Origin of the sequence: Rhodococcus sp. ACPA1 (assembly GCF_002300195.1) — a bacterium.
Classification (GTDB): domain Bacteria; phylum Actinomycetota; class Actinomycetes; order Mycobacteriales; family Mycobacteriaceae; genus Rhodococcus_F; species Rhodococcus_F opacus.
The window spans coordinates 1,321,808-1,379,450 of record NZ_NSDX01000004.1; the positions used below are offsets into that span (position 1 = coordinate 1,321,808).

Consider the following 57,643-nt stretch of genomic DNA (forward strand, 5'->3'; position numbering starts at 1 on the left):
CACGAGCAGATCCGGCTGGTGCACTTCACGGGTTCCGTCGAGGCCGGCCGCCGGATCGGCGCTGGAACCGGTGGGCGGTTGTGCCGGTCGATCCTCGAACTCGGCGGCAAGGACCCAGTCGTCGTCGACTCCGGGGTCGATCCGGTCGCAACCGCCGCCGCGATCGCCTTCGGTGCGTTCGTCAACACCGGGCAGATCTGCACGTCCATGGAACGCATTTATGTCCACCAGGACATCGCCCGGGAGTTCGTCGACGCCCTGGTCGACGCCGCATCCACCTATGCTCTCGGTGACGGCCACGACGCCGAGACCGTGCTGGGGCCGTTGGTCGATGCACGCCAGCGCGATATCGTCCATCGGCACGTAACCGATGCCGTCGAGCGTGGCGCTCGCGTCCACGTCGGCGGCGTGATCCCGAAGCGGACGGGGTTCTTCTACCCGGCCACCGTGCTCACCGACGTCGACGACTCCATGCTGGTGATGACCGAGGAAACGTTCGGCCCGATCGCCCCGATCGTGGTCGTCTCCTCGTTCGAGGAGGGGCTCGAGCGCGCGAGTTCGTCACGCTTCGCGCTCGGGGCCACCGTCTACACGCACAACCCCGACCATGCCGCCGCGGCCGCCGGCATCCCTGCCGGGGTGACCTGGATCAATCAGTGGCAGGGCGGTGGCCCGGAGAGGCTCTATGAGCCCGCGGGCGACAGTGGTATGGGCGCGACCGGCGCCCGTGCTGCGTATGACGCCGCGACCCGTCCCGCAACGATTCACACCGCTCCGGCAACTGTGTCCACGCTCTCATGACATCGGGTGCCGTCGGAGCGAAAGCTGCTGTCGAGGAGAGGATTCGACGGCACGAACGAACGCTCCTGGAGTTTTCTCACCGTATCCATGCGAACCCTGAATTGGGATTCGAAGAATACCGAGCCAGTGAGTGGGTCGCCGACGAACTCCGCAGCGGGGGATTCGAGGTGCAGCACGGATGCTACGGCCTGCCGACGGCGGTGCGCGCCACGATCGGATCGGGTCCGGTGCACGTCGGAATCTGCGCCGAGTACGACGCCCTCCCCGAGATCGGGCACGCGTGCGGTCACAACATCATCGCTGCAGCCGCCGTCGGTGCCGCCCTCGGCCTGGCCCCCCTCGCCGACGACCTGGGGTTGACCGTCACCCTCCTCGGCACCCCTGCCGAAGAGGGCGGCGGCGGGAAGATCCTCATGCTCGAACGCGGTGCCTTCGACGGACTCCACGCGGCCATGATGGTCCACCCCGCCGCCGTCGAGATGGCGGCGATGCCCGGAACGGCTGTTTCCCAGTTCGAAGTAGCGTACAAAGGCAAGCCCGCCCACGCCGGGGCCTATCCCGAACTCGGAGTCAACGCTGCAGACGCGATGCTCATCGCGCAGGTGGCGATAGGCCAACTGCGACAACAAACTCGCGGAACCGACCGAATTCAGGGCATCGTCACCGATGCCGGCACCGCCGTCAACGTGATCCCCGACAGCGCGTCCGGACGCTGGATCGTCCGCTCCGATACCGCGGAGGCACTCGCCACGCTCACTACGCGCGTGAAAGCCTGCTTCGAGGCTGGGGCGCTGGCCACCGGATGCGCCATGTCGATCACGCCCAGCGGACCCGACTACGCGGACTTGCGTCCGGACGCCGCCCTGCTTGCTCACTACCGCGCCAACGCAGAAACCCTCGGTCGCAGCTTTCCTGATTTACCGGACGGAATGGTGGGTGCAGCGACCGACATGGGCAACGTCTCTCACGTCGTGCCCACCATTCACCCCATGCTCGGCCTGGACTGTCATCCCGCGGTCAACCACCAACCTGAATTCGCCGACGCCTGCATCGGCCCGGCAGCCGACAGGGCTGTTACCGAGGGTGCTATCGCAATGGCATGGACTGCAGTGGATTTCGCGGAGCAGCATCTGGCGAATCCGCACTGAATGAGTGAAGCCAGTGGTGATCGGAGAACGTTTGTCCAGACGGCCGGTCTCGCGACTGTGCACTTCAGGCGGGCACCATTTTCGAAAGGCAGGACACTATGAGACTCGACAAGACATTGTGCTGGGACGGCGAGCTGACAGTGACGCGGCACGACCGGGAAACCGGAGTGTCCTTCATCATCCGCTTGGACTCGACCCGACTCGGACCTGCCGCCGGTGGGACCCGCGCGGCACAGTACGCATCCCTGGGTGAGGCGCTCGACGATGCCGGCAGGCTCGCGGGTGCAATGACTCTGAAAATGGCCGTCAGCAACCTCCCGATGGGCGGTGGCAAGTCGGTCATTGCTCTCCCGGCTCCGCGCAATGAGATCGACCAGGCCACATGGAAACGAATCCTGACCCTGCACGCCGAGAACATCGACACACTCGCGGGCAACTACTGGACAGGCCCCGACGTCAACACCAACTCCTCGGACATGGATGTTCTCAACGACACAACCGAGTTCGTCTTCGGCCGCTCCGCCGCGCGTGGCGGAGCCGGTTCCAGTGCATCCAACACGTCGCTGGGCGTCTTCGAGGCAATGAAGGCGACTGCCATGCACCGAGGACTCGGGACGCTCGACGGTCTCACCGTGCTTGTTCAGGGCCTCGGCGCCGTCGGCGGCGGACTGGCCGTCCTCGCGTCGCAGGCCGGGGCGCGCCTCCTCGTCTCGGATACCGACCCCGAGCGGTTGGCCTGGGCTCGGCAACTCGGTCACGCCGTAGTCGGGACCGATGACGTCCTGACCACGCCCTGTGACATCTTCGCGCCCTGCGCGATGGGCGGAGTACTCGACAGCGCGGTCGCCCGTGAACTGCCCGCGTCCGCAGTGGTCGGCGCCGCGAACAACGTCCTTGCCGACGACGAGGCGGGGGAGATCCTCCACAAGCGCGATGTCCTGTACGCGCCCGACTTCGTCGCCAACGCCGGCGGCGCATTTCACTTGGTCGGCCGAGAGGTCCTCGGCTGGAGCGAGGAGACGGTCGGAGCACGCACCCGGCGCATCGGAGACACACTTGCCGAGGTCTACTCTCTCGCCGAGAGCGAGGACATCGACACGGATCGTGCCGCGAGAATCCTGGCTCGCCGCCGGATCGAGACAGCCGACTCCGATCCGCGTAGAGCGAACCCATTTCGGGAAGGTTCGGAGATGCCGGTGCTGTGTGGGCCCGAGGGGCGTCATAGTGGAACGTGATGTGAACACGACGAAAGGAAGATCGTGGACCATAGCGCGCTGTTGACCGACGCCTTCGATCGCATTCAGGAGACCGTGCATTCCACGCTGGCCGATCTCCCCGCCGACGCCCTCACGTTTCGCGTGGACGCGAAGGCGAACACCATCGCCTGGCTGATCTGGCACCTGACGCGAGTGCAGGACGACCACGTCGCCGGTGTCGCGGGCACCGCGCAGGTGTGGACGTCCGGCGGGTGGGTGGAGCGCCTCGACCTCCCTTTCCCGGTTGCCGACATCGGTTACGGGCATTCCGCGGACGAGGTGGCGAAGGTGCGGACCGGCGCCGACCTCCTGCGGGAGTATCACGATGCCGTGCACGACCGCACCGTCGACTACGTCCAGTCGATCGGGTCGGACGACCTCGACCGGATTGTCGACGAGAATTGGGATCCGCCAGTCACTCTCGGTGTCCGGTTGATCAGCGTCGTCTCCGACGATCTTCAGCATGCCGGGCAGGCGGCGTACGTCCGCGGCATCTACGAGCGCCGCTGAACCCCCGACGACGTCTCGTTGGCGGCGAGCCACGCCTCCACTCGCCGCTGGGAGCGTCGGCCGACGCGTTCGCGGACGGCGGGACTCACACGAGCCGCACCGTGCAGCGTCCCGTTCCCCGCCAGTGCCAGCGGAACGAACCAGGCGGGCACGACCGGCAATCCGAGTTCCTGCATGCCGCGCTTGCCGGAGAACAACCGCTGGATGCTGAGCAGACGCTGGCGGTTGAGCCGGCGTCGCAGGGACTCTGCGTGCGGGTAGTGGAACGTGGCCCACGACTTCTGCAGTGAGTCGGCCAGCACCCGCGAGTTTTCGTCGGGGCCGGGAGCGAACATCCCGATCTGGCACATGTTGCGGCGCCCGGTGTTCTCGTCGTCGACCAGCCAGTGCTCGTCGATGCCCATCAGCCAGCCGATGTACCGCCACAGATGCATGACGTCGCGGCCCTCGTCGGCGGAGACCCACACCCCCAGCGACCGGAGTCCGACGAGGAACGTCGTCGAGAAGAGGGCGAGCGTCCCGGCCTGATCCGACTGATTGATCGGCATGCCCCAGTCGGACACGTCCCAGCTCTCGTCCTGCAGCAGGGTCAGATTGACGAACGCGTGCATCAACCGGACGTGGACGGACAACTGCCAGCCCCGGCGGTCGCGGTCCATGCCGCCGGGCAGGACGCACTCGTACCACCATCGCACGGTCTCGGCCACGCGCTGACCGGCGCCGTCCCCGACGAGCCTGCCGGTGGCCACGAGTTGGCGGGAGGTGGCGGCGCTGCGGTAGCCGTTCATGAGGGAGCCGGTCGCGAGCAGGTCGAGTCCGGTCATTCCGCTTCGGAGACAGACGGCGGCCCCATGTTCGAGGCGCCGGTCGTCGACCCACGACGGCCGACGGTCCACTGCGTCGAAGAAGGCGACCAGCGGCGGCGCGGCGTCGGGCACGCTGCCGATGCCGTCGGAGAGTGCCCGGGAGAACTCGGCCATCGTCACGGTCTTGTCGACGAGGACGGCCCGCGCGAGTGCGGCACCGATCTCGTCCTGACCGACCACCGCCCGGGCGTGGAGTTCCCGCTCCGCCGGGGTGGGCGTCGGGTCGCCGTGCACGAACCGCGACAGCGTCCGCATCGAACGGCGACCCCACTCCGAGTCCATGTCGAACCGCCGCGGCGGCGTGAAGTCGGAGAAGTCGGGTGCCGACTCCCGGGACTGGGTTTCTGTCATTCCGATGCACTCGATTCGGTAGTCGAGAAGGGGGCGTCTTTGTGCCTCAGCCCTTGCTCGCGGGGCTGTGAGTTACAGTTCACCCCACCTAATCGGACGGGTACAAGTCGCATTGTGCGGCAGATCGGGAGGGCTGCGCGAATGGGCACTGGCCAGCGTAAAGACCCCTCCCAGCAGCGGTCGCAGGAGACGGTCGCGCGCATCTTGTCGGCAACTGGTCAGGTTTTGCGGGCCAAAGGGTACACCGGCTGCAGCACGAACGCCATCGCGGAGGCCGCCGGCATCTCGAAGGGATCGGTGTACCAGTACTTCGCGAACAAGGACGAGATCATCGAGGTCCTGATCGACAAGATCATGGAGGAAACCACCGCCACGTTCGGGACGCAGCTCGAGCACGCCGTCGCGAAGGGCACGTTCCTGAAGGACGCGGCCTTGCAGTCCCAACTCCTCGCCGTCCTGGACAGGTATCGCGACATCCTCGGTTCGCTGCTCAACGACGCGCCGCACCTGGCCCTCACCGCGCACCGTTCGGTCCGGATCGAGGAACGGTGCCGCGACCTGTTACGTACGTATGTGACGTTGAATCCGTCCGCGATCGGTCCGGGTGTCGACCTCGAAGCGCTGCTGCTGGTGCTCACCGTCAGCTACCGCGAGGTGAGCCTCGAATACCTCCGCCGCGACCTCCGCGACCGGCGAAACGAGCTGGCCACCGTCCTCTACGACATGACGATGGGCGGTCTCGCCGGGCGCGCGACACGCGGGGTGTAACGCGGAGGGGGCTTCGAGAGAAATACCCAGTGAGCCCATGGCGCTGTCGGACCCCGACCCGGCAGCGCCAAGGGCCTTCTTTTTGCGCAAGCCGCTCCTACCGCCGTCGCCTGGTCGGCGATCCCGGCACCTCCAGCCACACGACCCTCTCGAGCGCGCGCAGATCGCTCTCGATCCGCCGGAACAACTGGTACACGGCGATGAAGGCGAAGATGCCGCCCAGACACAGCGCGCGAACGGTCGCGTTCACGGCGTCGCCGGTGCTTCCGCCGACGAAGCTGAGCCCGGCGACCCCGATCAACGGGACGGCCGCGGCGACGGCGAGGTACCGCGGCATGCCCCGGCCGAGGGCCCGGATGTTGCGTCCGTCGCTTCCGCGCAACTCGCCGTGCGACAGCAGGATCGGGCAGAGGCACCGCACCGCGTAGAACGTGAGGATGAAGAAGGGGTAGGCGAGGGCGACCGCCCCGCACACGGCGAGGGACGCGAGGAGCTGCGTGTATGCGCGCAACGGGATCCCGCCGGCGGTGATCTCCAGGGCGATCGGGTAGGCGACACCGGCGACGACCCACAGGCCGAAGCTGACCACGACGGCGCGGTGGCCGAGTCCGAGCGTCGTGGCGCGCGCCTTCGCCAGCACCTCGGAACTGTAGGTTCGGCCGTTGCGGAGACCGCGCGGCACCGTGAGCGAGAGACGGCACCAGTAGACGATGAGCACTGCGCCCAGCGGGAACGCGATACCGCCGATCACCAGGTGAACGAATTCGAGGTCCTGCTGCGCCTCGGCGGGCAGCGTGGCGATGATCAGGACCTTGTTGTAGTAGTAGTTGTATCCGGCTGCCAGCAGGTTCGGGATGCCGACGGCCGCGATCACGATGGGCAGCGCCCACCGCCACATCCTGGACCGCACGCTTCCCGGTGCCGGGTCGACGAGATCGCGGGCGTGCGGGTCGAGGCACAGCGCGAACTGGCGCGTCAGCTTCCGGCCGGTCGACCACCGGTCGTCCCGATCGGGTGCGAGCGATTTCACCAGGATGCGCCGCAGCGCTGCGGGGCAGTCCTCGGGGAGCGCGGACCGTTCCGGGTCCACTCCCCGCCGTCGCGACTCGAGAAGTACCCGAGGCGACGGCGGTGACGTGGTCCCGTCGTCGTCCGGGAACGGCCGAGCCCCGGTCAGCAGTTCCCACAGCATGACGCCCAACGCGAAGATGTCGCTGCGGGTGTCGAGGTCGGAAGCGGTCCGGTGGGTGCTCGGGTCGATGACCTCGAGCTGTTCGGGCGACATGTAGGCGACGGAGCCGCCGATGAAATCTCCGGCGCCGCGATTTTCGACGCTGTCGCTCGAACTGACGTTGAAATCGGCCAGCTTGGGGATGCCTTCGAGTCCCAGCAGCACGTTCGCCGGTTTGATGTCGCGGTGCAGGACGCCGTGCGCCCGGGCGTAGTCGAGTGCGTCGGCGAGCCGCAGCCCGATCCACGCGACCGTCTCCGGCCACGACAGCGCGGCGATCTCGTCCCGCACACTCGAATACTCGGGCCGGATCTCGCCTCTCTCCTCGAGGATCCGGTCGACCGTATCGAGCAGCAGCTGACCGGATCGCTGCTCGGGCGGGGTCTTGCGGACCAGCCGCACCACGTCGAGGAGCGTGCCGCCGGGCACGTATTCCATGAACAGCACCCGCAGCCGGCGGTCCTCCAGCACCCGCTGGTCGTAGACGCGGACAATGTACGGGTGGTCGAGCTGCGCGAGAGTCTGCGGCTCGTTGCCGATGTTCCGGGAGATCTTCAACGCCACCCAACGCTGCATCGAACGCTGCCGGGCGAGGAACACCCGCGCGAACGCGCCGTGACCCAGTTCCATCATCAGATCGAAATCGTCGAGGCGCTCACCGACGTCGAGGTCGTCGCCCGGGCCGAGTTCCGCAGTGATGGTCCGCCGGTCCATGCGGCGGTCGTGTTCGAGGAGGGTCTCGAACCGGGCGGCCTGCTGCGGGTATTCGGTGACGTACTCGGCGGGATCGACGTCGGCGCCGCTCTGACGGCGGACCCGGTACTCCAGATAGACGAGTTCCGGTGGCAGTGGTTCGGCGAGCAGCTCCGGGAATTCGAGGCAGTAGTCGGCGATGCGCTTCGGGCGGCCCGACCGCAGCCACCGGTACTCGAGGTCCACCTTGATCAGCTCGATCAACGCGGCCCGCCTGATCGCGGCCGTGTCGGGAAGATACTCGGTGAGCTCGGCCGGCGAACCGGACGACTCCCAATCCGCGACCAGGCGCTCGACGCCGCTTTCCACGACGAACACCGATTCGGCGCCGGACGTCGTCGACGGCGGCAGCTGGGTGTCCTGACCCAGTTCGGTGGGCGGCCCAGACGCGACCGTCGAATCACTCGGCGGGCGATCGTTCATGGCGGTCCGATTCCGGGCGGTGCAGATTCCGGGAGGTGCATGGGGTGTGCACTTGCCAGGGTATTCCTGACGGTTCGTGAAGGGTACGGAACAGCAGACCGTCACGCGCTCCGCAACGGCACTTCCGACGGTTCCGGTGCCGGCGGGTCCGTCACGACCGATGTCAGGGTCGGCCGACTCTGGGCGGGCCGGGTGACCATCCGGATCGCCGAAGCGAGGACCGGGACGTACACGAGCACGTAGACGTTCTGCAGTAGGAACGCGACCGGCCACGACGGTGGGTACAGGAACAGTCCGACGACGATGACGTTCGGACTCCACCAGTACGGCCACGCCGCCGTCGACGCGAACAATGCGGCGCACGCGAACCACCAGCGTCCGCTCCCCGAGACCGCGCGGTGCATCACGTACACCAGCAGTGGCACCAGCCACACCCAGTGGTGGCTCCACGAATACGGCGACACCACCGCTGCGGTGAGCCCACCGAGCACCACCGACAGCAGTCGCTCGCCTCGTTCGTACAGGCGCACCGACACGACGAGGGCAGCGACGGCGACGGCGCCCGCGAGGATCAGCCACAACCATGGCGGCGCCTGCCCGTCCGTGAGCCGTGTGAGTGTTCCGCGCAGCGATTGATTGGACGGATGCGCGTCGTCGGCGATACGTGTCGAGTCGAAGAACGTGCTGGTCCAGTACCGGCGCGAGTCGCGCGGAACGACCACCCACGCCAGCGCCACCGTGCCCGCGAAGACGGATGTCGCGACCGCGGCGGCCCGCCACTGCCGCAGCGCGAGGAGCAGGACGACGAAGAAGGCGGGGGTCAGTTTGATCGCGGCGCCCAGCCCGATCCCCACCCCGCGCAGGAGGCTGCGCTCCGGCCGGGAGAAATCCCACAGCACCCACAGCATCAGTACCAGATTGATCTGGCCGTAGAACAGCGTCGTCCGCACCGGTTCGACGAATGCGCACGTCACCGTCGTCAGAGCCGTGACCACCAACAGGTACGGGGTGAGCCGGTACCCGAGGATGCGCCAGCACAAGAGAATGCACCCTGCCAGCCCGCCCAGGTTGACGACCATCCACAGGTTGTCGACGTACGCGCCGGGTATCCGTTCGAGCGGTACGAATGCGATCGCGGAAAACGGCGTGTACGTGTAGAGCAAACCGAGCGCGACGGGACCGCTGTAGAGCGGCAGGCCGTGCAGGACGCGCCAGCCGCCGTCCCGGTAGACATGCAGATCGGCACCGCCGGCGAAGAGCCCGATCTTCGGCGTCCACGGGTCGACGGTGCCGAGCACCAGCACCACCGCGATCGTCGCGCACACGGCGAGCGCCACCACGAGCGCCAGGCTGCGAGGAAAAACGCGTGATCCCATTCCCGCCCCCTCCGGCCGCGGAAATTTGCCGACGGGTTAGACGCTAACGGCGCTCGCGAGACGTCCACCGCTGCGACAGGCGGGTGTCCGGATTCGTTACCGATCCGTACCGGCACCGAGATGCCGTGGGGTGCCGCCCGTCGGCCCGGGCTCACATGGCATGAACCGTGTCACGAAGGGCTTGGTAGGCGTGCTCGGCTCGGACGTCGACTGCCCACCCGGTGTGAGCGAGGACCGGGGCCTCGACGGAATAGACGGCGCCGGCAGGAAATGCGTCGATCAATTCGTGCAACGGGAGCGCACCCGAGCCGGGAAGGAGTCGGTCGGTGCGCGCTTCGGTGATCAGACCCGCGTGGTCGGGTGGGGCCTCCTTCGGGGCGTCGCACAGCTGAACGTACGAGAGCCAGTGGTCGGGAAGTGTCCGGACCTCTTCGGCAGAGCTGCCGGTACGGGCCAGGTGCAATGCGTCCACGACCAGCGCCGCGGCGGGACTGGCAGCGTGGGTCAGCACGGCCGTGGCGTCGCCGAGGGTCGGTATCCGACTGAACGCCATGAACTCCAGGGCGAGGGCGACACCTCGTTGCTCGGCTTCACGGCACAGGCGTGCGAAGGTGTCGGCTTGTCGGGTGGGCTCCGGATCGTTCCCGTTCACCAGTACGTATTTCGCACGCAGCACCGACGCCACGTCGAGGATCCGCAGTGCGACCTCTGTATCGTCCGTTCCGGTGATCCGTAGTACTTCGACGTCCAGGATGTCGATGCCGAGGTCGTCGGCACGGCGGCGAGTTTCCCGCACCATGGGACCGTCGTCGAGCATGGGCCATTGGGTGTCTGTCGCTGCGGCTTTCGCCCGGATCCCCACGTAGTCGAAGCCGGCGCCGGCGGCCGCCGTCACCAGATCGGGTGGTGAGGTGTCGACGGCGGTGAGGGGCGAAAGTGACAACAGTGGTCTGTCGGTCATGACCGGGCCGCGTTCCCTTCCGACGGGACGAGCACGGCGGCGAGATGTTCGATCGCGAACTTGTATCCGGTGATTCCGGCACCGGCGATCACGGCTTGTGCGATCGGCGAGATGAAGGATTGGTGGCGGAACTCCTCGCGCGCATGGATGTTGCTGATGTGGACTTCGACAATCGGGATCTCCGGGACGACCAGGGCGTCGCGCAGGGCCACGGAAGTGTGGGTCCACCCGCCGGCATTGATCACGATGGCGTCCGCGGACCCGCGTGCCCGGTGGATGCGTTCGAGCACCGCGCCTTCGTGATTCGATTGGAAGAAGTCCAGCTCGACATCAAGGGACGCGGCGACCCGCTCGCACAATGCGCGGACGTCGTCGAGGGTCTGGTGACCGTAGTATTCGGGTTGCCTCGTACCGAGCATGTCGAGGTTCGGTCCGTTGAGGACCAGGACGGTGGGTGCAATCATCGCGCGTTCCTCGTGTGAAAAGAGTTGCGGCGCAATCATTGCAATCCGGCGAGAGCGCCCGAGGTGAGGGTGACGGGTTGCCCGGTACGGGAGGATTCGTAGATGGCGAGGACGATCTCGAGCGCGCGACGAGCGTCGCGTCCGGAGACCGCCGGTGCGCGGTCCTCGACGATCGCGTGGACGAAGTCTTCGATCTGCATCTGATGGAACGGCACCAGACCGACGTGGATCTTCGAGAGCGGCGGGTCCGATTCGATGGCCGTCGAGTGCATCTGCCGGTACTCCTCCTCGCCGGCGACGGTCCAGATGTCGTTGACCGCAGGTGTGCCCTCCGGGAACTCCGTCAGGCTCACCGTATGCCCATTGCGTCCACCGACCACGATCTGAGTACCGAGACCGGGTGCGAAAGTCGTGCCGGCGGTGATGGTGGCGAGTCCGCCGGACGAGAACTTCACGGTGGCCGCGACGGTGTCCTCGACCTCGATGTAGTCGCCGTGGACCAGGGTGTCCACGTGACCGGTCACCTCGACGGCGTCGCCCATGAACCACTGCAGCATGTCGATGTAGTGGATGGCCTGAGTCATGAGGACGCCGCCACCGTCGGTGTCCCAGCGGCCACGCCACGGATCGGACGTGTAGTACTCGCGGTCGCGGCCGAGCCGAACGGTGCAGGTGGCGACGATGGGTGCACCGCCGAGGTCACCGGCATCGATGGCAGTGCGGATGCGCTGAGCGGCGGGCCAGAACCGGCGCTGGAACAGCACACCGAACTTGACCCCTGCGGCCGCTGTCGCCTCGACCATGCGGTCGGCCTCGTCGAGGGTGATGGCGATCGGCTTCTCGCACAGAACGTGCAGGCCGTGTTCGGCGGCTGCGATGACGATCGCTTCGTGGGTCGGGTGCGGTGTGCAGATGGTGACGGCGTCCAGCCCGCTGCCGAGCAGGGCCTCGAGGTCGTCGTACGCGTGGGCGATTCCGTGTGCGGCAGTGAAGGAGTCGGCCCTCTCCTTGCTGGTGTCACTGCAGGCGGCCAGTTCGACCTCGGGCATGGCGTGCAAGGCCTTGGCGTGATTGATCGCGATCTTGCCGCAACCGACGATTCCGACTTTCAGGCGTGCGGTGGTCATGGTTGTTCCTTCTGTTGGAGAACGTCTACAGGGGTGGGGTGAGGTGTTATGCGACGGGCTTGCCGAGCTGCACGAGCGGCGTCGTGTACGTCTCTCGAGCGGTGGACGCCGCCGCTGCCGAGATCAGGCACGCCGCGGCCACCAGGACGGCGACGGGGATCCAGTTCGTGCGGCTGTCCCCGACGATGGTCCACGCGATGGTGGGCGCGAAACCGGCGAAGGCGAAACCGATCTGGGTTCCCAGTGCCATGCCGGAGAACCGGACCTTCGTGTTGAACATCTCCGCATAGAATGAGGGGAAGATGGCATTCGGTGCGCTGTAACAGATTCCGGTGAAGACGATCGCGCCGACGTAGATGAGCGCCACGTTGGCGGTGGAGATCGCCCAGAAGTAGAAGAAGATTGACACCGCGAGACCGACGACGCCGCTGATGAACACCGGCTTGCGGCCGATGCGATCGGCGAGGACGGCCAGCGAGGGTTGCATGACCAACGCGACGACGTTGGCGACGACGGCCGCCCAGAGCATGGTCGGACGGCTGATACCGACCTCGGAGCTGGTTGCGAACGCGAGTCCGAAGACGGCGAAGATCGTGCCGCCGACCGACTGGAACGCACACAGGATCACCCGCAGTACGTCGGTCGAGTGGGTGCGCAGAAGCGTCGCGACGGGGAAGCGTTCGAGTTCGCCGTTCTCCCGGTTCTCCGTGAAGACCTCCGGTTCCTCCAGCTTGCGCCGCGCGATGTATGCGGCGAAGACGACGACGGCGCTGGCGAGGAACGGGATGCGCCATCCCCAACTGAGAAGCTGGTCTTCCGGCAGGGTGGCGACCGAAAGGAATACCAGCGTGGCGAGGATGAAGCCGGCCTGCGTGCCGGTGAGGGTCCAGCTGGTGAAGAAGGCCCGGCGGTGTTCCGGTGAGTGCTCGAGGGTCAGCGAATTGGCTCCGGACTGTTCGCCGGCCGCCGAGATGCCCTGACAGACACGGAGGCAGACGAGGAGGATCGGCGCCCAGATTCCGATGTGCTTGTACTCGGGCAGACATCCGATGAGGAACGTTGCCGTGCCCATCAATCCGAGGGTGAACAGCATGATCTTCTTACGTCCGACGCGGTCTCCGAGATGTCCCAGCAGGACCGCTCCGATGGGCCGGGCGATGTACGCGACACCGAAAGTTGCCAGCGACAACAGGGTTCCGGTCGCCGCACTCGACGAGGGGAAGAACACCTTGCCGAAGACCAGGGCCGCCGCGGACGCGTAGATGTAGAACTCGTAGTACTCGAGCATACTGCCGAGAAACGCGGCGGTGGCAGCTCGTTTGACCTTGCGAAGGTCTGTCCGAGGACCGGTGCCCGTGGCATCGATAGTCGTCGTCATTCGGTTTCTCCTCTGTGCGTGCATGGCACCGCTCCACTGGCGTTCGTATGGCGAACGGAAGTTCGTCCTGCGCAGATCCTGAATGTAGCGCACGGAATGTGACAGGCGCAATAACTTTGTACCTCACGGACCAAAAAGTGTCCAGTAGGTACAAAGAGCATGACAAAGCTCCCCCACCAGGCGTGGGAGGTGGGTGACGGGGCGCGCGTGAGCGAGGTCAGATGCAGACGTACCGGACCGCGACGTCACCGATGACGGTGCGCAGATGCGCCCGCAGGTCGTCCGCGGCGAGGTCGCGCTGGAACAGCGCGTCGAACGTGTACTGGTTGGAGATGCGGAACAGCGACACGCTGTTGATGAGCATGTGGACGTCGATCGCCTCGATGTCCTGACGGAACACGCCGGCGGCCTGGCCGCGGCGCAGCACATCCTCGAGGACCGCCAGCACGGGCATTCCGAGTCCGGCTACCTCGTCGGACTGCCGAATGTACTTGCCTTTCATCATGTTTTCTCCGCTGACGAGGCGGACGTAGGCGCGATGCGTGTCGTGGTGGTCGAACGTCAACTGCGCGATCAACCTCAGTGCGTCGACGGGTTCGGCGTGCTCGAGGTCCACCTCGTGTTCGAGTTCCCGCATGAGCTTGTAGTTGCGCTCGAGTACGGCGGTGTACAGGCCTTCCTTGCCGCCGAAGTAGTAGTAGATCATGCGTTTGGTGGTCTGGGTCTTCTCGGCGATCTCGTTGACGCTGGCGCCGGACAGGCCCTTCTCGGCGAACTCTGCGGTCGCGACTTCCAGGATGTCGGCCTGAACGAGTGCCGGATTGCGGCGCGTTCTCGCGGGCGAGACGCGGGTGTGCGGGCGATCGCTGATCGCCTCTTCGTGTTCGTCGGGCGACGCTGTCATCGGTGGACCACGGCCCAAGCTTATCCGAGCGCGTTCGCGGCTCGTGGATCCCCGGGGTCAGGCCTTGACGGCGTGCAGGGTCGGTGCAACACTGAACTCGATGGTTCAGTATCCGGTTCTCGACGCTACGTTCGCCGCACTGGCAGACCCCACGCGACGTGGGATCCTCCGTCGGCTCGGCGAGGGCGCCTGCTCGATCAGTGACCTGGCCGAACTCTTCGAGATGACGCTCACCGGCATCAAGAAGCACGTGCGACTGCTCGAAGAGGCGGGGATGGTCGTGACCGAGAAACGTGGCCGGGTGCGGTACTGCATGTTGGGGACCAATTCCCTCGAGCGTGAGGTGGCCTGGATCCGCGACTACCAGCTGTCGCTCGAAGGGCGCCTGGACCGTCTGGACGAATTCCTCGAGCGAACGGAAGGCACGTCATGAGCACTTCGCAGACTCCCGCGACCGCGACCGTCTCGACGCCGACGGACCGGGAGATTCACGTCGAACGCATCTTCAACGCTCCCCGCGACCGCGTGTGGGCTGCATTCACGAGACCGGAACTGCTCGCCCAGTGGTGGGGCCGCGGAAACGAACTCGACCTCGAACGCTGGGAATTCGAGCGCGGCGGGCACTGGCGCTTCGTCGAGCATTCGGACGGCGAAACCCACGGCTTCGAGGGCAGATTCCGGGAGATCACCCCGGAAGAGCGCCTGGTGTACACGTTCGAGTGGGACGGCATGCCCGGCCACGTCATCGTCGAGAACAACACCTACACCGACCTCGGTGACGGACGCACCAAGCTGTCCGTGGTCAGTCAGTTCCACACCCCCGAGGAGCGCGACGGCATGTTGCAGTCCGGCATGGAAAGTGGCATGAACGAGAGCTACGCGGCGCTGGATGCGGTTCTGGCGCAGACGAGCTGGTGATCGTAAACAGTCAGGCGGAGGGGGCGGGTATGCCGCCACCGATCGAATGACGTTGGTGGACTTCCCCCCTCATTCTCGTCATGGTCGGCACGCCGTCGCCGGCTTCGGACTCCATCTTGGCGAGAATCTTCACCGCCGCCTCCTGCCCCATCTCGGCCAGGGGAGGGGCGTAGGACGTGATTCCGGGTGGAAACACCTCGTACCATTCGGGATTGCCATGTGCCGCAACGGACAGGTCGCCGGGCACCGACAGGCCGAGGTCGGAGCAGGCGTGCAGAACGCCCAGCGCGATTCGGCTACTGGCGGCGATGACGACGCCCGGCAGGTCGTCGGCGATCGCGTGCACCGCGTTCCGTCCCCATTCCGAGGTGAAGTTGCCCTCGAGGATGCGGAAGCGGTGACCGGCAGTTCCGTTGGGCACCTCAGGTATTCCCGCGCGGTCGACGGCGTTACGAAACCCGCGCATGCGGTCGGCGGTCGTGCTGTGGTCGGCCCCGCCGATGACGAGTGCGAGATCGGTGTGGCCGGACTGGAGGGCCAGTTCGGTGATCGCTTCGATGCCGTATTCGTCGTCGCTGACGACTGCGTCGGTCTGTAGCGGGACCGAGTGGCGGTTGAGTTGCACGATCGGCACGCCGGTCGGCAGTGTGCGTCGAGCGTCGACGGGGACGTGGATGATTCCGTCGACGCGGTGATCGAGCAGTGAGCGCAGTCCGCGTTCCTCGGATTCGGGATCGTTGCCGCTGGCGCTGACCACGAGTTGGAATCCGGCCTCGAACAGAACCGATTGCAGCACGGCGGCGCTGTCGGTGTAGAACTCGTTCGAGATGTCGGGTAGCAGCAACCCGACGACGCGCGTCTTGTTCTCGCGCAGTGCCTGGGCGACCTTGTTCGGCCGGTAGCCCAACGCATCGGCCGCCTCGAGGATCCTCTTGCGGGTGTCGGGGTCCACGTAGCCGCGCCCGCTCATCGCGCGTGAGGCGGTACCCACCCCCACCTTGGCCAGCGCGGCGACGTCCTGAAGTTTGGGCACAAAGCCACCATACCCAACGTAACCGCAGGTAAAGCGGTCGAGGGCGACGGCGAACGTCGGGAAAACGACCTTTCTTGACAGAACGAGTGGCTTGCGCCACAGTGATGTGGAACCGATTCCACATGGCGTGAGTCACAGTCTCGGATGTGGGTGATCCACTACGTCAGGCGAAAGGCCCTTCGTGTCCGTTCAGTCAAGAAACCTGTTCTCCCTCCTCACACGCCTGGCAGGGGACGAGGCACAACTAGACATCTTTTCCGCCGACAGCTGCATCGAGAGCTGGTTGGCCACCGAGCGGGCCCTCGCCATCGCGCAGGGTGAGCACGCGGTCATCACGGCGGACGACGCTGCGGCGATCGCGGCAGCGGCTCGGATCGACAACATCGACCGCGATTCCCTGTGGGAGACGTCGAAGAACGTCGGCTACCCGATCCTCGGGCTTGTGCGGCAGATCTCCGGGGCGCTGCCGGAGGGACCGAACGGTCGCGTCCACTACGGTGCGACCACGCAGGACATCATGGATACCGGGCTCGCCCTGCAGCTCGCTCGGTCGCTGGCCGCGCTCGACCGGCAGCTCGGCGAATTCGGCGATGCGCTCGCGGTCCAGGTGGAAGCCCACGCCGGCACCGTGATGCCCGGCCGGACCCACGCCCAGCAGGCGGTGCCGACCACGTTCGGCGCCACGCTCGCGACGCTGCTGGGTCAGGTCACCCGCCACCGCGAGCGTCTCCAGCAGGCGGTGCCGCGCATTGCCGTGATCTCCCTGTTCGGGGCGGGCGGCACGTCCGCAGCGCTCGGAGCGAGGTCCGCGGACGTCCGGACCCGCGTCGCCGATCTGCTCGGCCTGCACGACACCGACATTCCCTGGCACGTCGACCGTGACGGTATCGCCGAATACGGCTGGCTCTGCGCCACTGTCGCGGCGACGTGCGCCAAGCTCGCCCGCAACATCGTCGACCTCTCCCGCACGGAGATCGGCGAGGTCTTCGAGCCCTACAACAGCCACCGCGGTGCGTCGTCGACGATGCCGCAGAAGGTCAACCCGATCTCCTCCGAGGCCATCATCGGACTGTCCCAGACCGCCGGTGCGCTGTTGTCGTCGCTGAGCCGCATCCAGGAAGCAGGCCACGAACGCAGCGCCGGCGAGTGGCAGATCGAGTGGCAGGTGATCCCGCAGCTCGGGGTCCTCGCCGGTAGCGCACTGTCCGAAGCGCTGGTCATCGTCAAGGGCATGCGGGTCGACGCGGACAGGATGCGCGCGAACCTCGACATGGACGGCGGATTGGTCATGGCCGAGGCGCAGATGATCCAGCTCGCCGAAACCATGGGCCGCGAACGCGCTCACGACCTGCTCTACACGGCCGCCACGCGCGCTCGAGCCACGAATCGTGTTCTCGCCGAAACCCTCCGCGAGGCCGCGGCGGAGGCCGGTGTCGCCGAACTGCTGCCCGCACAACTGGTCACCGCCGACGACTACCTCGGCGAGGCGAAGGACATCGCCGCGAGTGCTGTCCGCGGATGGCACGACCACGCCGTCGTCGACGAAGACCTGCCCTCCATTCCTCAGCTTGCAAGGACCTGACATGAGCACAGTGACCACGGTGACGGAGCAGCCACCGAAACTCGCAGGAGAGGAACGCTTCGACTACATCCGCGGGCGTTTCGGCCTGATCGCCGCGCTGCCCCTGCTCATCGGCATCCTCGTCCTGCCGATCGACATGCCGAACCCCCAGCAGGCCATGCTCGCGGTCCTCACCGTCGTGGTCCTACTGTGGATCACGGAACCCGTCCCGATCCCGGTGACCGCGCTGATCGGCATCGCCCTACTCGTCGTCCTCGGCGTCGGCACACCCCAGGAGGTGTACGGGTCCTTCGGGTCCGCGACCGTGTTCCTGGTGATCGGCGCCTTCATCCTGGCTCGCGCCATGACCGTGCACGGCCTGGACCGACGGTTCGCCCTCAAGGTGCTCTCGTTCCCGGGGATCGGCAACAGCACGTACCGCACCGCGGCGGCATTCGGCGTCGTCGCCTGCATCCTCTCGATGTTCGTGTCGTCCTCCGCCACCGCGGCGATGCTGCTTCCCATCGGCATCGGCGTGGTCAAGACGATCGGTGATCTCATTCAGGAGCAGAACCCGGGCATCAAGACCAACCGCACCAAATTCTCCTGCCTGCTCATGCTGTCCATCGCCTACGGGGCGAGCATCGGGTCGGTCCTCACCCCGATCACCGGCATCGCCAACGTCATCGGCCGCGGCACGATCGAGCGAATGACCGGCTACAAGGTCGAACTGTTCGACTGGATCTCCATGTCGGCCCCGTACCTCCTCGTGATGGGTGCCGTCATGTGGGTCGCGCTGATCCTCGTCAACCGGCCTGAGGTGAAGCACATCCGCGGCGGACAGGACTACTTCCGCGCGCACTACGCAGACCTCGGCCCGATGAACCGCGGCGAACGCAACGTTCTGGTGATCTTCCTCGTCACGGTCGTCCTGTGGGTGCTGCCCTCCCTGGTCACCACTTTCGGCATCACCAGCCCGATCGTCACCGCGTTCACCGACCACCTCAACGAGGGATCCGTCGTCGTCCTCACCGCCGGCCTGCTGTTCTTCCTGCCCCGCGGAAACGGGAGCGGTGAATCCACCCTCACGTGGACCGAGGCCGCCAAGATCGACTGGGGCACGGTTCTCCTCGTCGGCGCAGGCCTGACCATCGGCACCATGATGAACGCCACCGGGCTCGCCGAAACCCTCGGCACTACCATCGCCCGGGCAACGGGTGTCCAGAGTTCCTGGGTTCTCGCCTTGATCGCCATCGTCATGGGGCTGGTCATCTCCGAAACCACCAGCAACACGGCCAGCGTCGGTATCGTCGTCCCGATCATCATCCCGATCGCCCTCGCCATCGGTGTCGACCCGATCATCCCGGCAATGGCCGGCGTGTTCGGTGCAAACGCCGGAGCCATGCTTCCGGTCTCGACACCACCGAACGCCATCGTCTACGGATCGGGGTACGTGCCGATGATCAAGATGATCAGCACCGGCATCTTCATCGACATCATCTGCATCATCTGCATCCCCCTGATCTTCGGTGCCGTCGTCGGCATCGGGTCCCTCATCGCGCTCCACGCGTGATTCAACCGGTCGTGCAGCGAATCACTCGACGAGCACGCAGCGTGCTCCGCTGAAGATGGTGGGCATGCACTTGTTGCAGTGGATGCACAACGACTGGGTGCGGGGCTCGGACCGGATGCGGTTCACCAGGTCGGGTTCGCGCAGCAGTGCCCGGGCCATGGCGACGAATTCGAAGCCCTCGGCCATGGCTGTGTCCATGCCCGCCCGGTCGGTGACTCCGCCGAGCAGGACGAGCGGCAACGTCACCGCCGCGCGGATCTGACGTGCGTGCTCGAGCATGAACAGGTCGCGGTACGGGTAGGCGTGGATCAGCGACTTCCCGGCCAACTGGACACCGAGGCGGACCGGCTGCGGCATGGCGGCCGCGAACTCCCGCACCGGCGCGTCACCCTTGAACAGGTACATCGGATTGAGAAGTGAACTGCCCATGGTGAGTTCGAGGGCGTCGACGCTGCCGTCGTGCTCCAGCAGTCCGGCCACCTGGATGGCCTCGTCGAGCCAGAACCCACCGGGGACGCCGTCGTCCATGTTCAGCTTGGCGAGGATCGCGACCCGGCCGCCGACGGCGTCGCGCACGGTCCGGGCGACGTCCCGCACCACCCGGGCCCGGTTCTCGAGTGATCCGCCGTAGGAATCGGTGCGACGGTTCAGCTTCGGGCTGAGAAACGCGCTGGCGAAGTAGTTGTGGCCGAAGTGGATCTCGACGGCGTCGAATCCGGACTCGACGGCGAGCCGCGCCGCGGTTCCGTGGGCGGCGGTGATCCGAGTGATGTCTGCGGTGGTGGCGCTGCGGATCATCCGCATGCTGAGCGGGTTGAACGACCTAGAGGGTGCGAGCGCCGGCAGTCCGGTGGACTTCTCGTTCGCGACGGGTCCGGCGTGCCCGAGTTGGGCGGATGCGGCCGCACCCTCGGCGTGGATGGCGTCGGTGAGCCTGCGCAGCCCGGGCACGGCGTCCGGGCGCATCCACAACTGCCCGCGTTCGGTGCGACCCTCCGGTGCCACGGCGCAGTAGGCCACCGTCGACATCCCGACCCCGCCCGCCGCGGGCCGGCGGTGGAACTCGATCAGTTCGTCGGTGACCAGCGCGTCGGGAGTGCGGCCCTCGAATGTGGCCGACTTGATGACCCGATTGCGTAACGTGATGGGGCCCAGCGTGGCCGGGGCGAAAACGTCTGGATGTGTGGTCATTCCCGGCCCTTCGTCGTGTGCGTTCGACGGTAGGCGGCGGGAGGGTTCGGTGACCGGAACGTGTCCGCTGAGCGGGAGACCGCCGCGGCCCCACGGATGACCCCTCGACATCCGTGAGACCGCGGTGTCGTCTCAGCCGACGGTCTCGGGCGTCTTCTCCGGTGTGGTGTCGGCGGCCGCGCTCTGTTGCCTGCGTCCGAGCACCCAGCAGGCCAGTGTGATCGCACACGTGAACGTGAGCGTCGCGAACAGCTGGTTGCGTGCCGCGTCGTCGAACAACGCCAGCACCGCGACCGCGGCCAGCAGCGCGAGAGCGACATACGACAGATACGGGAAGCCCCACATCTTCAGCGGAAGATCCGTTCGGCCCGACTTCTCGGCGCGCCGCCGCAACACGATCTGCGAGACGGTGACGAACGTCCACAGCACCAGGATCGTCGAGCCGACCGCGTTGAGCAGGAGCGGGAGAACACGATCCGGGGCGAGGTAGTTGAGGACGACGGTGACGAACCCGAACGTCACCGATGCCAGCACCGCCACGCGGGGAACGCCGTTGCCCGACACCCGGCCGAACACCTTCGCCGCCGCCCCCCGCTCGGACAGCGAGTAGATCATCCGGGAGCCACTGAACAGCATGGCGTTCAGCGACGACAGCAGTGCGATGACCACGACGACGGTCATGACGGCGCCGGCACCGGGCACGTGCGCGGCGTTCAGGACCGCGACGAACGGTCCCGTCGCGAGTTCGTCGGCGGTCCACGGCAGCACCGTCACCATGATGAGGACGGAACCGACGTAGAACACCAGGATCCGCCAGACGATGGACCGCACCGCGCGGCTCACGTTGCGCCGCGGTTCCGACGTCTCGGCGGCCGCGATGGCCATCACCTCGGTGCCGCCGAACGCGAAGACCACGATCAGCAGGCCGGCCGCGATGCCGGTGACACCGTTGGGGGCGAACCCGCCGTGGCCGGTGAGGTTCGACAGGCCCGGCGCGTCGAAGCTCGGAATCCAGCCGAGGATCATCGCGGAACCGACCGCCAGGAACGCGACGATCGCCACGATCTTCAGTGCGGCGAACCAGAATTCGAACTCGCCGAAACGGGAGACGCCCGCCAGGTTCACGGCGGTCAGCACACTCATGTACGCCAGGGCGGCCACCCATTGGGGCACTGCGGGTATGGAGGCGGCGGTGATCGCCGCCGCCGCGGTCGCTTCCGCGGCCACCACGATGACGACCTGCACCCAGTAGAGCCAGCCGATCGTCCGGCCGGCGACCGGGCCCATCGCGTTCTCGGCGTGGACGGAGAACGCGCCGCTGTCGGGGTCGGCGGCCACCATCTCGCCCATCATCCGCATCACGAGGACGACGAGGAATCCGGCGATGAGGAAGGAGACGAGCACGGCGGGCCCGGCGACGGCGATGCCCGCACCGGAGCCGACGAACAGTCCGGCGCCGATCGCGCCGCCCAGGCTCATCATCACCAGCTGCCGCGGTTTCATCGCCTGCTGCAGGCCAGTGGATTTCGGTGGGTCGTGAACGGTGTTCATGGGGGCTCCCGTGCCGTCAGACGAGCTGATCGAGTGCGATCTCGAACGCGGTACCGGCGATTCCGGTCGGCTGCGACGAACGCGCGAAGCAACGCTCGAGCGCCGTCGCGACGGTGGCGGAGACGTCCCCGAAGATCGCCTCGTCCGACACCTCGATGTCGCCTTCCATCAGCAGCGCGAACGCCCGGGCCATGCCGCAGTTGGCGATGAAGTCGGGGACGACGGCGACGCTCTTGTCGGCGTACTCGTAGGTGGGGCCGTAGAAGATCTCGTCGTCCGCGAACGGCACGTTGGCGCCGCTCGCCACCACCTCGAGGCCACCGGCGATCAACCGGTCCACCTGGTCACGTGTCACGAGACGTGATGCGGCGCAGGGGAGGAAGATCTCGGCGCCCGAACTCCAGATCGCTTCGTTGATCTCCTCGAACGGCACCATGCCTGCTGCGCGGAGTTCGTTGCCCTCCTTGGCCAGGAACAGCGCGCGGATCTGCTCGAAGTCGTAGCCGTCGGTGTTCGACAGCCCACCGTTGCGGTCGAGGATGCCGACGATCCGGGCCCCGGACTGCGCCAGGTAGTACGCGGCGGCGGCGCCGACGTTGCCCCAGCCCTGCATGATCACGCGCTTGCCGGCCAGTTCGCCGCCGTAGACCCGGTAGTAGTGCCGCACCGATTCGGCGACACCCCAGCCGGTGATCAGGTCGGACACCGTGTACTTCGCCTGCGGATCGGGAGTGAACCGCGCATCCTCGACGACCTTCGCGACACCCAGTCGAAGCTGTCCGACCCGCTGCACCCGCTCACGATCGCTGGCCGCGAAGTGCCCGTTGACGACGCCCTCCTGCGGGTGCCACAGGCCGTAGCTCTCGGTGATCGGCACGACCTCGGCCATCTCGTCGACGTTCAGGTCGCCACCGGTGCCGTAGTACGCCTTGAGGAGCGGGGTGACGGCCTTGAACCAGCGCCGCAGCACCTCGTCCTTGCGCGGGTCGGTCGGGTCGAAGTCGATGCCCGACTTCGCGCCGCCGATGGCCGGGCCCGAGACGGTGAACTTGACCTCCATGGTCTTCGCGAGCGACTCCACCTCGCGCCGATCGAGACCGCGGCGCATCCGGGTTCCGCCGCCGGCAGCGCCGCCACGCAGCGAGTTGATCACCGTCCATCCGCGTGCGGAGGTCTCCGTGTCGTGCCACTCGAAGACGATCTCGGGGGCCTTCTCTTCGAATCGGGTGAGCAGATTCTTCATGGCTTCTCTCGGTTTCTCGGCTGCCGGGGGCTCGGGGCGACCCGGTCGGTGTTCCCGACCGCTGCCCGCGCTGTTACGGCGATCACTGTGTCGGGCACCACTCGTGCGCCGCAACCGGCCGGCCGGCACATAGCCACGATGAACACCACCGAGAAAGAAGTTCCAGAATATTCTATTCAGTTTGTGCAGCAGGGACGGCGATCGTGTTGCTAATCCGGTTCCGAGGAAGCTGTGCGGTAGGCCGGGGCCTTCGCCGAGCGCGGCCGGTCGAGGGTCCGCAGGAGAGGCATCGACCGGTACGGGACGATCACCGACAGCACCATCACGCTGGTGGACCGGGCGACGACGCTCGACTTGTTCAGATCGATCAGCGTCTGCTGCAGCCCGAGGTGGGAACCCGCCGCGATGCGGCACAGGATGTCGCCCGAACCGGTGGTCGCGAAGGCCTCGAGCACGCCGGGAATCGACTCCAGTTCCGACGTCACGGAGTCGAGTGCGCCCTGCGCCGTCTCCAGCGTGACGAACGCCTGCACGTCGAACCCCGCGGCCGCGATGTCGAGGTGCGGCTCGTACCCGGCGATCACGCCCGACTCCTCGAGTTTGCGCACCCTCGCCTGGACGGTGGCCCGCGCGACCTTGATCCGGCGCGACAGTTCCAGCACGCCGGCCTTCGGGTCGTCGTGCATGGCGTCGAGAAGGGCGAAGTCGAGCTCGTCCAACTGCACTGCGTCCTTCATGGCCAGACCTCTCCGGGCGGGTTCAACTAGTCCGACTGTATAAGAAAATCGGTCCGAGGGTCGCCGAGGGTGGCACTGTGGCTAGCTTCTGCTGGCTCGGTTGCCTATGTGGGCGGTGTGGGTTTTCGTAGTGACCCAGGCAACAGGCCACGCCCCGTCCCTCGAACCAGGAAGACAGCGATGACGATCGAGCAGACTCTCACCGACAAGGAACGCCTGGCAGGTCTCGACCTCGGCCAGCTCGAACAGCTGGTCGGGCTCGTCGAATACGACGGCACCCGCGACCCGTTCCCGGTCAGCGGCTGGGACGCCGTCGTCTGGGTGGTCGGCAACGCCACCCAGACCGCCCACTACTTCCAGTCCGCATTCGGGATGACCCTCGTCGCCTACTCCGGACCCACCACCGGCAACCGCGACCACCACAGCTTCGTCCTCGAATCCGGCGCCGTCCGCTTCGTCATCAAAGGCGCCGTGAACCCGGACAGCCCCCTGACCGAGCACCACCGCACCCACGGCGACGGCGTCGTCGACATCGCCCTCGCCGTCCCCGACGTCGACAAGTGCATCGCCCACGCCCGTGCCCAGGGCGCCACCGTCCTCGACGAACCCCACGAGGTGACCGACGAGCACGGCACCGTCCGCCTCGCCGCGATCGCCACCTACGGCGACACCCGCCACACCCTCGTCGACCGCAGCAACTACACCGGCCCCTACCTGCCCGGCTACGTCGCCCGCACGTCGTCGCACACCAAACGGGACGGCGCCCCCAAACGCCTGTTCCAGGCCCTCGACCACGTCGTCGGCAACGTCGAACTCGGCAAGATGGACCACTGGGTCGACTTCTACAACCGGGTCATGGGGTTCACGAACATGGCCGAGTTCGTCGGCGAGGACATCGCCACCGACTACTCCGCCCTGATGTCCAAGGTGGTCTCCAACGGCAACCACCGGGTCAAGTTCCCGCTCAACGAACCCGCCATCGCCAAGAAACGCTCGCAGATCGACGAATACCTCGACTTCTACCGCGGTCCCGGCGCCCAGCACCTGGCCCTGGCCACCAACGACATCCTCACCGCCGTCGATCAGCTGACCGCCGAGGGCGTCGAATTCCTGGCCACCCCCGACTCCTACTACGAGGACCCCGAACTGCGGGCCCGGATCGGCAACGTCCGCGCCCCGATCGCCGAACTGCAGAAACGCGGCATCCTCGTCGACCGCGACGAAGACGGCTACCTGCTGCAGATCTTCACCAAACCCCTCGTCGACCGCCCCACCGTGTTCTTCGAACTCATCGAACGCCACGGCTCCCTCGGCTTCGGCATCGGCAACTTCAAAGCCCTCTTCGAAGCCATCGAACGCGAACAAGCCGCCCGCGGAAACTTCTGAGCGAGAGGATCACTCCGCGAGACCGGTGAGGGCGAACCTTCGTCGACGATTGTGCAGCGACTTTCCCGCCGGATCGGTGCCGTCGCGAATACGATGACGCCATGAGCCCTACCGAGGCAGTGGTGGCCGGTGCCGGTCCGACCGGGCTCACGCTCGCGCTGGAACTGGCGCGTCGGGGCGTGGAGGTGCGGATCCTCGACAAGTCGCCCGAGCCGTTCGCGGGTTCGCGGGGAAAGGGATTGACCGCGCGCAGCCAGGAAGTGATGGACGATCTCGGCATCGTCGACGAGATCGTCGAGGCGGGGTTCCGGCACCTGCCCAGCCGGGTCGCGGTGCGCGGCCAGGTGGTGCGCGACAGCGACCCGCACGCGGACCTGAGCCCCACCCCCGATCGGCCCTACGACGGCGGTCTGATGATCCCGCAGTGGCGGACCGAGCAGATCCTGCGAGAAAGGCTGTCGGAGTTCGGGATCGACGTGGAGCGCGGCGTCGAGGTGGTCGGCTTCGAGCAGACCACCGACAAGGTGGCCGTCCGGCTCGCCGGCGGCGGGACCGTCATGGCGCGCTACCTCGTCGGCTGCGACGGCGGGCGCAGCGCGGTGCGCAAGGCGCTCGGGGTGTCGTTCGAGGGGACGGGCGGCATCGAGGGCATGCTCCTCGGCGACGTGTCCGTCGACGGGCTGGCCCCCGATCGCTGGTACCAGTGGACGCACCCCGAGCGGGGGTTCGTCGCGTTGTGCCCGTTCCGTGGAATCAACTCCTGGCAGTTCCAGGGAGTGCCGTTCGCGGACTTCGACGAGGAGGGCAACCTGCCCGAACCGTCGCTCGAGTACTTCCAGCGGGTTCTCGACGACATCGCCTGCGGCCCCGGCGTGCGATTGTCCGAACCGACGTGGCTGTCCACCTGGCATGTGAACGTGCGGATGGTGGACCGCTTCCGCGACGGTCGGGTGTTCCTGGCCGGGGATGCGGCCCACGTTCATCCGCCGGCCGGTGGGCTCGGGATGAACACGGGAATCCAGGACGCCTACAACCTCGGGTGGAAACTCGCTCTCGTCCTGGCCGGCTCCGCGGACCCGTCGCTCCTCGACACGTACCAGGAGGAACGCTTGCCGCTCGCGCGCTGGACGCTCGGGGTGAGCAGCGCGGGACTGCAGAAGGTGGCCTCGAACCTCGGGCGCGAGGACTCCGAGGGGTTTGCGGGCGCGGTGACCGAAGACGGCCAGCAACTCGGTCTGGGCTACCCGTGGAGTTCACTGTCGCGGGACGGGGACGTGACGACGGGTCTGCGCGCCGGAGATCGCGCACCCGACGCGCCCTGCCTGAGCCCGGACGGCACGCCGCTGCGACTGTTCGACGTGTTCCGGGGCACGCACTTCACAGTTCTCGGGTTCGGCGGCGGCTCCCGGCACATCCTGCAGACCCTGGCCGAAGACGCGCCCGACGACGTGACGTACGTGGTGGTGGGCGATTCCCGCGGTCCCGGCGTGGACGTCGTCGACGACCGCGGTTTGGCGCGCAGCGCGTACGGGGCACACGGTGGCACGCTGGTGGTGGTGCGCCCCGACGGGTACGTCGCGCTCACCGCCGCGGCCACCGCGGCCGACGACGTCATCGACTATCTCGGTCGACTGGTGGGGAGGTCGTCGTGACCGCGGAGCGTAGCGCGCAAGCGCGGACCTTCAGCGCCGGGTTAGCGCATCGACTTCGGCCTGCCGGGAGCGCGGGGCGGTCGCCGCTGCTGCTCGATGTACTGCCGGATGATCGAGATGGGTGCCCCGCCGCACGATGCGGCGAAGTAGCTCGGGGACCAGAGGTGTCCGTTCGTGGAGTGTCGGTTCACCCATTCTCGGTACTGGTCGCGCAGGCGGCGTGCGGAGACGCCTTTGAGGCTGTTCACCAGCTTCGAGATTTGGATGGTCGGAGGGTATTCGATCAGCAGGTGCACGTGGTCGCCCTCCCCGTTGAACTCGACCAGCCGAGAACCGTAGTCGTCGCACACGCTGCGCATCACCTGTTCGCAGGTGGTCAGCAGCTCGTCGGTGAGGACTCCGCGGCGATACTTGGTAACAAAGACCAAGTGGACGTGCAGGGCGGAAAACACGGAGCGGCCGCGTCTGTATTCAGGTTCAGAAACCATAGACCAATGTTATTCTTTGGGTGTGCAGTTGCGATACCAGTACCGCGTCTATCCGACGCCCGGTCAGCAGGACATGCTGGCCCGGTCGTTCGGGTGTGCGCGGGTGGTGTTCAACGACTGCCTGCGCATCCACCAGGACGCGTATGCGTGCGGGGTGAGACTGTCGGATACCGCCGTGCAGAAGCAGGCAGTCACCGCAGCGAAGAAGACTCCGGAGCGGGCCTGGTTGGGCGAGGTCGCATCGGTGGTGCTGGTGCAGGCGTGTCAGGACGCGCGGCGGGCGTACCGAAACTGGTTCGACTCGCTCTCCGGGAAACGGAAGGGCCGCAAGGTCGGCGCGCCACGGTTCCGGTCCCGCCGGGACAATCGGCAGACGATCCGGCTGACCCGCAACGGGTTCTCGAATCGCCCGAACGGGAAGCTGTACGTGGCGAAGGTCGGCGAGTTGGAGGTCGCCTGGTCCCGCGATCTGCCCTCGGAACCGTCCTCGGTGACGATCATCAAGGATGCAGCGGGCCGGTACTTCGCGTCGTTCGTGGTCGAGACCACCGACGAACCTCTGCCGCCGGTCGATGCGGAGGTCGGTATCGACCTCGGGTTGGCAACGTTCGCGGTCCTGTCGAACGGCAAGACGATCAGCTCGCCGAAGTTCCTGCGCCGTGCAGAACGCAAGCTCGGCAAGGCGCAGCGAGTTCTGTCGCGCAAGGAGAAAGGCAGCAACAACCGGGTCAAGGCACGTATTCGCGTCGCGAAGGCCCACGCCAGAGTGTCCGACGCTCGCAAGGACTGGGCGCACAAGCACTCCACGGCGATTATCCGCGAGAACCAAGCGGTGTTCGTCGAGGATCTGTGCGTCCGGGGGCTGGCGCGGACACGGTTGGCGAAATCGGTCCACGACGCCGGGTGGGGAATGTTCACCCGCATGGTGGAGGAGAAAGCCGCCCGCTACGGGCGCACCTTCGTCAAGGTGGACAGGTTCTATCCGTCGTCGCAGATCTGCTCCCAATGTGGGGTCCAGGGCGGCCCGAAACCGCTCTCGATCCGGGAGTGGTCATGCAAGGCGTGCGGAGCGGTTCACGACCGCGACGTCAACGCCGCGAAGAACATCCACGCCGCAGGACGTGCGGAGTGGCTAAACGCCTGCGGAGGGGCCGTCAGCCTTCCCTCCTAGAGGGAAGCGAACCCCAATGAAACAGGAACCCACCCAAGCGGCGCGCAGCGGCGCAGAAGGAATCCCGGTCGTTCACGGCCGGGAGGACGTCAAGAAAGGCTGAACGATGCGACGACGACGACACAAGGACGAGGAACGCGATTACGACGAGGCCGATCTCGAGGTCGGGCCCCCGAAGGACCACGCGGCAGGCCCGACCGCCGTCGCGGTGTCGATGAAGCGCGCGCTCGAGCACATGGGCGTGGTCCGCACGGCCGAGACGTTGCTGCAACTGAACCAGGCCGAGGGGTTCGACTGCATGAGCTGCGCGTGGCCCGATCCGGAGCCGGGCCACCGGCACGCCGCGGAGTTCTGTGAGAACGGCGCCAAGGCGGTGGCGGAAGAGGCCACCCGCGACCGCGCGACACCCGAATTCTTCGCCCGCCACAGTATCGCCGAGCTCGACTGCCACAGCGAGCACTGGCTGGGGCAGCAGGGCCGGATCACACACCCGATAGTGAAGCGGCCCGGAGGAACGCACTACGAACCCATCGAATGGGACGAGGCCTTCGCCCTGATCGGGGAGCAGCTGAACGCCCTGGACAGTCCGGACGAGGCGATCTTCTACACGTCCGGCCGGGCGTCCAACGAGGCGGCGTTCGCGTACCAGCTGTTCGTCCGCGCGTTCGGGACGAACAATCTGCCCGACTGTTCCAACATGTGTCACGAATCGACCAGCATCGCGCTGCAGGAGTCGATCGGCATCGGCAAGGCCAGCGTCACGATGGACGACGTCTATCAGGCGAAACTCATTGTGCTGCAGGGCCAGAATCCGGGGACCAACCATCCGCGAATGTTGTCGGCGCTGGAGAAGGCGAAGCAGAACGGCGCGAAGATCCTCTCCATCAACCCGCTCCGCGAGGCGGGCCTGGTCAACTTCAAGAATCCGCAGACGCCCCGAGGCATGGTGGGCCCGGGTACCGACCTGTCCGACATGCATCTGCCCATCGCGCTGAACGGCGACCTCGCGCTGCTCCAGGCGTTCGGCTCGCTGCTCGTCGAATGGGATGCCCTCGACCACGAGTTCATCGAACAGCACACGATCGGATTCGAGCTGTGGAAGCAGCACGTCACCGACATCGACTGGGACGTCGTCACGCGCACGACCGGGCTGTCGCGGGAACAGATCACCGACGCGGCCCGGCTCCTGCGGGATTCCGACGCCACCGTGTTCTGCTGGGCGATGGGACTCACCCAGCATCACAACTCGGTGGCGATCATCAAGGAAGTCACCAATATCGCTCTCGCCCAGGGAAACATCGGCAAACCCGGTGCCGGGCTGCTGCCGGTGCGCGGGCACTCGAACGTGCAGGGCGACCGCACGATGGGGATCTGGGAGCGTCCGCCGCGGCACTTCCTGGACGCGCTCGCGAAGGAATTCGACTTCGACCCGCCGCGCGAGAACGGCTACGACACCGTCGATTCCATCCGGGCCATGCGCGACGGCAAGGCCCACTTCTTCCTCGGACTGGGCGGCAACTTCGTCCAGGCCGCCCCGGACACCGACGTCACCGCGGCCGCACTGCGCAAGACCCGGATGACGGTCCACGTCTCGACGAAGATCAACCGCTCGCATCTCGTCTGCGGTGACACCGCCCTGATCCTGCCGACGCGGGGGCGCACCGAGCAGGACGTCCAGGCCGGTGGGCCGCAGTTCATCTCGGTCGAGGACTCGACGTGCTCGGTCCACTCCTCCCGTGGTCCGTTGAAACCGGCCAGCCCGCACCTCGATTCGGAGGTCGGTATCGTCACCCGCATCGCCGAGGCCACGATCGGCGACCGCTACGGTCTCGAGTGGAAGACGATGCGGGACGACTACGCGAACATCCGCCTGCACATCTCGCGGGTGGTGCCCGGCTGCGAGGGGTACGAGGTGAACGTCCGCCGGCCGGGCGGGTTCGTCCTGCCGCACCCGCCGCGCGATTCCCGCACGTTCCCCACCCACTCGGGCCGCGCGGAATTCGCGGTGTCCCCGATCGAGGTGCTGCAGGTGCCCCCGCGGCACGTGATTCTGCAGACGATCCGCAGCCACGATCAGTTCAACACCACGATCTACGGGCTCAGCGATCGCTACCGCGGAATCGAGGGCGGCCGCCGCGTGATCTTCCTGCACCGCGACGACATCGCCGCCCTCGGATTCGACGACGGCGACATGGTCGACCTCTTCACACACTGGGCAGAAGACGACCGCGTCCGCTGCGCCCACGACTTCCGGATCGTCGAATACGACACGCCCCGGGGTTCGGCCGCCGCCTACTACCCGGAGACCAACCCGCTCGTCCCACTCGATTCCACGGCGGTCGGCAGCAACTGTCCCACGTCGAAGTCCGTCATCGTTTCCGTGGAACACGCCGGCAAATACAGCGCCGAATGCCCACCGGAGGCGAGCCAGGACGAGGTCGGATCGGACCGATTCCACAAGGCGACCCCCCAACCGAAGCATCTCTCCTGACGTGAGTGGCATCGTGTGCCCCGGCACGCTTTCCCACTCACCTGCGCAGGTGAGCGGCAATGTGTGCGGGGGTGCGCATCGGCGCTCACGTCACCGGGCGAACCGGACATTCTGCACTTACAGTGAATGACTGTGACCGACTCCGTGCTGTCGCCCTGATCGCCGTCATCATGGCCGCGGTGGCCCTGGCGCGCGGCGCCGCCGTCGTGGAGGACACCGGCACGGATCCGGCTCAGCCCCTGTCCTGTTCGCGCAGATAGGCCGCCAACGGTTCGTGGCGTTGTATGCGTGACACGGCGATTCGACGAGCCGCCACCCACATCAGCGCGGAGACGCCTACGGCGACTGCGACGCACAGAGCGAAGTCCGCGGTGCCGATGCGCGTGTGCACATCGGCCGGTCGCACGAGGCGCCACAGCACGACCGGGACGACGGCGATTGCCACCGAGAACGCCGGGAACACCCCGTACGGCACCACCAGCAGGATCAGCCACCGGACGACGACGGTGCGCCACCGGGCGCGTTGCTCCCACCGCCACCGCAGCGACCGCTGGTGGTACGGGAAGAACACCCCGACCAGACTCGACCCGGCCAGTGCACCGAACGGGCACAGCGCCACCGCGACCACCACCACCGCCGTGAACAGCCAGTCCTGCTCGACGACACCCACGGCGATCGCGATGGTCGCGCAGATCGGGGCGATCAACATCCACAGAGCCACCGCCTTGGCGGCGAGCAACGCACCCAACGCGTCCCGGTCGTCGAGCGCGGCGAGAACCCGCTCACGGTCCGGTGCCAGCACGTTGGTGGCGGTGACGTCGGCGTACATCCAGCCGGCGAGGGCCAGGGCGAAACCCGACGGTCCGGTCCACTCGAACAACCAGTTCCGCGGCAGTAGGAACCAGGCCCCGATCATCAGGACGGCGTTGAACGCGACGGTCGCAAGGGTGTCAGCCGGGTTGCGCCAGATCCTGATCCACTCCGCGCGAAGAGCGGCCATGCCGTTCAGCGTAAAGCGTCGGCGGGCCGTCGGAGCCGTGTCGGCAGGATCCCGGACGATCGGGACGCCGGTCCCTTCCACCTGGGACATCGGGTCGGCGACAGTGGTGCGATCCGAGAGAAAGGCCTGTCGTGACCATCGACGACGAGGAGGCGGCCGGGTCCGCGACCCTGATGGACAGCCTCCCCGACCGCCACCGGACGGTGCTGCGACTCCGGCTCGCGCACGGCCTCCCGGCCGCCGAGGTGGCACGCATCCTCGGGACGAACGTCGAGGGCATACTCCTCCTCCAGCACGCGGCGCTCAACCTCCTCCGGCGGCAACTCGCCGCGGGGGCAGTGCGCGGCGGCGAGGGGCCGGCAGGCGGATGACACTGATCGACGCTGCGAGATCCCGCGGTGCTGCCACTTTCACGTCGTCTCGGCGGCGTGCCGCCGCATTCGTGGAGTTTGCCGACCCACAGGTTCATTCTGAGGAGGGTCGGAAAGGAGAGCCACAATGATGACAATCATCACCAGAGTTGTGCTTCGCGAGGAGGGAGCCGAGCGATGGGACGGCGCAATGCATGAGCGGGTTGCTGCGGCGCGTGAAAAGCCGGGGTGGATATCAGCGCAGCTTCTCAAGGGGGTCGATGAGCCACTCGAGCGCGCCATCGTCGGTGTCTGGGAAACGAGAGAAGACTGGTCGGCCTGGCATCATGACGAAGCCTTCCGCGCGACTCGTGACGAGCTCGTGGGACTTGAAGCCGGCCAGATGGATTCCACGTGGTTCGAGGTGGTCCAGAACACTGCGACTGAAGAAGACTGATCGGGGTGTCGGTAGCTACCGGCTGGAACAGAGCACGTGTGGTCCGGGCGTGCTGATCGAGCCGCGCCCGGACCACCAGGGATCCGGTTGTGCCGGACTTTCGGTTCGGCGGTGCATATCCGGATTCGTCGAAGCATGCTCCGTTGAATGTTCGACGAAGTGAAAAGGAGTTCCGTCCCTCACGAACTCGTGTCGGGAATGTGACGCTGCTACATCGCCATCCATGCGTTGGCATGCTCAACGTGCGGTCGCGCTCGACGACGCCCCCTGACCCGGCCTGCCTGCTGTCGCCGGTACCCACGCGCCGACGACGAACACCGTTCCGGTGTCCCGGATCTGGCTGCAGCGAAGGGCCGCCACCTGAGCGCGGCCTCCTACTCCGCAACTGCGAGAGGGTGGGCCTCCGCGTGCGATGCGTCGGCTTCGACGGCGCGGGTGACGCGCATGAGGGCGACTGCCACGAGGGCCGCGAGCAGGAGGGGCACGATGACCGCCAGGTACATCGCGCGCGGCGTCATCACGCTGAGCGCGTAGCCCGCGACGATGGGCGACAGGATCGCTCCAGCGCGCCCGATGCCCATCATCGCGCCGTACCCCTTGGCCCGCGCGAGCACCGGGTACACGGCCGTCGAGGTGGAGGTGTATCCCGAAAGCCCCGCGAAGATTCCACCGCCGAGCAGCGCGGCCATCGCCAACGCGAACGGACCCTGAAGCGTGACCGCGAAGGCTGCAATCGCCACGGCGGACACAAGGGAGGTTGCGAACGCGATCCGCGCACCCGGGAACCGCAGACCGAACGCGCCGAAGAGGCTTGCTCCAACAACCGAACCGACGCCGATCATGATGCCTGCCAAGGCGCCACTGCCCGCGTCCCCGCTGGTTGCCTTGATGAGCTGCGGCGTCCACGTGCTCACGAAGTAGTACCCCGCGGTGAGCATCGAGTAGCCGAACACCAGCAGGAGCGTGCGCGCTCGCAGATTCCGGCCGAGGAGGCGGGTCGGGGCCTCGGGGTCAGCCGCGACGTGGTCACCTGCCCGAGGTGCATTCTTGCGTGCGAGGAATTCGGGGGATTCGCGGAGAAAGGCGACGGTCACGATGAACGACACAATCCCCAGCCCTGCGCCGATCCAGAACATGCCCTGCCAAGCCCCACCCGCCAGGGCGATGAGCCCGGCACCGGCGAAGCCGGCCAGCAACGTGCCGAGCGGGTACCCGATCATGACCATTCCGACCGCCACACTCCGGCGATTGGCCGGGGCGGCCTCCTGGCAGAGGACGATGATGACGACGCTGATGGTGCCGATCGCGATGCCCGTGACGAAGCGAGTCGCGAGGAGTGTCTCGAAGTTGATCGAGAGGGCCGACCCGGCCAACCCGAGGGTGTTGGTGGCGAGGCCGACCAGCAGGACGCGTCGTCGGCCGAAGACGTCCGCGTAACGCGCGAGGCCGATCGCACCCACCGCCATTCCGGCGAGTGCGGCACTGATCAGATACCCTTTCTGAGGGTTGGTGGCGAAGCCCTCCGGCAGGTGCGGCATCGCAAAACCCATCACGAGAACGTCGTAGCCGTCCAGCATATTCAAGAACATGCAAAAGAGCACCGTCGCAAGCTGATACGGGCGCATGCCCGTCCGCGCCGGCCAATCCTTGGTCCCGCTCATCGGGTCCCTCTCGCTCGAAGTGTCGAAGTGTTCTGGCTGTAATTCCTGGGGACGTTTTCCTCATGACGTCTGGCCATGGGCCCGCCCTCGGCCGGAGGGAATCAGACTTTCAGCAGGGCTGCGAAGTCGGAGGCGGGCTGGTCGGGGTCGCCGTTCTGGATGGTGTGGAGGAGGGTGTTGCCGCGTTCGGTGCCGAGTGAGGTGGAGGTGACGTCGCGGAATTTCGCGTCGAGGTCGTGTTGGGACATGGGGTTTTCGGCGGTGCCGGTGGGGTTGTCGATGAATAGGTGTTCGGTGGTGCCGTCGGTGTAGGTGACGGTGATGTCGCCGACCCAGCGGCCGGGGTAGGCGGTGTCGAGTTCGGGTTTGACTTCGATCTTGACCTTCTGGGCGAGGGCGGCGATGTCGCTGCCGGGTCCGATGTCGAGTTGTCCGGCCAGGTAGGCGTGGTGGGTGGCGAAGCCGTTGCCCTTGCCGAGTGCGGAGAGGGCGAATTGGAACGGCAGGCTGTATTGCAGGTGTTCGATGATCTTGGGTGCGTAGGCGTTGGCGTTCTTGTTGCCGATGACGACGTCGCCGCCGGTCTGGATGCCGAGGAGTATGGAGTCGATGTCGGTGGCGCGGGCGGTGAGGTGGCGGGCGCCGTCGATGTAGGCGTGGTTGATGCCGCAGCAGCAGTAGGGCTTGATCCAGATGCGGGTGATTTCGAAGGTTCGGTCGGGGCCGAAGGTGGCGGCGGCGTCGTCGGTGACGGGGCGGCCGACGTAGGTGCGGTAGAAGCCCTTGCCGCCGGTGAGGAAGGTGGTGGGGCCGGTGATGCCGGCGGCGGCCATGTCGGCGGCGCGGATGCCGTTGCGGGTGCCGATGCCGGAGTGGACGCGTTTGATGGAGCCGCCGGAGGAGGTGTATTCGGTGGTGCCGGAGGCGTGGCTGAGGGCGATGGCGAGGGCGTGGGCGGTGGTCTCGGCGTCGAAGCCGCGCATCTTGGCGGCGACGGCGGCGGCGCCGAAGTTCGAGAGCAGGCCGTGGGGGTGGAAGCCGCGTTCGAGGAGTTCGGGTGCGGCGAGGTTGCCGATGCGGGTGTAGACCTCGTAGCCGGCGACGATGCCGGTGATGACCTCGGCCATGGTGGCGTCGAGTTCTTCGCCGATGGCGAGGGCGGCGGAGACGACGGTGCTGCCGGGGTGGGAGGAGCTGGCGCGGTGGGCGTCGTCGTATTCGAAGCCGTGGCCGTAGGTGGCGTTGACGAAGGCGGCGTCGGCGGCGCTCATCTTCTCGCCGGTGGCGGCGACGTGGGATTTGCCGGGGGCGTGCGCGGTGCGGGTCAGTGCGAGGACGGCCTGGCTCCAGGGCAGTGATGCGCTTCCGATTTGGAGGGCGAGTTGGTCTTGCATGAGGCGGCGGGCGCCGGCGAGTGCGTCGGCGGGGAGGGTGTTGAAGGTCAGGTCGGTGACGAGCCGGGCGAGGGCTTCTTCGACGGGTGGGAGGGTGCCCATGTGTGTGTCCTTTGCGGTGTTCGGGGCGGGAGAGCGAACCGGGCGCTCAGGCCGCCGGGGTCAGTGGGAGAAGCAGCGCCGCGACCACGTCGTCGACCTTCTCCAGCGCAAGGATGTCGTCGACCATCGCCTCGACCACCCGCTCGCTGAGCGGCAGCACCGAGAACGGGACGCACATCCGGAACTTGTCGATGAAGTCCTGCTCACTGAACGGGTTCTCCGGGTGCCCCTTGACGTACACGTGCTCGGTCACGATCTTGCGGCCGTCTCGCAGCGTGGTCGTGAGCCGGGCTCCCCAATCCGACACGGACGGGTCCTCGGTGGCCGAGATCGTCGACATCAGCTCGCGGACGTCCTGGCGTTGCCGGGCTTCGGCCGCGTACGACTGCAAGAAGACCTTCTTGTCGATCGCAGCGGTCGCGACGGCGTACGGCAGGCTGAACTGGCACTCCGGAACCGTCTGTGGATGCCACTTCTTGTCGGTCGGCTCGCACACGGCGCGCCAGCCCGAGGTGGAGACATCGATGTGGATCTCGGCGATGTCGCCGGCAGCGAAATCGTGTGTGCGCATCTGTTCGAGGATTCCGTCGATCGACGAGTGGGAGAAGTAGCAGGCGCTGTAGCCCTTGGTGATGATCTGCGTCATTTCCCAGCGCTCGCCCAGATCACGAGTGAGTGCATCGGGATCCGTTTGCCAGCGGGCCGTGCGCAGGTATCCGTTGGCACCCGTCAGCACCTCCTGCCGCGGTCCGGTGATGCCCTTTTCTGCGAGTAGGCAGGCGGTGATCGCGGATTGGCAGACCAGACCGTGGTGCACGCGGACCATCAGGGTGGCGGGTGCGTAAATCGCCATCGTGTGGGGCTGGGTCATCGTGCGTGCGATCCCCTGGGCATTCTCCAACTGTTCCTGGGAGAAGCCGAGGAGCTTCCCGACCGCGGCGACAGCCCCGAATATGTAGTGGCCGCCACAGTCATTGGACTTCACGGCCGAGCTGATGAGCTTGTAGGCGGACCCCACGCGAATGAGAGTCTCCTGGCCGACTACCAACGCCGTGAGAAACTCCTCTCCGGTGACGTTCGGCCGCAGGCCGGTTGCCGCGAGCAGGCACGCAACGATGTATTCACTGATGTGGCCCGCTTCTTCGTGAAGATCGCCGCAGTCCATCGCGCGAGGCATCGGCCCGATCGCCAGTGCCGCCTCCGTCGCCGGGACGCGGCCGCCATAGAACGGCAAGACGGACTGTGGTGTTCCGCCCTTGTCCTTGACCATCTCCACGATCGCCGGGATGCCGTCCATGCCCGAGCCGCCGATCATCACGGCCATACAGTCCAGCAGGGTGTGCTTTGCGTGGCGGACGACGTCCTCCGGCAGATCCGTGTAGCCGGTCTGCACAGCCATGCGGCACAGAGTGCTCATCGGGTCTTCTGAATTCTGGATCTCGTATCTGGTCATTTACTCGGGCGTCCGTCCTGCGCCGACCTCGACCTCGAGGCCGGTCACGTATCTCGCCTCGTCCGCTTCGTTTCGCGTCCGAGGTCGCCGCTCTCATTCCGTTTTCTGTCAGGTCGAGATTCGCTCACCGCCGAAGCAGACGGAAGTAGCTTTCTCGGTCAACGAGAAACAATTAGTGAGACCGATCTCAACAACGTGGAAGAGTGGGGCAGCTCATGTGGGGTCGGTGGCGTGCCGGATCTGCTGCATCAGCAGGGTCAATCGGGGGTTGGTGTGCCCGCTGCCTGCAAGGAACGCCCGGGAGATGCCGCGGGCGGTCGTGTGCAGTGCCGGCAGCAGATCGGACGGCACGCCCACACCGAACGGCGTCGTGACGGACAGCGCGGCGAGCGCGGTACCGTCGTCGGAAAATATCGGCACGGCGATTCCGGTGGCGTCGGGCGAGATCCATTGCCGTGCGACGACATACCCGACTCGACGGGTCTCGTATACGATCCGTGCAAGTTCGGTGCGGTCGACCACGGTGTGCTCGGTGAAGCGAGTGACCTTGGCCTCCTCGAGGATTCGCTCCCGCACTTCCGGCGGCGCGAAGGCGACGAGAACCATGCCGGGAGACGACGCCAACGCGGGTAGGCGAACGCCGGGTTGCGTCACGTTCGTGGCGCTCGGCTGCCGCGACGACAGGGTGTCGACGTTGATGACGTCGTTGCGATCGAGTATCGACAGCAGGGTGGGCGCGTTGACTACGTCTCGCAGATCTTCCATGTAGGGGAGCGCGATCTCGCGGAGTGTGAGGACGCCTGACGATCTGGTCACGATCTCCCACAACCGCATTCCGATTCGGACCCGGCGGTCGGCGTCGCGGTCGAGGATCCCGAGGCCGACGAGTTCCGTGACGATACGATGCGCCGACGGGATCGGAATGTCGGCCTGGCGTGCGATCTCCGACGCGGTCAGGGAACCACCGGCGTCCTTGAACGCTTCGAGCACGCGCACGACCCGCTCGATCATCGACTCGCCACGCGCCGGCATCGGCTGATCACCTACCTGAATCCGCAGGACCATTCTGAAGAGAGCTACCCGAACGCTCCAGTCGAGTCCTCGCACGCGGATCGAGCATGTGTGGACGGAGAATGACTTTACTCGCTCGCCCTAGGCGTTGAATCGGGCGGATTCGGGAATCGGGCAGTGCCATCGCACCACGCGTGCCCGATCCGTCCATTCGGTCGGGGACCTCACTCTGTGAAGTGCGGATGCCTCCGCGCCTCGAAGGCGGCGATGCCTTCCGCCGGGTCCCCTCCGGCCATGGCCCCGACAACTGTCTCTCGCTCGAGGTGCAGACCAAGATTCAGGGTGTTGTGGAGCGCACCACGCCCAAGCCGTTTCATGGCTGCCAGCCCGGGCCGGCTCCGGGAGGCCAAGACGCTGCAGTATTTGGTCGCTTCTTCGTCCAATCGCTCGGGGTCTACCACGTAGTTGACGATCCCCCAGCGCAGCGCGGTTTCGGCGTCGATCCATCGGCCTGAATACATCAGGTCGAGTGCCCGGCTGAGTCCGATGAGCCGCGGAATCCGCTGGGTTCCACCCCAAGCCGGCACCAGCCCGTATTGCACGTGCTGATCGCCGAAACGAGCGTCGCTCGCAGCGAAGACCACATCGCAGCACAGTGCCAGCTCGAGCCCGCCCGCGAGAGCCAGGCCCCGGCACGATGCGATCACGGGCAGTGGGCTGTTCTCCAGTCGCTGCAAGGTCTCGTGGACCAGTAGAAGGAAGTCGTCGAGCAGTGTCGGGTCTCGCATCATCACCTTTGCTTCTGCGAGATCGCCCCCGGTGCTGAAGTGTCTACCCTGCGCGGTGATCAGCACAGACCGGACGCCGGAGTCGGGCTGCTCGAACTCGTCAATTGCCGCACGAATGGTTTCGAAGGCTGCCCGGCTCAGCGCATTGAACTTCTCGGGCCTGCTGAGTTCGATCACGCCGGCAGCGCCGCGACGGGTAACCGTTACGTGGCCACCGGCGATCGGTGTGGTCGTTGCTTCAGGTGCCACAACGTCTCCGTTTCTCATCGATGTCGTTGGTCGACCGAAGTGACGACCGGTGGATGGACGGTGCCTGGGTTTGGACCGGCTACTCGGCCGGACCGTCAGCCGCGCCGGGGAGTCGAGAACCGCGCACGTGGGGAATGTCGCGAACTGTACTCAATATATAATGCAGCACAAGGTGCGATGCAGGTAGAGTATCTCCGTGCCGGGCGACAACGGTGCACGCGCCGACTTGTCGAACGTGCGGCGCGAAGGCGACCGCCGTGACGACCGATCCCATCCTCGAAGGAGACCGATGACCGAAGATGCCGAAGAGAGAACTGTCAGCCGTGCGCAGAGGATGTTCGGCACTCTCGCGCCGAAGCTGGCATCGTTGACAGACGATGTGCTGTTCGGTGACGTCTGGGAGCGACCTGGGTTGTCCCCACGCGACCGCAGTCTGATAACCGTGGCTGCGCTGGTCGCGCTCTGCCGGGAAAACCAACTGCCGGGGCATTTTTCGCGGGCATTGGACAACGGCGTACAACAAGATGAACTCGTCGAAATCATCACCCATCTCGCGTTCTACGCAGGATGGCCCAATGCCGTGACGGCGATAGCGACGCTCGAGACCGTCCTGGAACAAGAGAATGATGCAGCGATCCCGACGAGCTGACCTAGGTCTGCGCAGCAGGAAGGGAACCACTATGACCGAACACAACGGCAGGACGAGTGAACCGATCCTCGATCCCGACCTCGAGATCGTCGACTCGCACCACCACCTCTTCGACCGCCCGACCGGTCGCTACATGTTCGAGGACTATCTGGCGGATGCCTCGGCGGGGCACAACATCGTTGCCTCGGTGTACGTCGAAACCCAGGCGATGGCACGCACCTACGGTCCGGCGCAGTTGCGCGCGATTGGTGAGGTCGAGTTCGCCAACGGCGTGGCCGCGATGAGTGACAGCGGCGGTTACGGACCCTGCCGGGTCTCGGCCGCTATTGTGGGCTACGCAGACCTCACCGTCGGCGAGCCCGCGGGAGAGTTCCTCGATCTCGCGCTCTCGACCGCACCCGACCGCTTCCGTGGGGTCCGACAGATACTGATCGAACACCCGTCGGAGGCGCCGTATCGGTACATCACACACCGTCCCCCGAGTGGACTCATCCGCCGCCCGGGACTCGTGTCAGGACTGCGCGAGCTCGGGAAACGAGAACTCACTTTCGACGCCGCCGTCCTCCACCATCAGCTCCCAGAGTTGAGCAGATTGGCGGACTCCGTTCCAGAGACGACGATGATCCTGAACCATCTGGGGTTGGCGATAGCCATGGAAACGAACGCTGAGGAGAGCACCGCAATCTTTCGAAGCTGGCGAGACTCCCTGCATGATCTTGCTCGACGTCCCAACGTCGTCTGCAAGATCGGTGGTCTAGGCCTGCCCTTCTGGGGTTTCGGCCTCGAAAGTCGGGAGACCAAGGCCGGTTCGGATGAACTGGCAGAGATCTGGCGCCCATACGTCGAAACCGCGGTGGAGGCGTTTGGTGCGGACCGCTGCATGATGGAGAGTAACTTTCCGCCGGATGCTCGATCGTGCGGATTCGTGCCCCTGTGGAATGCGCTGAAGTCCGTTACGGAAGCCTTCTCTGCCTCGGAGAGAACGGCATTGTTCAGTCGTACGGCGAGGCGTGTTTACCGAATCCCGTCCGTTGGACAGGCGGACTTGCGCGGCCCCCGCGGTCGTGGACCGGGGGCCTCCGCACGCCCTGATGCTGTGACCGTTCAGGCCAACGCTGCGGCGACGGCCTCGGCCGCGGCGAATGCGGCGTTGTCCAGTTCGTCGTTCACCGGTGTCGGGCAGGACGACAGTTTCACGACGACGACGCCCCGGTCGATGTCGATGTAGATGGACTGACCGTAGATTCCCAGACACAACAGCACACGCCGATCGGGGTGGGGAATCCAGAACTGATTTCGGTACATTCCGCCCGGGAACGGCGTTCCGGTCGGCGATTGGGAATATGCCTCATACGAATCGGGCGCGCCACGTAGGGAATCGTCGATCCAGTGCAGCGGCACGACCTGTTCGGCGCCGATGCGTCCGCCGCGGCGGAGCATCTCACCGAATCGCGCAACGTCCCGGAGCGTCGCGGCGAGGCCGCCGTCCGCGAAAACGGCTCCGGCACGGTCTACCCCGGCGTCCATGTCGTCGGCGGCGAACTTCGACCACACGAGCCGCGACAGCAGCGCCGGCATACGGTCGGCGGCGGCGCGTTCGCACACCCAGCCGAGTACATCCGTTTCGCACGATCGGTATTCGAAAGGGCCGCCGTGGGGGCGAGCCGCTTTCAGCATCGGAAGGAACTGGTAGAGCGACGGCGGTACCCAATCGTCGACGCGCGGAATCCAGCCCACGGCCTGATCGAGGTAGCGCACCTCGGCGCCCGGTTCCAGATATTCTTCGGAGAATCGGATGCCGGAACGCATGTCGAGGATGTGGCGCACAGTGGCACCCGCGTAACCGGAGTTTGCAAGCTCCGGAATGTACTCGGTGAGTGCGGCTTCGGGGTCCAGCAGACCGGCTGCGATCAAGTGTGCCGCGACGGTTCCGACGATTGATTTGCTGACCGAGAACAGCATGTGCGTCCGGCCGGGTTCGAGGTCTCCGGGGTACAGCTCGGCGCGGACACTGCCGTTGTGGAGGACCATGAATCCGTCGGTGTAGGTGCGGTCGAGTACCGAACGGAGCGTTTCGGTGCCGACGGGGAGATCGAGATCGAGCGGGTCGCCGTCGGTGAGTCGCAGTGGCGCCGATCCGGCAGCCACCTGTGCCGTCGGCACGACTTGCCGCATTCGGCCGAAGGTGTACCGGTTGGTCGGTGGGCTCTGCCAATCCGCAAGGCTGACAAACGACTTGGTATCGATCATTTCACGGCCTCGCTGCTCTGTCCGGCGGCGACGATGACCGCCTGCTCGTGGGTGAAGCTCATTTCGGGTGTCGGCCGGCGGAAGCCGCGTGTGAGCCAGACGAGGTAGACGATTCCGATTGCCAACCAGGAGATTCCGGAGATCAGTGCATGCTCGCTGAGCTGGGTGATCATGTACAGCGTCACGGCGGCGCCGACGAGCGGCATGACCACGAAGCGGACGGCACTCAACTGCCGTGTGGCGTAGTTCCGCAGGTAGTACACGATGACGCAGAGGTTGACCGCGGTGAAGGCCGTGAACGCGCCGAAGTTGATGAATCCCGTCGCGGTTTCGAGCGGCATGTTCATACCGAGGAAGCACATGCCGCCCGTGACGAGCACACAGAACACCGGAGTCCGGGTACGGCCGTTGAGCTTTCCGAACAATCGGCGGGGAAGCACGCCGTCGCGGCCCATGATGAACAGTAGACGGCTCGAGCTGAGCTGGACGGCCAGGCAGGATGCCGATCCTGCGATGATTCCCGCGAGGTTGGTCCAATCGGCGAAGAACTGACCACCGACCTGCACCGACATCGCGTACGACGCGGCCTGGGCGTCGTCGAAGATGTCGCCGGGGTGGACGAGCTGCATGACATAGGCCACGACGAAGAAGATGACGCCGCCGATCGAGACGATCCAGATGATGGCCCGGGGGATGTTTCGCGCGGCGTCCTTGGTCTCCTCGGCGAGTGTGGTCACCGCGTCGAAACCGAGAAACGAGTACGCCGCGATCGCCGCTGCCGCGGAGATGCCGGCGACCGTGCTGTTGGAGTTCCAGAACGGTTCGCCGTAGGAGGCGACCGGATTGCCGGCGAGGAACTTGATGCAGTACGCGAAGAAGAGCAGTACCAAGAAGGTGGAGACGGCGAGCAGCAGCCGGTTGAGACGATCGGCAAGCGCGATCCCGATGACGTTGATCGCCGTCGTCAAGCCGGCGTTGATCAACATCCACAGCCAGATCGGAACCGCCGGGAACTGTGCGTTGAGCAGGATCGACTGCGCCAGCCACGCGACCATCGGCAAGAACAGGTAGTCCAACAGGATCGCCCATCCGACCAGGAACCCGGCCGCCGAGCCGAGGTTGCGGCGGGCGTAGAAGTACGCCGAACCCGAGACCGGGTAGATGCGCGCCAGCCGTGCGTAGCTCAGTGCGGTGAGCAGCATCGCCCCTGTCGCGACCAGGAACGCCGTGGGCGCGGTGCCGGCACTGACGACTGCGATGACGCCGAAAATGATCATGACCAGGCTCGGAGCCATGTAGGACAACCCGAATGCCACTACTGACGGAAGTGTCAGTCGCGGCGTCAACTGTGGTTCGTCAGTCGCTGTCGCGACCCGCGATTCCGTCATGCGAACTCCTTGAAGTAGTGCTGTGGCGACGACCACTAAACTCTGCCGAAACGATGTTGTCAACGCTGTTGACAACTTTGTGGGTAGCGCGATGCGCAGGTGCTGTATTGCTACGGTGGATCGGTCGAGGGATCGAGGGGAGCACGATGGCGAAGGACACCGTTCGCGCCACAACGCCGGCGCGGACGACGCGGCGTGAACGCAAGGGGCTGCAGCAGGAAGCCGCGGTGAAGGCCGCGTTCGAACTGGCTCAGCGTGACGGCGCCGCGGGGCTGACGATGCGTCGTCTCGGTGAGGAACTGAAGGTCGATGCGACGACTCTGTACCGGCTGTTCCGTGACAAGGACGAGTTGCTGCTGGCCGTCTACGACCATGCGACCGCCGTCGAGCTCGAGGAGATCGGAGAGGTGCCCGACAGCGAGCACTGGCAGGACACGTTGCGGCGCATCGCCGATCGGATCTGGGCGACCGCGGTCCGCTCACCTGCTATCGCGGCGCTGACGTTCGCCCGCACGACGGGCGGTCCGGCAGAGCGCCGAATGGTCGAGCTGATCCTCGAGACGTTCGCGCGGTCGGGTCTGTCACGCGAAGCCACGGTCCGGTACTACCGGGCATTCGCCGACGCCACGCTCGGGCTCGCCGGGCAGGTCGCCGTACTCGCCACCCTGGACTCCGAGATCCAGGCGAAGGACGCCGCGTCGTGGACGCGCATCTACGCGCATCTTCCCGACGGCGAGTATCCGACGGCCCGTGCCCACATCACGGAGCTGACCAGAATCGATCGTCGGACGATCTACGATCTGGTGGTCGAGGCTGTGCTGGCGGCCGCCGAGCGCGAGAGCGCCGAGTCCGCGTAGCGAATCGTGAGCGAACGCACCGATTGCAAACCCAAACCCGCTGCCTGTTCGATATGCAGGCGCTCGCTACAGCCCTACCCCGGCTTCCTCTGCCAGCGGCTCCATTTTCTGGCAGCGCCGAGTTCCCGCGGAGTCAATCCGCCCCACACGCCGTGTTGTTCGCCGAAATGGATGGCGTACTGGCGGCATTCAGTGATCACCGGGCACCGTCGGCAAATATTCTTCGCGATGCGCTCACTCTGAAGCTGGGAATTCTTGCCGTCCTCGTCGAGGTAGAACACGGTGATATCCATGCCACGGCACCGCGCGCGCAGCCGCCATTCCTCAGGGGCGACATCGCCATCCGGTGCGGCGTGCGATGTTCTCACAGAACACGCTCCGATCGTTCGACGAGGTATGTCGTGCCGATGCCGACACTGAAAACATAATATATTGAACGACGAGAAGGGGCAACCGGCCCGAAGCATCGCCGGCCGGAGGACAGACGTTTGTGCCCAGCACTACTGACGGTTGCCAGAAGTGCTGGGCACAATGCGGAATGCGTAGCGGATGGCCGGCGGGTCAGCGCGTGACGCGGAGGAGTTCGCGATCACGCGCCGGGTCGGCGAGAATCAGTGCGACGATCGCGACGACGGCACCCACGATGCCCAGACACTGGAACGCCGCCTGGTACCCGTCGATCTTGCTAGCCGAGGCGTCGACGACGATCCCCATCGACCACGGCCCGATGATCCCGCCGATGGCCTGTAACGCGAAGAAGGCGCCGATGACACCGGCTGTCTGGCGCGGCGGGCACGTCGCGATCACCGCGGCATTGAGCAGCGGGAATATCGCGACAACCAGCCCGTACGCCACCGAGACCGCGCAGACCGCGAGAAGCGGAGACCCCAGGGCCGGCAGGCTCACCAGCAGCACCCCGGCGACGATGACGCCGACGCACGGCACGACCACGCGGACCAGGCGGATGGACAGGCCGCGGCTGATCCCGCGATCGCTCAGCCAGGATCCGCCGATGAGCGTCGCGAGCCCGACGAAGCTCGGTGCCGCGAACAAAGTGCCCGACTCGAGGCGGGAGTATCCCAATCCCTGCTCGAAGTACGAAGGCAGCCAGGTGAGCACGACGGTCATGAGCGCGTAGGCGCTCATCGCGACGAGGACGGCGGACACGAAGGTCCTCGAGGTGAGCAGACGCCGCCAGCGGACTGCCGGCTCGCTGTCGGTGGCGTCGTCCGCGGACGTGTGCTTGCCGCCCACGGTGTACGGGCCGGGACGCCAGGTCAGCAGCCACGGGATGCACCACAGTGTGGTCGCGAATGCGAGCACGATGATGGCTGCTCGCCACCCGTACTCGGCCACCACGAGCGCGAGGATCGGAACGACGGCCATCTTGGCCAGCATGCTTCCGCTGATGATGAGCGCGCTCGGCAGACCTCGCTTCGCGGGCGCATGCCACGAGTAGGCGGCCGTGTGCAGCAGCGCGGATGTCGGCCCCTCGGTGAGCCCGAGGAGCATCCGGCTCGCGAGCAGGACTGCGAACGTCGACCACACGACGAGCGGCAGCATGACGACGCCCCACAGCACGGCGATGATCGCGATGGACCACCGGAGCGCGAGAACCTTGTTGATCGGTCCCGCGAAGAAGCCGCCGAAGCTGAAGGCGAGGAAGAACATGCTGCCGGTGAAGCCGATCTGTGACGCACTGAGCCCGAGATCCTCGCTGAGCGGCTGGGCGATGAGGCCGAACACCGCCTTGTCGGACGCGTTCATGAGGTACAGCACCACGAGCATTCCCGTGATACCCCATGCGGTCACTTTGCGAGGTTCTGTTGTCGGTTCGGACCGCGGGACTTGCGTGGGCACAGGGTTGGTCATGAGGTTTTCTTCAGTGTTGTTCACGTAAGGGTGCCCTTCGTTCTGGTCGTCGAGATCACTCCGTCAACGCTGTGTGTTATACATCATATACTATTCACCTGAAACGCGAGTTGTGCAATACATCGGGCACTAAATATCGAGACCTTGCATGCATAATATATTTAATCTAGGGTGAGGATACGAACTGCAGCGACCGACGGTCGTACTCGTCGTCGCTCGAGAGAAAGGACGTCACATGCCGGGTCTGTACTTCGAGGAATTCGCACCGGGAATGGTTATCGATCACGAGGTGCGCCGCACCGTGACCGAAACCGACAACGTCTTGTTCAGCACGATGACGTTGAACATGGCGCCGCTCCACCTGGATGCGGAGTACAGCAAGGACTCCATCCACGGGCAGCGTCTGGTGAACAGCCTGTTCCTCCTCGGCCTCGTTGCCGGTATCTCGATGCACGACACCACGTACGGGACCACCCTCGGCAACCTCGGCTTCGACTCGATCAAGTTCCCGAAGCCGGTGTTCCACGGTGACACCATCCACGTGCGCACCGAGATCGTGTCGGCCCGGGAGTCGAAGAGCCGCAACGACTCCGGCATCGTCACCTTCCGTCACTACGGCATCAACCAGCGTGACGAGATCGTGTGCGACGCCACCCGCGTCGGCCTGATGCTCAAGAAGTCGGCCTGATCGCTCACCCCGACCCGACGACCGACAGTCCCAGACGAGGAGAACACGGAAATGGGCATCAGTAGCCAGCCCGAGGAGATGGCCTGGGTTCCCGGCCCCGCGGTGCGCGAGCGCGCGAGGCTGCTCGCGGCGATGAAGAGCTGGGGCTTCGGCGACGACGCCGCCGCCGTCGCCGAGCTGGGTCGTCGCGCCGTCGCCGATCCCGAGTGGTTCTGGCGCGAGGCGCTCGCCGACCTCGACGTCGAGTTCTCGGTGCCGTTCGACCGTGTTCTCGACGAGTCCGAGGGCAAGGAATTCCCGAGATGGTTCCCCGGTGGCCGGATCAACGTCGCGGAACTGGCGGCCCTCCGGCACGCACGCGGTGCCCTCGCCGGCAAGACCGCGGTGGTCTACGAGGGCGACGGGGGACAGCGGCGCACGCTGACCTTCGCGGAACTCGCGGCGGAGGTGAGCCGATTCGCGGCGCACCTCGCGGGCCTGGGAGTCCGTAGGGGCGATCGTGTGGTGTTGTTCATGCCGGTCGTGCCCGAGGCCGCCGTGGCCTTTCTCGCGATCGCGATGATCGGCGCGGTCGCGGTGCCCACGTTCAGTGGATATGCGCCCGACGCCCTGGCCACGCGTCTGCAGGATTCGGACGCCGTCCTCCTGGTGACCGCCGACGGCACGACGCGCCGCGACAAGGTCGTCGAGATGAAGGCGACCGCAGATGCCGCACTCGCCCAGGCGCCGACGGTGCGCTCCGTCGTGGTGATCCGGCACCTGGGAACCGACGTGCCGATGCAGGAAGGCCGTGACGTCTACTACGACGAACTGGCGGCCGATCCGGAGCCGGTGCCGACCGCGAAGACCGAGTCGAACGATCCGCTGGCCATCGTCTACACGTCCGGAACGACGGGCAGGCCGAAGGGAATCGTGCACTCGCACGGCGGTTTCGCGGCCAAGACCGCGGTCGACTTCGCCTACGGCTTCGACGTGCACGCCGACGACGTGGTCTCCTGGATCACCGACCTCGGTTGGCTGGTGGGCCCGATGCTCATGACCGGTCCGCTGCAGCTCGGTGCGACCATCGTGATGATCGAGGGCCTGCCCACCCACCCCACACCGAATCGTATGTGGGAGATCGTGAACCGCAACGGTGTCACCGTGCAGGGCATCGCACCGACGGCGGCACGCGCACTCAAGGCGGCGGGCGACGGCAGCGCTCCGGCGATGCCGACCCTGAAGACGTTCGTCTCCACCGGCGAGGCCTGGGACGAGCCGACCTGGTTCTGGCTGTTCGACGAGGTCGGCGGGCGAGAGCGCGCGATCGTCAACTACAGCGGCGGCACCGAGGTCGGTGGCGGGATCCTCGTCGGCTACCCGTTCCTCCCCGCCGCGCCGGCGGCGTTCACCGGGCCACTGCCCGGCGTCGATGCGGCCGTCCTCGACGACGACGGTAAGCCCGTCGTCGGCCAGATCGGCGAACTCGCGGTGCTCAACACGTTCCCCGGGATGACGCATGCCTTCTGGCAGGACCGGGACCGCTACCTGGACACCTATTGGAGTCGCTGGGACGGCGTCTGGGTGCACGGCGACCTCGCGAGCGTCGACTCTGCCGGCATGTGGCGGATCCACGGCCGCTCGGACGACACGATCAAGCTCTCCGGGCGCCGCGTGGGGCCCGCCGAGATCGAGGCCGCCCTGCTGCGTGACAACCGGATCACGGAGGTCGCGGTGATCGGCGTGCCGGACGAGATGCGCGGTCAGCGCGCGGTGGCATTCGCGGTTCTGCGCGCCGACGGTGTCGACAACGACGACCTGCAGGCGACGGCATTGGCTAACGCGGGCAAATCCTTTGCGCCCGAGGTCTATACGGTGCCGACGCTGCCGAAGACGAAGAACGGAAAGATCATGCGCCGCGCCATCCGGTCGCGGTTCATCGGTGCCCCGATCGGCGACATGTCGTCGCTCGACCCGGCGACGCCGCTCGAGGACATTCCCGTGTACGCGGGCGAAGACTAGGAGTACTGAGATGGCAGATTTCGACACCGAAAGCAACATCGAGATCGTCCGCAAGGCGACTCGCGAGCTGGCGCGGAAGTTCGACAACAACTACTGGCTCGACAAGGACAACAAGCACGAATACCCGTGGGATTTCATCAAGGCCTTCGCGGACGGGGGCTGGCTCGGCGCGATGATCCCGGAGGAGTACGGCGGGATCGGTCTGGGCCTGCAGGAGGCTGCCGTGATGATGGGCGAGATCGCGTCGTCCGGCGGCGGCATGAGCGGTGGCTCGGCGATCCACTTCTACGTCTTCCCTCCGGCGCCGATCGTCCGGTACGGCTCGGAGGAGATGAAGAAGAAGTATCTCCCCAAGCTGGCCTCGGGTGAGATGCTCACCGCGTTCGGCATCACCGAGCCGACCGCCGGTGTCGACACGTCCCGCATCAAGACGAAGGCGACCAAGGTCGACGGCGGCTGGGTCATCAACGGCCAGAAGGTGTTCATTACCAACGCCCAGAACGCGCACCGCATCCTGCTGCTGGCCCGCACGGCGCCGCGCCGCGACGACAAGCCGCTGCACGGGATGACCATCTTCTTCGCCGAACTCGACCCCAAGCACGTCACGATCCGCGAGATCGACAAGCTCGGGCGCGCGGCCATCGACACCAACGAACTGTTCATCGACAACCTGTTCGTGGCCGACGAGGACGTGGTCGGCGAGGTCGACAAGGGCTTCTACTACATCATCGACGGACTCAACCCCGAACGCATCGTCGTCGCGATGGAGGGCATCGGCCTCGGCCGCGCGGCCCTCGAGATCGGCACCGAGTACGCGAAGAACCGGGTGGTGTTCGATCGCCCGATCGGCCAGAACCAGGCCGTCGCCCATCCGCTCGCGGACTCGTGGATCCGCCTCGAGGCGGCCGAGCGCATGGCGATGCACGCCGCGAAACTCTTCGACGACAAGCAGGAGTGCGGGCACGAGGCCGCGGCAGCGAAGTACCTCGGCGCCGAGGCCGGCTTCGAAGCGTGCGACCGCGTGTTCTCGACACTGGGCGGCTACGCGTACGCGAAGGAGTACCACATCGAGCGGCTGTGGCGGGAGGTGCGCCTCCTGCGCAACGCGCCGTTCTCGCAGGAGATGGTGCGCAACTACGTCTCGCAGCAGGTGCTCGGCCTGCCGCGGTCGTACTGAGCCCCACCGACGAAGGAGTGTGACGATGACCGGTCCGCTGGCTGGAGTCCGGGCACTGGTGCTCGCGGGAATGGGCCCGGTGCCGTACGTCTCGATGCTGCTCGCCGACATGGGAGCCGACGTGGTGCGGGTGGTGCGGCCACCGAACCGGTCGGCCCGCGCCCTCAGCCAGACGGACGGTCTGACCGAGGAAGTCGACGTGGTCAACCGGGGCGTCGACGCGGTGGCCGTCGACCTCAAGGACGCGGACGGACGCGAGAGTGTGCTGCGCCTGGCCGAAGCCGCGGACGTCTTCATCGAGGGATACCGGCCCGGCGTGACCGAACGGCTCGGGCTCGGACCGGACGAGGTGATGGCACGCAACGAGCGCCTCGTCTACGTGCGGCTGACGGGCTACGGACAGACGGGGCCGCGTTCGCGGGACGCCGGACACGACATCAACTACGTGGCGCAGTCCGGCGCGTTGCACGCCATGGCACGGTCCGACAGTGCGCCGCGCCCGCCGATCAACCTGCTCGGTGACTACGCGGCAGGCGGCGCCATGGGCGCGTACGGCATTGCGTGCGCCCTGGTCTCCGCCGCCCGCACGGGGCGGGGGCAGGTGATCGACGCCGCGATGGTCGACGGTGTCGCGGCCCTCACCGCCAAGTTGCAGGGCCTGCGCGCCGCGGGCCTCTACTCGGACGATCCGGGGACGAATTTCCTCGACTCCGGAGCACCGTTCTACGACACCTATCGGTGCGCGGAAGGCGGCTACATCGCCGTCGGCGCGCTCGAACCCGACTTCTACCGGGAGTTCACCTCGCGACTCGGCGTCGACACCGCCGACTGGCCCGACCAGAACGATCGCGCCGCATGGCCGCATCTGCGGAAGCTCATCGGCGACGCGGTCGAGTGCCGCACCCGTGACGAATGGGAGAAGGTGTTCGCGGGTACCGATGCCTGCGTCACCCCGGTGCTCACGTTCGACGAAGCCGCGGTGGATCCCCACAACACCCAGCGCGGCGTGTACCGGACCGTCGGCGGTGTCCTGCATCCGATGCCCGCGCCGCGTTTCAGCGGCACACCCGCTCGCGAACCCGAGACACCGCGGGTGGGCACGATCGCGACCGCGGACGTCGCGTCGCGGTGGGGCCTCGGCGACTGACCGAACCGCCGGCGCACCGATCGACCCGAGAATTTCCCAGGAAGGAAGCAACAGTGACCAGCTACGAGGACTTCACGTCCGTGAAGGTAGACCGCCCGGAAGAAGGCATTCTCCGCATCATGCTGGACGGGCCGAACCTCAACGCGGTGGGCCCGGACGCGCACCGCGAGCTGGCCGACATCTGGCCGGTGATCGGTCTCGACCAGTCGGTGCGCGCCGTGGTCATTCGCGGCGCCGGTGAGCGGGCGTTCTCGGCGGGAGGCAGTTTCGACCTCGTCGAGGCCATGATCGGCGACTACGCGTCGCGGACCCGGGTGATGCGTGAGGCACGCGACCTGGTGCGCAACATCATCGAGGTCCCGCAGCCGATCATCTCCGCGATCAACGGACCGGCCGCCGGTGCCGGCCTCGTGGCCGCGCTGCTCGCCGACATCTCCGTCGCGGGCCGCCGCACCAAGATCGTCGACGGCCACGTCCGGCTGGGTGTCGCCGCCGGAGATCACGCGGCCATCTGCTGGCCGCTGCTGACGAGCATGGCGAAGGCCAAGTACCACCTGCTCACCAACGAGGTGCTCACCGGTGAGGAGGCGGAGCGGATCGGCATGGTCTCGCTGTGCGTCGACGACGACCAGGTGCAGGACCGGGCGATGGAGATCGCGCGGAAGCTGGCCGCCGGCTCCCGGGCCGGCATCCAGGGCACCAAGATGGCCCTCAACGGCTGGTACCGGCAGGCCATGCCGATCTTCGACGCGTCACTGGGGTTGGAGTTCTACGGCTTCGGCGGTCCCGACGTGGTCGAGGGCGTGTCCTCGCACCGCGAGAAGCGGGAGCCGAAGTTCTCGTGACCGGAACCGAACAGGAAACGCAGGGGCCGCTCGCCGGCATCACCGTGGTCGGACTGGAGCAGGCCATCTCGGCGCCTCTCTGCACGCGCCACCTCGCCGACCTCGGGGCCCGCGTGATCAAGGTGGAGGCCCCGGGCTACGGCGACTCGACGCGCGCGTACGACTCCGTGGTCGGCGGGATGTCCGCACACTTCACGTGGTTGAACCACGGCAAGGAGTCGGCGGCGCTGGACCTCAAGTCCGCAGCCGACATGGGGATCTTCCGGAACATTCTCGCCACCGCCGACGTCGTGGTCAGTAACCTCGCGCCCGGCGCGCTCGACCGGCTGGGGATCGGCACCCGGGACCTCTCGCGTGACTTCCCGCGCCTGATCGTGGTCGACATCTCCGGCTACGGGAAGGGCGGTCCCCTCGACCACAAGAGGGCGTACGACCTGCTCATCCAGGCGGAGGGCGGGTCCTGCAGCATCACCGGCACACCGGGGAATCCGGCCAAGCCGGGCATCCCGGTGGCCGACGTCGGCACCGCGCTGTACGCGTACTCCGCGGTGCTGGCGGCGCTCTACGACCGGGAGCGGACCGGACGCGGAGCGGTCATCCCGATCGCCATGCTCGACACCGTCGCCGAGATGATGGGGTTCGCCCTCAATCAGGTGATCCACGCCGGCACCGAGCCGGTGCCGGTCGGCATGGGCTCACCGATGATCGCGCCCTATGGCGCGTACCCCACCTCCGACGGGCAGACCGCGGTGCTCGGGACCACCAACGACCGGGAGTGGCGACGCCTCGCCGAGATGATCGGCCGGCCGGAGCTCGTCGACGAACCGCCGTACGCGCACAATGACAATCGCGTCGAGGCGCGTGACGAACTGGACGCGGTCGTGGGGGCGTGGTGCGCGGAGCACACGCTGGCGGAGATCCAGAAGACGGCGGACGCCGCGGGGATCGGCAACGCCCGGCTCAACAGCGTGCGCGACCTGGCCGAGCACCCGCAGCTGGTCGAGCGGGGACGGTGGCGTGAGGTGGGTACCCCGTCCGGCCCGGTGCCGGCGCTGCTGCCGCCCGCGGTGGCCGACGGCTGGCCGGTGCGCAGCGGCGCGGTGCCCGCCCTCGGCGCGCACACCAACGCCATCCGGGCCGAATTCGAGTAGGAAGAGGGATCGCACCATGGCTGTTCCCCATTCGGCACGGCACTGGAGCGCGGTCGAATCGCTCGCGCCCGGCGACGCTGCGGATCTGCAGAACCGTCGGCTGCGCGAGCAACTCGACTATCTGGCCGCCCGCAGCGACTTCTACCAGGCGAAGTTCGCCGAGCATTCCGTCGACGTCACCCGTGTGCGCACGGTGGAGGACCTCGCGGGCCTGCCGTTCACCGAGAAGCAGGAACTGCGGGACAGTCTGGCGGCCACGCCGCCGCTGGGAAACCATGTCGCTGCCGATGCCGTCGACATCGTGCAGATCCAGGCGTCGTCGGGCACCACCGGCAGCCCGTCCTACGTCGGGTTGACGCGGCGCGACATCGACGTCTGGTGCGAACTCGGCGCGCGGGCCCTGTACGCCAACGGTTTTCGCCCCGGCGACCGGTTGCTGCACGGCTTCGGGATGAGCAAGGGCTTCGTCGGCGGGATCCCCGTCGTGCAGATGGCGCAGTACATGGGCATCGTCGACATTCCGATCGGCGCGGAGGCGGGCGCCGAGCGACTCCTGCGTGTGCAGGCGGACCAGCGGCCCGACGCGCTGATCGGCACGCCGAACTTCCTGGCGTATCTGGCCGAGCAGACACCGTCGATCCTCGGCCTGCAGGCCCGCGATCTGGGCGTGCGCGCGATCAGCGTGGGCGGCGAGCCCGGTGGCGGCCTGCCCGCGGTACGCGGCAAGCTCGAGTCGTTGTGGGGCGCCACGTCGCGGGAGATGCTCGGCGGCACCGACATCGCCTGCATCTACTGGGGCGAGTGCGAGGCGGGTGACGGGATGCACTTCCTCTCCCCGGACCTGATGGTGGCCGAGCTGATCGATCCGGAGACCGACGAAATCGTCGCGCCCGTGGCGGGCGCGCGGGGAGAGTTGGTGTACACGGCGCTGCGCAGGCAGGCGTCACCCCTGCTGCGGTTCCGCACCCGCGACCACGTGGTGGTCACCGGCACCGACTGCGCATGTGGCCGCACCGGGTACAAGGTGCGGTGCGTCGGCCGGACCGACGACATGCTGATCGTGCGCGGCATCAACCTCTTTCCTTCCGCGGTCAAGCAATTGGTGTCGGAGCTGGCGCCGGCCACCACCGGCGAGATGCGTATCCGCGTCGACTTCGAGGGGCACTCGACCCAGAAGCCGCTCATGCTGGTCGTGGAGTATTCCGACGGACTCGGTACCGAGCAGCAGGACGACCTGCGGTCGTCGATCGAGCAGCGGGTCCGGTCGGCGCTGGGCGTCAAGGCGGTGGTCGAGCTCGTGCCCGACCGCACCCTCGCGCGACCGGACCACGTCAAGGTGAATCTCGTCGAACGGGTGTCGTGACGGAGGTCGTGGCGCTGCGCGTCAGTGCACCGCCGCGAACATGAGGCTCTCCTCGTCGGCTTCCTCCGGCGAGAACTCGGCTGCGATGCTGCCCGCGCGTGCGACCAGGACCCGATCGGACAGTGCCTGGATCTCGGGCAGGTAGGACGAGATGACCACCACCGCGACTCCGTCGTCGGCGAGAGCGCGGATCATCGCGTGAATTTCCGGAATCGTGCCCAGATCCACACCGCGGGTGGGCTCGTCGATGATGGCGACCAGCGGCTTGCGGGTCAGTCCCTTGGCGAGTACGACCTTCTGCTGATTTCCACCGCTCAACTCCTCGAGGGTGGCCTTGCCGGGCGCGAGGGTGCGGACCTCGAACTGGTCGACGAACCTCTGCGCCAACGTCTTCCGGGCACGCGGGTCGGTGATTTCCCAGGACTTGGGCCCGAGATCCCACAGGCCGGCGTTGGCGATGACCGCGTCGAGCCCGGTCTGATCACGGACATCGGCTCCTTCCTTCGCTGCAGTCACCGCGTGCGCTCGCCCACCGGAATGGACAGACCGCTCCTCGCTCCGGGGATCGTCACCGAATCGACCATTCGCTGTGACCGCGATCGACAGCGTGCCGGTATCGGTGGGCACGGGCTGCCCGACGGGAGTCAGTCGACCGCCGGATTCGCGTAACACCCCGATGTTCGACGAACCGGTGCCACCGACCAGGAGGTAGCTCGGCCCCGTCGCATCATTCGTGGGAGCCGCGCCTGCCGAGGGACTGGCAACAGCGCCGGCGGACACGGTCGCAGCAAGGCTGATCGCCATTACGGTCGTACGTATTCGCGCTCGCCGCATCCGCTGAGTCGACCGTATTCGTTTGGTCGCCGATGGGTTCCGAGTCGTCAATGCAACCTCCGTGGTTCTTGATTCGGCGAGTTCGCCATGCTGAACGTAGGCCGGGGAGCCGGGGTGAAAGTGTCCAATTATCTGGACACTCCGTTGCACGGGCGCCGGTCGACGCCGACGGCAAGTCGACGATTGTCGTGGACGAGACCACCGGCACTCGGGTCGCACTGCCTGCCTTCTCCGTGAACGACGTGTGGAGGGTCGATGCACTCCCCGCCGTCTTCACCGACGGCGACACCCTCGAGCCCGAGGTGGAACTCGCGCCGCCCGCCAGTGGGCTCGTCGTCCGCCTGGCGACATTTCCACCCGACAGTGAAATCGATCCGGCTGTCTACGCGGCGTCGATCGGAAAACTGCACGGCGAGGGCGCCAAGGCGGACAGCGACGAGATCGTTGGATTGCATGCCACCGAGACCGTCGATATCGCGACGATCATCGACGGTGAGATCTATGCGATCTACGAGACGGGTGAGACCCTGCTCAGGCCGGGTGACACGGTGATCAACCGGGGCAACAAGCACGCGTGGAGCAACCGAACGGACAAGCCGGTGACGATGGTCGCGGTGATGGTCGCAGGCACGAAGGGCTGACTCTGCTCAGCGTGAGGGGAGAGCCCGTTCTAGGAAGCCTTCGAGGTGCAGGGCGAACGCCTCGTTGTCCTCGCCGGCGATCATGTGCCCCGCGTCCACTTCGACGGCCTCGGAATTCGGCACCAGGGCGAGCATCTCGTCGACCGCCTCCCGCGAGACGATCTCCGACCTCGTTCCGTGAACTATCAAGGTGGGAACCGTGATCCGGGCGGCCAGGGCGGCGAGCCGCCGCTCGTCGGAATTGCCGCGGTTGTCCGCGTAGCCGACGAAGGCCGGATCCCAGTGCCAGTACCAGCGACCGTCACCTCTGCGACGCAGGTTCTTTCGCAACCCGTCGCTGCGGCGACGGCGGGGTGGCGTGCCGCGGAAGGCGTCGATGGCCGCGGACGCGTCGTCGAGCGAGGCGAACCCGTTGGGCGCCGCGCCCAGGAAGTCGCGGACCCTCCGCTGGCCGGTGCGGTCGATCCGATGCGTGATGTCGACCAGCACCAACCCGGCGAGGGAACGGGGGCGTTCGCCCGCGACGACGATGCCCGTTCGGCCGCCCAGTGAGGCTCCTACGACGACGACACGGCCGCCGAGGTCCGCGAGAACCGCCTCGAGGTCGGCCGCGAAAAGCTCGGCCGAGTATTCGGGTGCCCATTCGCTGTCTCCGTGGCCGCGCGCGTCGAGAGTGACCGCGCGCCAGCCACCCTCGGCCAGTCGCGCCGCCGTGCGATCCCACGAGTGCCTGGTCTGGCCGCCGCCGTGGAGGAGGAGAACGGTTCCCTCTGTCGAATCGGTCGGCCGATCGTCGGTCTCCCACCGATCACCGACAAGACGGACCCCACCGGATCCTGTGAACTCGACGGGGATCGGCCGGGCTGTGGTCTGGGCGTCCATCAGCTCTCTTTCTCGTCATCGGCCGCCGGCCCGGTGGGGGCCGGCGGCCGGAGGGAATCAGACTTTCAGCAGGGCTGCGAAGTCGGAGGCGGGCTGGTCGGGGTCGCCGTTCTGGATGGTG

At 66.6% G+C, this 57,643-nt stretch carries 51 protein-coding genes and 1 pseudogene (1 of these 52 only partly in view); 26 read left to right on the forward strand and 26 right to left on the reverse strand.

The genetic code is table 11. From position 1 onward, the window contains the following. The 4 genes from CJ177_RS24120 to CJ177_RS24135 form a co-directional block, all read left to right on the forward strand. Positions 1-801: the 3' portion of an aldehyde dehydrogenase gene (locus CJ177_RS24120; RefSeq protein ID WP_061044730.1), read on the forward strand. It extends 633 nt beyond the left edge of the window; 801 of the gene's 1,434 nt are visible here — the last part of the coding sequence; its start codon lies beyond the left edge, outside the window; its stop codon occupies positions 799-801. After that, complete coding sequence (locus CJ177_RS24125) at positions 798-1,949, forward strand: M20 family metallopeptidase (protein WP_095868776.1); 1,152 nt, start codon at positions 798-800, stop codon at positions 1,947-1,949. The genes CJ177_RS24120 and CJ177_RS24125 overlap by 4 nt, the downstream gene beginning before the upstream one ends. Before the next feature lie 98 nt (positions 1,950-2,047). Continuing rightward, positions 2,048-3,184: a Glu/Leu/Phe/Val dehydrogenase dimerization domain-containing protein gene (locus CJ177_RS24130; protein ID WP_095868777.1), complete on the forward strand. Its 1,137-nt coding sequence runs from the start codon at positions 2,048-2,050 to the stop codon at positions 3,182-3,184. Positions 3,185-3,208: 24 nt separating this feature from the next. Continuing rightward, on the forward strand, positions 3,209-3,715 hold the full coding sequence (locus CJ177_RS24135; protein WP_061044733.1) for a DUF664 domain-containing protein: 507 nt from the start codon (positions 3,209-3,211) through the stop codon (positions 3,713-3,715). Here the strand turns inward: CJ177_RS24135 and CJ177_RS24140 are convergent. Continuing rightward, entirely contained in the window at positions 3,700-4,932 is a 1,233-nt protein-coding gene (locus tag CJ177_RS24140) for an oxygenase MpaB family protein (RefSeq protein WP_095868778.1), read from the reverse strand. The two genes, CJ177_RS24135 and CJ177_RS24140, sit on opposite strands and share 16 nt — an antisense overlap. Before the next feature lie 141 nt (positions 4,933-5,073). Here CJ177_RS24140 and CJ177_RS24145 point away from each other — a divergent pair, with 141 nt between their 5' ends. Next, positions 5,074-5,700 carry a TetR/AcrR family transcriptional regulator gene (locus CJ177_RS24145; RefSeq protein WP_061044735.1) on the forward strand — a complete coding sequence of 209 codons (627 nt, stop codon included), beginning with the start codon at positions 5,074-5,076 and terminating at the stop codon, positions 5,698-5,700. A 97-nt stretch (positions 5,701-5,797) separates the two neighbouring features. On the opposite strand, the gene CJ177_RS24150 is transcribed toward CJ177_RS24145, so the two are convergent. From CJ177_RS24150 to CJ177_RS24180, 7 genes are all read right to left on the reverse strand, one after another. Next, a complete protein-coding gene (locus CJ177_RS24150) occupies positions 5,798-8,107 on the reverse strand; it encodes a serine/threonine-protein kinase (RefSeq protein WP_095868779.1) in 2,310 nt (769 codons plus the stop codon). A 101-nt stretch (positions 8,108-8,208) separates the two neighbouring features. Then, positions 8,209-9,483 carry a glycosyltransferase 87 family protein gene (locus CJ177_RS24155; RefSeq protein WP_257014658.1) on the reverse strand — a complete coding sequence of 425 codons (1,275 nt, stop codon included), beginning with the start codon at positions 9,481-9,483 and terminating at the stop codon, positions 8,209-8,211. A gap of 151 nt (positions 9,484-9,634) precedes the next feature. Next, complete coding sequence (locus CJ177_RS24160; RefSeq protein ID WP_005250082.1) at positions 9,635-10,444, reverse strand: sugar phosphate isomerase/epimerase; 810 nt, start codon at positions 10,442-10,444, stop codon at positions 9,635-9,637. After that, complete coding sequence (gene aroQ, locus CJ177_RS24165) at positions 10,441-10,908, reverse strand: type II 3-dehydroquinate dehydratase (RefSeq protein WP_005250083.1); 468 nt, start codon at positions 10,906-10,908, stop codon at positions 10,441-10,443. The genes CJ177_RS24160 and aroQ overlap by 4 nt, the downstream gene beginning before the upstream one ends. A gap of 35 nt (positions 10,909-10,943) precedes the next feature. After that, positions 10,944-12,035: a Gfo/Idh/MocA family protein gene (locus CJ177_RS24170; protein WP_095868780.1), complete on the reverse strand. Its 1,092-nt coding sequence runs from the start codon at positions 12,033-12,035 to the stop codon at positions 10,944-10,946. A gap of 46 nt (positions 12,036-12,081) precedes the next feature. Then, positions 12,082-13,413, reverse strand: a complete 1,332-nt coding sequence (locus tag CJ177_RS24175; protein ID WP_061044739.1) for an MFS transporter — start codon at positions 13,411-13,413, stop codon at positions 12,082-12,084. 217 nt (positions 13,414-13,630) lie between these two features. After that, the gene (locus tag CJ177_RS24180) at positions 13,631-14,317 is read right to left on the reverse strand and encodes a TetR/AcrR family transcriptional regulator (RefSeq protein WP_005250085.1); all 687 of its coding nucleotides are present in this window, start codon (positions 14,315-14,317) and stop codon (positions 13,631-13,633) included. A gap of 100 nt (positions 14,318-14,417) precedes the next feature. Between CJ177_RS24180 and CJ177_RS24185 the strand changes: the two genes are divergently transcribed. Beyond that, positions 14,418-14,750: a helix-turn-helix transcriptional regulator gene (locus CJ177_RS24185; RefSeq protein ID WP_095868839.1), complete on the forward strand. Its 333-nt coding sequence runs from the start codon at positions 14,418-14,420 to the stop codon at positions 14,748-14,750. Next, positions 14,747-15,235: an SRPBCC family protein gene (locus CJ177_RS24190; protein WP_095868781.1), complete on the forward strand. Its 489-nt coding sequence runs from the start codon at positions 14,747-14,749 to the stop codon at positions 15,233-15,235. Before CJ177_RS24185 ends, CJ177_RS24190 begins: the two co-directional genes overlap by 4 nt. Positions 15,236-15,245: 10 nt before the next feature. On the opposite strand, the gene CJ177_RS24195 is transcribed toward CJ177_RS24190, so the two are convergent. Continuing rightward, entirely contained in the window at positions 15,246-16,268 is a 1,023-nt protein-coding gene (locus CJ177_RS24195) for a LacI family DNA-binding transcriptional regulator (protein WP_218835128.1), read from the reverse strand. A 181-nt stretch (positions 16,269-16,449) separates the two neighbouring features. Here CJ177_RS24195 and CJ177_RS24200 point away from each other — a divergent pair, with 181 nt between their 5' ends. After that, entirely contained in the window at positions 16,450-17,850 is a 1,401-nt protein-coding gene (locus CJ177_RS24200) for an adenylosuccinate lyase family protein (RefSeq protein ID WP_257014659.1), read from the forward strand. A 1-nt stretch (position 17,851) separates the two neighbouring features. After that, positions 17,852-19,402 (forward strand): DASS family sodium-coupled anion symporter, encoded by a 1,551-nt coding sequence (locus CJ177_RS24205; protein WP_257014660.1) that lies wholly within the window; start codon positions 17,852-17,854, stop codon positions 19,400-19,402. 21 nt (positions 19,403-19,423) lie between these two features. Here the strand turns inward: CJ177_RS24205 and CJ177_RS24210 are convergent, their stop codons facing one another. The 4 genes from CJ177_RS24210 to CJ177_RS24225 form a co-directional block, all read right to left on the reverse strand. Then, positions 19,424-20,593: an NADH:flavin oxidoreductase gene (locus CJ177_RS24210; protein WP_095868783.1), complete on the reverse strand. Its 1,170-nt coding sequence runs from the start codon at positions 20,591-20,593 to the stop codon at positions 19,424-19,426. 132 nt (positions 20,594-20,725) lie between these two features. Next, positions 20,726-22,144, reverse strand: coding sequence for an amino acid permease (locus CJ177_RS24215; protein WP_005250092.1), 1,419 nt, complete (start codon positions 22,142-22,144; stop codon positions 20,726-20,728). A 16-nt stretch (positions 22,145-22,160) separates the two neighbouring features. Then, positions 22,161-23,387, reverse strand: coding sequence for a Glu/Leu/Phe/Val dehydrogenase dimerization domain-containing protein (locus CJ177_RS24220; RefSeq protein ID WP_095868784.1), 1,227 nt, complete (start codon positions 23,385-23,387; stop codon positions 22,161-22,163). Between the two features lie 209 nt (positions 23,388-23,596). Continuing rightward, on the reverse strand, positions 23,597-24,124 hold the full coding sequence (locus CJ177_RS24225) for an Lrp/AsnC family transcriptional regulator (protein ID WP_005250094.1): 528 nt from the start codon (positions 24,122-24,124) through the stop codon (positions 23,597-23,599). A gap of 180 nt (positions 24,125-24,304) precedes the next feature. Between CJ177_RS24225 and hppD the strand changes: the two genes are divergently transcribed. Both hppD and CJ177_RS24235 read left to right on the forward strand, forming a co-directional pair. Continuing rightward, the gene (gene hppD / locus CJ177_RS24230) at positions 24,305-25,510 is read left to right on the forward strand and encodes a 4-hydroxyphenylpyruvate dioxygenase (protein WP_025431936.1); all 1,206 of its coding nucleotides are present in this window, start codon (positions 24,305-24,307) and stop codon (positions 25,508-25,510) included. Positions 25,511-25,611: 101 nt separating this feature from the next. Next, positions 25,612-27,162, forward strand: coding sequence for an FAD-dependent oxidoreductase (locus CJ177_RS24235; RefSeq protein WP_095868785.1), 1,551 nt, complete (start codon positions 25,612-25,614; stop codon positions 27,160-27,162). Between the two features lie 41 nt (positions 27,163-27,203). Here CJ177_RS24235 and tnpA read toward each other — a convergent pair whose 3' ends face one another. Further along, a complete protein-coding gene (tnpA, locus tag CJ177_RS24240; RefSeq protein WP_082764688.1) occupies positions 27,204-27,650 on the reverse strand; it encodes an IS200/IS605 family transposase in 447 nt (148 codons plus the stop codon). A 22-nt stretch (positions 27,651-27,672) separates the two neighbouring features. Here tnpA and CJ177_RS24245 point away from each other — a divergent pair, with 22 nt between their 5' ends. Both CJ177_RS24245 and CJ177_RS24250 read left to right on the forward strand, forming a co-directional pair. Beyond that, positions 27,673-28,821 carry an RNA-guided endonuclease TnpB family protein gene (locus CJ177_RS24245; protein WP_061043479.1) on the forward strand — a complete coding sequence of 383 codons (1,149 nt, stop codon included), beginning with the start codon at positions 27,673-27,675 and terminating at the stop codon, positions 28,819-28,821. A gap of 106 nt (positions 28,822-28,927) precedes the next feature. After that, positions 28,928-31,312, forward strand: coding sequence for an FdhF/YdeP family oxidoreductase (locus CJ177_RS24250; RefSeq protein ID WP_095868786.1), 2,385 nt, complete (start codon positions 28,928-28,930; stop codon positions 31,310-31,312). 232 nt (positions 31,313-31,544) lie between these two features. Here CJ177_RS24250 and CJ177_RS24255 read toward each other — a convergent pair whose 3' ends face one another. Then, a complete protein-coding gene (locus tag CJ177_RS24255) occupies positions 31,545-32,312 on the reverse strand; it encodes a hypothetical protein (protein WP_061043484.1) in 768 nt (255 codons plus the stop codon). A 131-nt stretch (positions 32,313-32,443) separates the two neighbouring features. On the opposite strand from CJ177_RS24255, the gene CJ177_RS24260 reads away from it, so the two are divergent. Further along, positions 32,444-32,683: a sigma factor-like helix-turn-helix DNA-binding protein gene (locus CJ177_RS24260; protein ID WP_061043481.1), complete on the forward strand. Its 240-nt coding sequence runs from the start codon at positions 32,444-32,446 to the stop codon at positions 32,681-32,683. A gap of 127 nt (positions 32,684-32,810) precedes the next feature. Further along, positions 32,811-33,119 (forward strand): antibiotic biosynthesis monooxygenase, encoded by a 309-nt coding sequence (locus CJ177_RS24265; protein ID WP_005250101.1) that lies wholly within the window; start codon positions 32,811-32,813, stop codon positions 33,117-33,119. 374 nt (positions 33,120-33,493) lie between these two features. On the opposite strand, the gene CJ177_RS24270 is transcribed toward CJ177_RS24265, so the two are convergent. The 5 genes from CJ177_RS24270 to CJ177_RS24290 form a co-directional block, all read right to left on the reverse strand. After that, positions 33,494-34,708: an MFS transporter gene (locus CJ177_RS24270; protein ID WP_257014661.1), complete on the reverse strand. Its 1,215-nt coding sequence runs from the start codon at positions 34,706-34,708 to the stop codon at positions 33,494-33,496. Positions 34,709-34,881: 173 nt separating this feature from the next. Next, complete coding sequence (locus CJ177_RS24275; protein WP_095868787.1) at positions 34,882-36,276, reverse strand: MmgE/PrpD family protein; 1,395 nt, start codon at positions 36,274-36,276, stop codon at positions 34,882-34,884. Positions 36,277-36,322: 46 nt separating this feature from the next. Then, positions 36,323-37,693: an MmgE/PrpD family protein gene (locus CJ177_RS24280; protein ID WP_257014662.1), complete on the reverse strand. Its 1,371-nt coding sequence runs from the start codon at positions 37,691-37,693 to the stop codon at positions 36,323-36,325. Positions 37,694-37,942: 249 nt separating this feature from the next. Then, positions 37,943-38,761, reverse strand: a complete 819-nt coding sequence (locus CJ177_RS24285; RefSeq protein WP_257014663.1) for an IclR family transcriptional regulator — start codon at positions 38,759-38,761, stop codon at positions 37,943-37,945. 203 nt (positions 38,762-38,964) lie between these two features. Next, a complete protein-coding gene (locus CJ177_RS24290) occupies positions 38,965-39,777 on the reverse strand; it encodes an enoyl-CoA hydratase/isomerase family protein (RefSeq protein ID WP_197436213.1) in 813 nt (270 codons plus the stop codon). Between the two features lie 289 nt (positions 39,778-40,066). Here CJ177_RS24290 and CJ177_RS24295 point away from each other — a divergent pair, with 289 nt between their 5' ends. Together CJ177_RS24295 and CJ177_RS48400 are read left to right on the forward strand one after the other, a co-directional pair. Beyond that, the gene (locus CJ177_RS24295) at positions 40,067-40,426 is read left to right on the forward strand and encodes a carboxymuconolactone decarboxylase family protein (RefSeq protein ID WP_025433480.1); all 360 of its coding nucleotides are present in this window, start codon (positions 40,067-40,069) and stop codon (positions 40,424-40,426) included. A 31-nt stretch (positions 40,427-40,457) separates the two neighbouring features. After that, positions 40,458-41,438, forward strand: a pseudogene (locus CJ177_RS48400) (amidohydrolase); the annotation flags it as partial. Between the two features lie 92 nt (positions 41,439-41,530). Here CJ177_RS48400 and CJ177_RS24305 read toward each other — a convergent pair. Together CJ177_RS24305 and CJ177_RS24310 are read right to left on the reverse strand one after the other, a co-directional pair. Continuing rightward, positions 41,531-42,676, reverse strand: a complete 1,146-nt coding sequence (locus tag CJ177_RS24305) for a serine hydrolase (protein WP_095868788.1) — start codon at positions 42,674-42,676, stop codon at positions 41,531-41,533. Then, entirely contained in the window at positions 42,673-44,064 is a 1,392-nt protein-coding gene (locus CJ177_RS24310; RefSeq protein ID WP_095868789.1) for an APC family permease, read from the reverse strand. Before CJ177_RS24310 ends, CJ177_RS24305 begins: the two co-directional genes overlap by 4 nt. A gap of 146 nt (positions 44,065-44,210) precedes the next feature. On the opposite strand from CJ177_RS24310, the gene CJ177_RS24315 reads away from it, so the two are divergent. Then, the gene (locus tag CJ177_RS24315) at positions 44,211-44,921 is read left to right on the forward strand and encodes a TetR/AcrR family transcriptional regulator (RefSeq protein WP_005250143.1); all 711 of its coding nucleotides are present in this window, start codon (positions 44,211-44,213) and stop codon (positions 44,919-44,921) included. Positions 44,922-44,995: 74 nt separating this feature from the next. On the opposite strand, the gene CJ177_RS24320 is transcribed toward CJ177_RS24315, so the two are convergent. Beyond that, positions 44,996-45,388 (reverse strand): WhiB family transcriptional regulator, encoded by a 393-nt coding sequence (locus tag CJ177_RS24320; protein ID WP_143548702.1) that lies wholly within the window; start codon positions 45,386-45,388, stop codon positions 44,996-44,998. A gap of 94 nt (positions 45,389-45,482) precedes the next feature. Next, positions 45,483-46,733, reverse strand: coding sequence for an MFS transporter (locus tag CJ177_RS24325; RefSeq protein ID WP_231913827.1), 1,251 nt, complete (start codon positions 46,731-46,733; stop codon positions 45,483-45,485). Positions 46,734-47,028: 295 nt separating this feature from the next. On the opposite strand from CJ177_RS24325, the gene CJ177_RS24330 reads away from it, so the two are divergent. Genes CJ177_RS24330 through CJ177_RS24360 form a run of 7 tightly spaced genes read left to right on the forward strand, consistent with a single transcriptional unit; the run spans position 47,029 to position 55,165 of the window. Next, entirely contained in the window at positions 47,029-47,481 is a 453-nt protein-coding gene (locus CJ177_RS24330) for a MaoC family dehydratase (protein WP_061043303.1), read from the forward strand. A gap of 51 nt (positions 47,482-47,532) precedes the next feature. After that, a complete protein-coding gene (locus CJ177_RS24335; protein WP_061043302.1) occupies positions 47,533-49,482 on the forward strand; it encodes an AMP-binding protein in 1,950 nt (649 codons plus the stop codon). 10 nt (positions 49,483-49,492) lie between these two features. Then, positions 49,493-50,659, forward strand: a complete 1,167-nt coding sequence (locus CJ177_RS24340) for an acyl-CoA dehydrogenase family protein (RefSeq protein ID WP_005250148.1) — start codon at positions 49,493-49,495, stop codon at positions 50,657-50,659. A gap of 25 nt (positions 50,660-50,684) precedes the next feature. Beyond that, positions 50,685-51,806, forward strand: coding sequence for a CaiB/BaiF CoA-transferase family protein (locus tag CJ177_RS24345; RefSeq protein WP_095868790.1), 1,122 nt, complete (start codon positions 50,685-50,687; stop codon positions 51,804-51,806). A 53-nt stretch (positions 51,807-51,859) separates the two neighbouring features. Further along, a complete protein-coding gene (locus tag CJ177_RS24350; RefSeq protein ID WP_073366928.1) occupies positions 51,860-52,651 on the forward strand; it encodes an enoyl-CoA hydratase/isomerase family protein in 792 nt (263 codons plus the stop codon). After that, positions 52,648-53,802, forward strand: a complete 1,155-nt coding sequence (locus CJ177_RS24355) for a CaiB/BaiF CoA-transferase family protein (protein WP_095868791.1) — start codon at positions 52,648-52,650, stop codon at positions 53,800-53,802. Before CJ177_RS24350 ends, CJ177_RS24355 begins: the two co-directional genes overlap by 4 nt. Before the next feature lie 16 nt (positions 53,803-53,818). Further along, on the forward strand, positions 53,819-55,165 hold the full coding sequence (locus CJ177_RS24360; RefSeq protein ID WP_095868792.1) for a phenylacetate--CoA ligase family protein: 1,347 nt from the start codon (positions 53,819-53,821) through the stop codon (positions 55,163-55,165). A 21-nt stretch (positions 55,166-55,186) separates the two neighbouring features. Here the strand turns inward: CJ177_RS24360 and CJ177_RS48405 are convergent, their stop codons facing one another. Beyond that, on the reverse strand, positions 55,187-55,969 hold the full coding sequence (locus CJ177_RS48405; protein WP_257014664.1) for an ATP-binding cassette domain-containing protein: 783 nt from the start codon (positions 55,967-55,969) through the stop codon (positions 55,187-55,189). A gap of 218 nt (positions 55,970-56,187) precedes the next feature. Here CJ177_RS48405 and CJ177_RS24370 point away from each other — a divergent pair, with 218 nt between their 5' ends. Beyond that, complete coding sequence (locus CJ177_RS24370; protein WP_095868793.1) at positions 56,188-56,640, forward strand: cupin domain-containing protein; 453 nt, start codon at positions 56,188-56,190, stop codon at positions 56,638-56,640. A 6-nt stretch (positions 56,641-56,646) separates the two neighbouring features. On the opposite strand, the gene CJ177_RS24375 is transcribed toward CJ177_RS24370, so the two are convergent. Next, a complete protein-coding gene (locus tag CJ177_RS24375) occupies positions 56,647-57,522 on the reverse strand; it encodes an alpha/beta fold hydrolase (protein WP_095868794.1) in 876 nt (291 codons plus the stop codon). Positions 57,523-57,643 lie beyond the last annotated feature (121 nt).

Coding starts and splice junctions, on each gene's coding strand:
- CJ177_RS24125 (WP_095868776.1), top strand. CDS start 798: ATGACATCGGGTGCCGTCGGAGCGAAAGCTGCTGTCGAGGAGAGGATT.
- aroQ (WP_005250083.1), bottom strand. CDS start 10,908: ATGATTGCACCCACCGTCCTGGTCCTCAACGGACCGAACCTCGACATG.
- CJ177_RS24330 (WP_061043303.1), top strand. CDS start 47,029: ATGCCGGGTCTGTACTTCGAGGAATTCGCACCGGGAATGGTTATCGAT.
- CJ177_RS24280 (WP_257014662.1), bottom strand. CDS start 37,693: ATGAGCACTCTGTGCCGCATGGCTGTGCAGACCGGCTACACGGATCTG.
- CJ177_RS24345 (WP_095868790.1), top strand. CDS start 50,685: ATGACCGGTCCGCTGGCTGGAGTCCGGGCACTGGTGCTCGCGGGAATG.
- CJ177_RS24270 (WP_257014661.1), bottom strand. CDS start 34,708: ATGTTCTTGAATATGCTGGACGGCTACGACGTTCTCGTGATGGGTTTT.
- CJ177_RS24340 (WP_005250148.1), top strand. CDS start 49,493: ATGGCAGATTTCGACACCGAAAGCAACATCGAGATCGTCCGCAAGGCG.
- CJ177_RS24185 (WP_095868839.1), top strand. CDS start 14,418: ATGGTTCAGTATCCGGTTCTCGACGCTACGTTCGCCGCACTGGCAGAC.
- tnpA (WP_082764688.1), bottom strand. CDS start 27,650: ATGGTTTCTGAACCTGAATACAGACGCGGCCGCTCCGTGTTTTCCGCC.
- CJ177_RS24190 (WP_095868781.1), top strand. CDS start 14,747: ATGAGCACTTCGCAGACTCCCGCGACCGCGACCGTCTCGACGCCGACG.
- hppD (WP_025431936.1), top strand. CDS start 24,305: ATGACGATCGAGCAGACTCTCACCGACAAGGAACGCCTGGCAGGTCTC.
- CJ177_RS24285 (WP_257014663.1), bottom strand. CDS start 38,761: ATGCCGGCGCGTGGCGAGTCGATGATCGAGCGGGTCGTGCGCGTGCTC.
- CJ177_RS24295 (WP_025433480.1), top strand. CDS start 40,067: ATGACCGAAGATGCCGAAGAGAGAACTGTCAGCCGTGCGCAGAGGATG.
- CJ177_RS24375 (WP_095868794.1), bottom strand. CDS start 57,522: ATGGACGCCCAGACCACAGCCCGGCCGATCCCCGTCGAGTTCACAGGA.
- CJ177_RS24215 (WP_005250092.1), bottom strand. CDS start 22,144: ATGAACACCGTTCACGACCCACCGAAATCCACTGGCCTGCAGCAGGCG.
- CJ177_RS24160 (WP_005250082.1), bottom strand. CDS start 10,444: ATGACCGACAGACCACTGTTGTCACTTTCGCCCCTCACCGCCGTCGAC.
- CJ177_RS24205 (WP_257014660.1), top strand. CDS start 17,852: ATGAGCACAGTGACCACGGTGACGGAGCAGCCACCGAAACTCGCAGGA.
- CJ177_RS24335 (WP_061043302.1), top strand. CDS start 47,533: ATGGGCATCAGTAGCCAGCCCGAGGAGATGGCCTGGGTTCCCGGCCCC.
- CJ177_RS24150 (WP_095868779.1), bottom strand. CDS start 8,107: ATGAACGATCGCCCGCCGAGTGATTCGACGGTCGCGTCTGGGCCGCCC.
- CJ177_RS24220 (WP_095868784.1), bottom strand. CDS start 23,387: ATGAAGAATCTGCTCACCCGATTCGAAGAGAAGGCCCCCGAGATCGTC.
- CJ177_RS24210 (WP_095868783.1), bottom strand. CDS start 20,593: ATGACCACACATCCAGACGTTTTCGCCCCGGCCACGCTGGGCCCCATC.
- CJ177_RS24155 (WP_257014658.1), bottom strand. CDS start 9,483: ATGGGATCACGCGTTTTTCCTCGCAGCCTGGCGCTCGTGGTGGCGCTC.
- CJ177_RS24305 (WP_095868788.1), bottom strand. CDS start 42,676: ATGATCGATACCAAGTCGTTTGTCAGCCTTGCGGATTGGCAGAGCCCA.
- CJ177_RS24180 (WP_005250085.1), bottom strand. CDS start 14,317: ATGACAGCGTCGCCCGACGAACACGAAGAGGCGATCAGCGATCGCCCG.
- CJ177_RS24315 (WP_005250143.1), top strand. CDS start 44,211: ATGGCGAAGGACACCGTTCGCGCCACAACGCCGGCGCGGACGACGCGG.
- CJ177_RS24310 (WP_095868789.1), bottom strand. CDS start 44,064: ATGACGGAATCGCGGGTCGCGACAGCGACTGACGAACCACAGTTGACG.
- CJ177_RS24145 (WP_061044735.1), top strand. CDS start 5,074: ATGGGCACTGGCCAGCGTAAAGACCCCTCCCAGCAGCGGTCGCAGGAG.
- CJ177_RS24320 (WP_143548702.1), bottom strand. CDS start 45,388: ATGCTTCGGGCCGGTTGCCCCTTCTCGTCGTTCAATATATTATGTTTT.
- CJ177_RS24140 (WP_095868778.1), bottom strand. CDS start 4,932: ATGACAGAAACCCAGTCCCGGGAGTCGGCACCCGACTTCTCCGACTTC.
- CJ177_RS24130 (WP_095868777.1), top strand. CDS start 2,048: ATGAGACTCGACAAGACATTGTGCTGGGACGGCGAGCTGACAGTGACG.
- CJ177_RS24170 (WP_095868780.1), bottom strand. CDS start 12,035: ATGACCACCGCACGCCTGAAAGTCGGAATCGTCGGTTGCGGCAAGATC.
- CJ177_RS24175 (WP_061044739.1), bottom strand. CDS start 13,413: ATGACGACGACTATCGATGCCACGGGCACCGGTCCTCGGACAGACCTT.
- CJ177_RS24275 (WP_095868787.1), bottom strand. CDS start 36,276: ATGGGCACCCTCCCACCCGTCGAAGAAGCCCTCGCCCGGCTCGTCACC.
- CJ177_RS24235 (WP_095868785.1), top strand. CDS start 25,612: ATGAGCCCTACCGAGGCAGTGGTGGCCGGTGCCGGTCCGACCGGGCTC.
- CJ177_RS24250 (WP_095868786.1), top strand. CDS start 28,928: ATGCGACGACGACGACACAAGGACGAGGAACGCGATTACGACGAGGCC.
- CJ177_RS24255 (WP_061043484.1), bottom strand. CDS start 32,312: ATGGCCGCTCTTCGCGCGGAGTGGATCAGGATCTGGCGCAACCCGGCT.
- CJ177_RS24225 (WP_005250094.1), bottom strand. CDS start 24,124: ATGAAGGACGCAGTGCAGTTGGACGAGCTCGACTTCGCCCTTCTCGAC.
- CJ177_RS48405 (WP_257014664.1), bottom strand. CDS start 55,969: ATGGCGATCAGCCTTGCTGCGACCGTGTCCGCCGGCGCTGTTGCCAGT.
- CJ177_RS24265 (WP_005250101.1), top strand. CDS start 32,811: ATGATGACAATCATCACCAGAGTTGTGCTTCGCGAGGAGGGAGCCGAG.
- CJ177_RS24360 (WP_095868792.1), top strand. CDS start 53,819: ATGGCTGTTCCCCATTCGGCACGGCACTGGAGCGCGGTCGAATCGCTC.